The following is a 46,421-nucleotide window of genomic DNA, read 5'->3' as shown; positions in this document are numbered from 1 at the left end:
GAAGGCATCGTTTGATGTCACAGACGGATCTTCGAAGTTCTCCGGCTGTTGCAAAACTGGATCTGGTAGACGGCTAACATAAGCGTCACCAGCAATAAGAAGAAGAGGCAGACGGTTAGTGTGCGCGATACCGGCAGCGGTGACCATATTGGTTGCACCTGGGCCGATAGAGCTGGTTGCGATACCGATACGACGACGCTGGTTCGCTTTCGCGTATGCAATGGCCGCAGTTGCCATCGACTGTTCGTTCTGACCACGCCAGGTTGGAATTTTATCTTCAATATTCTTTAGCTGCTGGCCGAAACACGTCACATTGCCGTGACCGAAAATCGCAAAAGCGGCACCAAAAAGTTGTTCTTTCTTTCCATCAATTTCAATCATTTGTGCTGCAAGGTACTTAGCAAGTGCTTCAGCAACAGTCAGGCGTACAGTCTTCATTGTCTTCCTCGTTTTTCGATATTCGAAAAATAAATCCTTTTCTCACTACAGTTGCGTTTGATTTCTGCGGTGAGGTGTTAAGGGGGCCTAGCCTGCCCCCTTACCTTAAAGCCTTAACTTACAGGCCGTATTTCTTTGCGTAGCCAGTGATATTCTCGTATGCAGTCTTGGCGTAAGTTAGTGGGTGTGCTTTTGCAGGGTCCTGCTCAGCTTCAACCAGTAGCCAGCCTTTGTAATCGCGCTCTTTCAGTGCAGCGAAAACATCATCGTAATCAACGTCGCCAGTGCCAGGAACGGTGAATACACCATCAAGAACTGCGTTAAGGAATGATTTATCTGCATCACGAGCGGCCTTCATAACGTCTAAACGTAGGTCTTTAAAGTGCATGTGGCCGATACGGTGGCCCCAACGCTTGATCATGGTGACAGGGTTACCGCCGCCGTATGTAATGTGGCCTGTGTCCAGTGTTAGGTGAACAGCATCGCCTGTAAGCTCCATCATTAGGTTGATGTCGTCTTCAGTTTCACAGATAGTGCCCACGTGGTGGTGGAAAGACAGCTTGATGCCGTGCTCGTTAAGTAGGTACTCAGCTACTGTGGTTAACTTCTCGCAGTAAGTTTTCCACTCATCCATAGTCAGGATAACGCGCTGAGATAGTGGAGTGTTGATATCACCGTGAACGGTATTGCTCACTTCACCAAATACCATCGCGTTACAACCCGCAGCTTTAAGTAGTTTGATGTGCTCTTGCATCGCAGCGATTTCTTCTTCAGCTGTTAGTGTCATCAAGTTACCGCTGTACCAGCCAGAGGCTAGAACCAGACCGTGTTGCTCTAGAAGAGGGATAAGTACTTCTGGCTCACGTGGGTATTTAGTACCTAGTTCAGTACCAGTAAAGCCAGCTTCCGCCATTTCACTCAAACATGTTTCCAATGGGATTTCGCCGCCAAGTTCTGGCATATCATCGTTAGTCCAGGTCAGTGGGCTGATTCCATATTGAACATTGCTCATGTTTGTACTCCAATTTTTTGATTATTAAATTCCGGGTCGGTGACGATTGTGGTCAGTCCAGTGGAATATGTTCTTTTGGAATCTCTGAACCGTTTTTCAATCTGCACCATTTGCTTCACTGGAAATCACTATAACCGAAAAAATATAAACGAAAAATATTTTTCACTCGTTACAATCGTTTTCATTTTTTCTGAGCAAAATGAAAAACCCCAGTAATCATGCGGCTTGGAAGAATTTCTTGAGCAAGATCACAGTTACATTTAATTCATATAAAACAATAGCTTAATGAAAAACAATCTCACGGAAAATATTTTTCGCAATTTGACGTAAGTATCATTTTTAGACAAAACCACCTATTCGCTATAGCCGTATAAATCCTGTGCGCTTATGATTTACGCCGTCACCAAGTGGAAAATTATTATCAAAGCAATAAATTACTATTAATAATATTGGTGATATGAATAGTACCGATGCAAATACCCTACAGTAATTAGCGCATTGGAAAGCTACCCAGCTCAAACTTATTCGATGGTTGAGTAAGAGACGGGAATCTCATAAAGGAGTAGAACATGTCATCCACAACCGCGGCCGAGGCCCGAAAACATAATTTTGCTTATATAATCAGAATTTGTTGTATCGCAGCCCTAGGGGGAATTTTATTAGGTTACGATACTGCTGTTATTTCAGGCGCCATCGGTCCAATCAGGGAGCACTTCGGATTAACCCCGGCACAGACAGGCTGGGCAGTTTCAAGTGTTGTTCTAGGTAGTATTATCGGTGCCGTCAGCGCCGGTTGGTCCGCCCTAAAATACGGACGTCGCAACACCCTCTTCATTGCCGCCATACTCTTCATGATCTCTGCCATTGGCTCTGCACTGGCTACCACCTTCTCTTTCTATGTCATGCTCCGCATCGTTGGCGGTGTCGCAGTAGGTTTGGCCTGTGTGGTTTCACCTATGTATATGTCTGAAGTGGCTCCAAAAGATTTCCGTGGCCGTGCCGTGAGTATGTTCCAGCAGTCTGCTGTTGTGGGCCAAACTGGTGTGTTCTATGTTAACTACCTAATTGCAAAAGGTATGAGTGAAGCATGGCTGGTTGATATGGGCTGGCGTTGGATGCTCGGTTCAGAAGTCATTCCTGCCGCTCTTTTTGCCGGACTCTTGTTCCTTATTCCCGAATCACCACGCTGGTTGGTACTCAAAGGCAAAATTGATCAAGCCAAAGATACCCTATCGCGCATCTCTAATCCGAAACATGCTGACCAGCTGATCGGCGAGATCCAAGCATCACTGGCGGATTCTAATCAACCAGGCAAGAAACAAGTTAGCCTACGTTCACCGCTGCTGTTCGCTATCTTGGTGATCGGTACCTTCGTCGCGGCAGCCCAGCAGCTGACCGGTATCAACGTTATCATGTACTACACGCCAGAAATCCTGCGCCCAATCACTGGCAGCACCGAGAATGCTCTGTTCCAGACTACATTCGTTGGTGTCGTGTTCATTCTGGGTAACGCATTGGGTATGTATCTGATTGATAAGGTTGGCCGCCTACCTCTAATGAAATACGGTACATTCGGCTGTGCCGTAGGTATGACAGTGGTTGGTTTTGTACTTTACACCGGCACTGAAGGCTACGCTGCCCTGTTCGCTCTTTGTCTATACGTTGTTTCGTACGCAACGTCTTGGGGCTGTGCGTGCTGGACCATGATTTCTGAAATCTTCCCGAACAGTATCCGTTCACGTGCAATGGCTATCGCGGTAGGTGCCCAGTGGTTTACCGGCTTCCTGGTTACCCAATCGTTCCCAATGCTGAATGAAAATGCCTTCTTGAGAGAGAACTTCAACGGTGCATTCAGCTTCTGGTTATTCGCCGCGCTATCGCTAATCTGTATGTTTGTAGTGGTCAAATACGTTCCGGAAACCAAAGGCGTCAGCTTGGAGAAAATGGAAGAAGCTATGGCTAAGAAACTTGGTAAGAAAATCCCTGCTAAAACAGCAGAAGCCACAGCTTAACTTTAACTATTAGAAATATCGGCAGGCTTTCGGCAAGAAAGCCTGCTTTTGCATTACCATAAGGGAGAAACCATGCTCGATAAGATGGCTTTTTTTGTCTACGTCATCCGTACCGGCTCCATTTCAGCCGCTGCACGGAAATTTAATATCTCCGTCTCTGCCGGAAGCCGTTGGTTACAGGATCTCGAACAAAGCTTTGGTATCACCTTGTGCCGCCGTACCAACCGATTGCTGACGGCCACCCCTGCAGGCCAAAAACTGGTCGATGAGTTTTCGCCTTTGGTTGATAACGCCGAGCAACTGTGTCGAAGCCTGCAAGACTATCAGGAGCAAGACAAAGGCCATATCAATATTGTATGTACCCCGGTATATGCCAATAATTTCCTGATGGATAAAATCAGCAACTATCTAATATCCCACCCAAATGTCACCTTTAATCTTAACGTGACCCCTTGGGCACTAGACCATGCTGTCGAGGCCGATTTGGTAATTAGTGCCAATGCCTGCTACCAAGGCTACCAGGAGAAAGACCTGCACCTAGTTCGAAGGGAAATAATGCAAAGCCCATTTGTAGCCGTAGCCTCTGCTGAGTACCTAGAGCGAAACCCGGCACCGGAACTCCCCACTGAACTCTCTAAGCACCAATGCTTATTTGCAACCACACTCACCGGCAGCAATGATTGGATTTTTGAGCGCAACGGCGAAACCCAGATGATCAAAGTGCCAAAATCGCTAGAAGTGAATGACAGCGATTTACTGTTGCAAAGCGCAATCAAAGGAGCAGGTATCGCCTATCTACCAGCCTTTATCGTTGATAAGCCGGTATCTGATAAACAACTCACCCCTATTCTCGACGACTACGAAACCAGTATTTGGAGTTTGAATCTGTATTACCACCCACCAACAAAAGCGTCAGCTGTAGCCAGCCATTTCAAAAGCTACTTATTAGACAATGCGTAGTACATTGATTAAAGCAACGCACTGGCATGTCCATTCATAATAGCTTTTTAGATGGACAAACGTGTTTCATGCCCCATCGCTCAGGTTGCCTATACTGTTCAGTGGTTTCCAAATAAGTGACAGGGTGAGAATGATTCAATTAACTAATCAAGCAGCATTGTTTGTTGCAATGGCCTCATCATCAAGTTTTGCTATTGCTGATTGTCAGGTACTTGGTGAGATTCAACGTTCGAACATTGAAACAGCGGTCAATTCATCTAAAAGCAATTTCAACCTTAAAGATCCGGATAGTGTCTTCAATTTTATAAGCGAACATAGGTACATACAGCATGTTCCTAATGGCAGGGATGGAGGAGAAGCTTTAGTCGGTGTTATAAAATTCTTTAAAGAGAAAATGCCAACATTTAAAGTTGAGAATGTCCGTTCTCTCGCGGAAAATGACATCGTATTAACACAGAGCATCGACTATCTAGAAGGCAAACCCATTGAGGTTAGTTACGACTGGTATCGAGTGAACAATGGTAAGATAACCGAACATTGGGATGTGGTTTCTGAGTTTAAAACAGAAGTTGATCCGTCAATTTATACCTCTGGACCCGGCGTAGATTTTAAAAGCTGCTTGGATAAAGAAAAACTACGCGCGATAGCATTAGATTACTTCTACACAACCTGGGACAGGTTGGATACAAGAGCAATCAAAGCTCACGTTAGTGATGATTTTGTTCAACATAATCCTGATGCTATTCTCAAGGGGGTTTCTGATAAACAGAACCTCATCGACATTGTCACAGCAATATCGAAGGCGGGTGGCGATATACACATCGAGATCTCGAAGGTGATTGTAACAGGTGACTTTGTCGCAATACATGCGAAATGGACGGAAGGTGATTCTGTTACGACCGTCACTGACCTACTTCGTTTTGATGAGAACTACAAAATCGTAGAACATTGGGACGGCTTGAAGGCTGTGCCTGCCGAGAATTCAAACCCTAGAGACCCAGTCTTTTGATTGGCCTAGCTAGAACAACAGGGCAACGTAACAGACGTTGCCCATATTGAAATTATTATTAAGTTCGCCGCTTATACCCAAACATCATTCTCAGCTTTTAGAGTACTCTGCGCATCACCCGTATTAACAACGCCTTTAGGTTCAATAAGCATAACGTGGCACTCTCTCTCAGCAACAGGTTTGTGCTCGACACCTTTTGGTACCACATACATTTCGCCCTCACTTAGCTCAATGACTTTATCTCTAAACTCGATACGCATTGAGCCGGAAACGACTAAAAACAACTCATCCGTATCTTTATGACCATGCCAAGTGAACTCGCCTTTAAATTTAGCCAGCTTCACTTGATAGTCGTTCATTTACGAAATCAATTAAAAACAGAACTGCATAATTATTAACTCTAGGGACTACCAGTTATATCCGTTGATGTGCTCACTGTAGACGTTAAAATTTTACTTTGTGTAGACCTGCTGGGTTTGTACCGCCAAACAACAAACCACCATCGTTGGTTATATAGAAAACATCAGCTTCAGTTTTACTCATCTGAATAGCAGTATTGCCTTCAATACCGTGACTGACCAGCACTGATTGTTTACCGTCATGAGTATATTTAATTACTTCATGGTGGTGAGTCGTTATAAACCAATCTCCTTGCTCATCAATAATAAAATCATCCGCTTGAATGCCTCTATTTATGATCTCTAGCTTAACAGCCTTGCCGTTTTTGATCCCAATTTTACCCAATAGTTGCTGAGCTGAGTTAGTGAAGTAAAGCTCACCCTTGTGAAGCTGGATGCCATTAACACCAGGCAGCCCTGGGCGTTCTTGCAGCGCCTGAAGCTTTTCATCTTCTAGCCAAATCGACAGTTTGGAGGTATTCATATCAAAGTGGAAAATCTTACCATGCGCCGCGTCTGCAATTAGGTATTGTTGCTCCCCTAGATAAACCATGCCGTTTAGGAAAGCACTTTGCTCTAGCCCCTTGATACGAGTAAGTTGGCCATCTTGCGTTACTTTATATAACGCCATACTTTCTAGAAAGCTCGCGCCTTGCATAATGGAGGTTTCGTGGACGCTGAGTAAGCCGTTGCCATTTTCATCGAAACGAATTGATACCGGATGACCGTCTACCTTAGCGAACAATTTAGCAACGCCGCTTTCACTGTATTGGTAGAGCGACATGCCTGTGTAGTCGGTCGCAACTAATTCTTTATCATTCTTGTAAGTCAGGTTTTCGAAGAAGTGACCCGCGGGCATCGCGATCACAGATTCAATCGTGGTATCACCTGCAGTGTTGGGCTGAGCAGATGCGGCAAGCGATACAGAAAATAATAATGCAGTAGTAAGTTGCTTGAACATAGTGAAATCTCATTCTTCAATTGCGTTGACATTCATGTTAGATGAGATCTCTTAAACCATCTATAATCCAGTAATCACACTATCTTTAACTAAAAGTTTATGAAATCACTACCAAGTCAGCTACCGATTTTTATTGAGGTCGCTAAAGAGAAGAGCTTTTCAGCTGCGGCAAGAAACTTAGGCATTTCAACGCCTGCGGTTAGTAAAGCCATTAACAAGCTTGAAGATGAATGGAAACTCAAATTGTTTCATCGCTCGTCACACTCATTGAGCCTCACTTCAGCGGGACGAGAGTTGGTTGAGAAGCTATCTCCGGCTGTAGATTCGATTTTCTCTGCTATTTCAAACAGCCAGACAGTCAATAATGAGCTTTCAGGAACAATCAAAATTAACCTGCCTAGCACCTCATTAGGCGTAGATACCCTTTTGCCTTATCTCATGCGTTTTGCAGAAAAACACCAAAATATTGAACTCGATCTTCATTTTAGTGATGCGAGCATCGATCTCGTTGCCAATGGATTTGACCTTGGCATCGGAACATATCTAAACCAAGACTCAAGGCTGATCGCTAAGCGGATTATGACAGGCCGTATCGGTCTGTTTTCATCGTCGACTTACGCCCAAAAAAAAGGTCTACCTAGCACGCTTGATGAACTGACTTTACACGAGTGTATTCCTATACGTTCGATAGAGAGTGGGAAGGTTCGCAGCATGAGCCTATATGATGGCAAAACGGAACACAGCTTCCTACCAAGAGGTCGCATCGTTGTAGATAGTTTTACTGCAGGCAAAGCACTGTTATGTAACCACTGGGGAATTATCGGGCTGGCAGAATGGGTTGTAACTAAGGAGCTAGAGCGAGGAGAGGTAGTGCCAGTCCTAAAGGCATTTTGGCCGTCAGAGTTGTCTGTTTATCTCTATTTTACTTCGCGTGAATATATGCCCCATGCCGTAAGAGCTCTAATTGATTATTTAAGTGATGTGGGACTCTAAGAATCAATTACAGCAAAGAACACTATAAATGTCGCCATAAAATCAATCATTTGGTTCGCCACCAACGATGGCTCTTACTTACACTTTCAAAGCATTTACCTTTGTTAAGTCAAAAACGACAAATACTGAATCAGTTGTTGCTCCAACGAAGAGTGAGGCATTTCTGATTTAGCATAATCCCCAAATTGTTCAGATGTGGCCTGAATTAGGTTTGTTTAACGAGTAACAATGCCAAACAATTCAGCCAATAGGGTCGGTCTCTCATCAGGATGATACGGGGTAATGGTTTTGCCCCCACTGGATGTTCTTGCTACATGCTCGTCAGACAACGCGATCCGACAGTCACCCTGTAACTTTGAAACCACCCACTGTTTATTGAAAATTGATCGTTCATCATGCTCTATAAATGCAATCGCCGCTTTGAAGTCTCTGCGATGATAGAGCTCATCATTAAACTGGTAACGTGGTGACGCGCCTTCATTGTCATGCAACCACAACTGGTAGTAGTCCTTACTGATAAGCTTTATTTTATGAGTAATACCGAGTTCCTCAAAACCTCGGCGACCATTCATTGGAATAACCTGAGACATTGCCCGGGCATCGCCAACATCCGCGATAAACTTCTCACCATTCAGTTCAACAACAAGAGCAATATGATTTGCAACATCCCGCAGTTCACCATCAACGAACATTCTTGCCGCAACGCGATAGACGCAATAACCGCAGTGCATCAGCAGTTCGTACAAGAAGTTATTGAGCTCGAAACACACACCACCGCGTTGAGAAAGGATCAACTTCTGGTACAAATGGCAAGTTTCATCGTTAATGGAAATACCGGATAACACATCCAAGTTTTCAAACGGAATCGACGTCACCATCGCCTGGCAAAGTGCGTTTGCCCCTTCAAGGCCCTCTAACTGTGACAGGCTAAGACCTAGTCGTTGTTCAATATGAGGGATCCATGCTTTCTGTATCAATATCAGCTCCGGTCATTACTTAGAAAGTGTATCAATCGTGGTAGCATCATTTTAAAGCAACATAAAATCTGCAACCAATGGTGTAAATCAAAATTTTCTAACACGTACCACAGAAATATCTCAACAGTCGGTAGTAATCTGTTGGTTTCACGAAGAATATCGCCACACAATCTTTTGGAACATGCTATGAATTTCAACCAGCTACAACAACCTATCGGCACACCGATGCCTGACTGGCGAGGTGCCAGCACTCCGGAGCCCGTGACCCTTAATGGTCAATTTTGCCGCGTCGAACCACTTTGCCCCACCCGCCACGGGAATGACTTGTTTGAAGCTTTCTCCGCAGACCAAGAAAACCGCTTGTGGACTTACATGTTCATGGGACCCTTTGATAGTCAAGAAAGCTTCTTCGACTGGCTCACCCCGCTGGAGCAAAGCCTAGATCCTTTGTTCTTTGCCATTATTAACCCTGACACCGGCAAAGCGGTTGGTATCTGCTCGTATATGAGGATCGTTCCCCAGATGGGGGTTATCGAGGTTGGTAATTTCCTATTCTCGCCAGCACTGCAAAAAACACCTGCAGCCACCGAAGCTATTCACTTGTTAATTCAACATGCCTTTGAAGCCCTAGGTTATCGACGCTGCGAGTGGAAGTGTGACTCACTCAACCACCCCTCCCGTCGTGCAGCAGAGCGGTTAGGCTTTAGCTATGAAGGACTTTTCAGACAAGCGATTGTTTACAACGGGCGAAATAGAGACACGACTTGGTATGCCATTATCGATAGTGAATGGCCTGAAATTTCAAGCGCGCACCAGGCTTGGCTGTCCCCCAGCAACTTCAATTGCCATGGGCAACAACTGCAGAGGCTGGCTGAACTGTACCCTCAGCGCTAGCAGAGCCTAAACGATCGATTGCCTAACATATTGCATTCCATTAACCTTGCGGTTTCAATCACTCTAACACTCTGATTGATGAATCAATTATCAAGCAAACGGAAGGACAACCGTGAAGATTTACCAGATCACTGACACTCATTTGGCTGACATCGTTGGTGAGGCTGATGTTAACCTAGAAACGCTGCTGGACATTGTTGATCAGGATACCGATGACAATATCTTACTGCTTACCGGTGATCTGGCCAATGCTGCTGTCCCAGCTGCTTACCATCGAATCAGATCGTACATTGAAGCCAGAAATAACATTGCACACTGCTATGCACTTGCGGGAAACCACGATGATATTGACTGCATGAAAAAAAGTTTTAGCAGCAGTAAGGTAAAAGTTGTTCAATCCGCCACAGTGCATGGTTTTCCGATCCACTTTCTCGATACCAGCAGCAAGCCCTTGGGTCACAGCTTGGAGTTAGGTGCAGGCCGAGTGACGAGAAAAGCGCACGCAGCCTTGCAAAAGGCCATCAGGCAGCCAGCGAATATCATTATTTCTCACCACCCTATCCTTACTGTCAGTGATCAATGGTTTAAGCAGATTGGTATTGAAAACCAAGCCCAGGTTGTTCGCTGTTTCAAGCGTAAGAGGACAGTCATTAGCGGTCATGCCCACCATTACTTTGATGTTACACAGGGTAATATTCGCCAGCTTGTCGGAATGGCTTCAGCTTATGGCTTTGAGCACCAAACTGATTCTCCACAACGCAATGGCAGTATGGGGATGACCATCTACAAAGCGAATTGGGAAGGTGGGGATATTTGTGTCGAACACCTTGGCAACCACCATCTGTAACTTCTTCTCTACCTGATAGCCACTGGTTTGGAGAAATGGAGCCCAAAATAGAGCCCAGTCATGTACTCACTGGGCTTTGTCCATGGCATTTATTGGTGAAGTAGCTCTACACCATCGAGTTCTACTACAGCTCGTGACATGGGTAATACCTGGCCCTCAGAAAGAAGGGACTCAAATTTTTCATTCGGCAGCGCTACCGAATACGCACAGCGGTCTTCGATACAAACTACTGCTTTGTCACTAGTACGACGGATGTCAGTGACCTTTTGCGTCATTGCCATACCCGCGACAAGTTGCTCGCCAGAAGGTGATAGATCGAATAAGGTTGCAGTACTTGGATACAGTACATCGACCTGCTCAACGCTTTCAGTCGGTGTTGATGTGCAGGCACTTAAGGCAAAAGCAGCAAGGGCTGGCAACAAAAGATGCTTGATTTTCATTATGTTCCTTAATGAGTCGCCATTCGGGAAACGACTATGGGTAGAATTAGATAATATCCTACATCATCGATAGGTTGAGGCCACTGACCTTTGGCCAAATAGTCACTAAATGTCGTAAAATGACCCGTTAGCATAAACCGTAAGCCTTGGGTTGGTTATACCCCATTCTTTGTCAGCGACGCTCAACTTCTTAATGCACGTTGTTACGAGAAGCCTTGCTTTCCTAATTAGAACTGTTATCGACAAACACCTGGTAACTTCAGAACATGTTCAGTGATACTTATAAGATATTATTTTGTTTCTTGAACCGTCGAACTTTAGTCCGCATGTTTTTCATTGGTGCGGATGTATTTAACTGAATCATGCGACCAAGTGTATAGTTATTGTACCATGGTTCACCATACAGAACGTCATTATCTAAGCGAGAGATGAGCTGCAAAATTTTGGTGACAGTATTTTCTAGTTCATTCAATAGATCTCGAAATGGGACGTTGTCATATTTACGATGAAAATGTTGCGCAAGCAAACCAAGTTCGCTCCATTTGTATCCTGTTTCAGGGAAATCGACCTCCTCATTATTTTCTGAGACTTTTTGCCACTTGAGAACTAAAGCTCCCCAACCAACTAAATACGCTACTGTGTCAGATATAGTAATTTCAGTTCCTTTGATGTTACCTTCAACGCCAGCTTTTTTGGTCCACTCTTCGGGTATTGAGTCGTAATCTATCATCAGTTTATTGAAGCTCTCGATAATGGCTTCTTGAAGTTCCTCTTTGGAGGTTGAAATCGTCGACATATTGGCTTCCTGCTCTTCTCTAGACCATCATGATGTAGTACTTACCTAATTTAACACTAATGATTCTGACGAGCTCGATTTTAAAGAAGGGCTCTCATCTAATACTTGAATTTTGTCGTTTGCAGCTTAGTAGCGGTCAAGATCAATTTTGAGTCACGTAACTTATGCCCCACCAAACTGCTGTCCTTCGTCTCTCAGATCCGGATAGCTTAGTCAAATTCTTCTTTTATGATACCAATGCCCCGGACATCATCATCGACCTCAAATTTACTGTTAGGTTTTTTGACTGCATAGATTGGTTGGTATGCAGGACATAGCCGTTACTTGATTCTCTAACTGTGACTTTGGTCATTATGCACTAAAAAGTGCTTAAAGAAGTTTAATTGGTGATATTTATCACGATAGTCCTCAGGAGTACATTTGTCAGCAACAAAACAACACTGAGGAAACATGTTATGACAACTCTATTGTTCGCCGGTGCGACTGGCAATATTGCAAAACGTGCAATTAAAAATCTGCAAAACGCAAATGTCACAATTAAAGCTGGGATCCGAGAAGCGGAACTGGAAGTGGGACGTGCACATTTTGCATCACAGCAAAACGTTGATGTGGTTGAGTTGGACTTACTTAAGCCAGAGACCTTCAAACCCGCATTTGAAGGGGTTGATATTGTTTATTTTGCAACCTTGCTAGCTGTGCCTGGGGAGTTTGAAAAAGCTTATATAGAAGCTGCTCAAGCTGCAGGGACAGTGAAGCATATTATCCACTCAACGGGCTCCACAGCCGATGTCCCTGAGGTATTTAAGTTGTGTAGTGAATTCATTTTTGAACGCGAAGCGCTCACTAGAGAAAGCGGCATTAACTACACTTTCCTGCGTCCGCTGATGTTTATGGAGAACTTCGCCACTATGTTGGCGCCTAGTATTCGTAATGAAGATGGTTGGTCGGAGCCACTCATTGGCAGCGCAGAAGTTGCTTATGTTGATGTTCAAGATATTGCTAACGTCGTGTCATCTATTGCACTGTCGCCAACTGCCCATGAAGGCAAGACATACACTTTAAGTGGACCGGATGCGATCAGTAGCGATGTTATTGCAGAGCTGCTTTCAGAAGCATTAGATCGCAAAATCACTTATACAGAGATGTCAGCAGAAGATTGGAGCTCCGCTAATTGGGGTGGTGTTGAGGTCGCAGACAGTAACAACTGGTTGTTTAACATATTACGAGAAAACTATCAGGGGTTTGCACTGGGTGCAGAAGGTAAGAACCTACTCAATGACAATATCAAGAATATTACAGGTAAAGAGCCTACTTCATTCCGCGCGTTTATTGCACGCTCAGTGAACGTTTGGAAGAAATAGAGGAGATAATCATGAGTGAGTTCAAAAATAAAGTTGTGGTGATCAGTGGCGCAGCATCTGGTATCGGTGCGGAGACCAGTAAGCTATACGCAGAGCTGGGCGCCCATGTGATCGGGGTTGACCTTGCCCCTGCACAAGAGACTGTTACAGAAATTGAGCTGCAAGGTGGTAGTGCACAATATTTTGTCGGTGATGTTAGCGTTGAAGATACTTGGCAAAAAGTCGCAGTGCTTGCCCAAGAAAAAGGTGGAGCAGATATTTTAGTCAACATTGCGGGTTATAGCGTGCTTGAAGATAACGCAGAAACTCTCACCTCAGAGCTGTGGCAAAAGATCATGGGGATCAACCTAAAAGGACACTGGATGGCAGCAAAGCATTTGCTATCAGGAATGAAGCAAAAAGGTGGCGGGGCAATTATCAATATGTCATCTGCGACTTCTTTGGTCGGTGTACCTAATCATGCAGCTTACAGTATGTCAAAAGGCGGTGTTGATGCGTTGACAAGGCAGCTTGCAGTGGAGTACGCACAAGACAATATCCGGGTGAATGCTGTTTGTCCTGGTCCAGTTCGCACTCCGATGATCAGCACGAACTCCGACGAGATGATGGAGCAAATTGTAAATGCTGTGCCGTTAAAACGAATTGCAGAGCCACGCGAAATTGCCGAGATAATTGCTTTTTTGAGCTCTAGCGCAGCTAGCTCAATTACAGGGACGGTTTTGCCTATTGATGGCGGCTTGAGCATGGCAATGTAAATGGAAATCGGACTTCAAGTATTACATCGGAAGCCTGCACAGGCTTCCGTTTGTGGGGGAGTACAATGAAAAATAGCTTTACAGCTGTCTGGTTTAGCTACCACTCAATCACGGATCCATCAAATACGCGAAAGCTGCCTGAAGTTTCTAACGTCATAGATTCAGCAACATTAATTATTCCAGCAACACTTTCTTGTGGTGTGAATGTTGCGTCTTTACCACCCATGTCGGTTTGTACCCAACCAGGGTGAACGGCCACTGTTTTAACGCCTTGCTCAACGAGGTTTTTCGCCGCCGATACTAAGATCTGATTGAGCGCCGCTTTAGATGTGCGGTAGCTGTACATGTTACCTGAACCATTATCACCAATACTTGCTACGCGAGTCGAAATACCAACGATGGTTTTATGCGCGCTAGCTGCAACATTTTCTCTTAACGCCTGAATAAGTAGAGCTGGTGCTACGGTGTTAACATTCAGAACTTCTAACCATTTTGATTGGGTCATTTCGCCCAGTTTTGCACAGTCGTCACCCAGTACACCTGCATTTAGGATCAGGTGATCAATCGCTCTACCTTCAAGTGTTTTACCGAGTTCGTTAATGTCTTTCTCACAAGTCACATCAAGCTTTACTAGCTCAACATGACCTACATTCGACAGCGCAATTAACTCACTCGCTTGTTGCGGAGCACGACATGCTGCCAGCACTTTCCAACCTTTATCAAGGTACTGACGAACGAACTCTAAACCAAGACCACGATTGGCACCGGTAATAAGTACAGTAGACATTTTTCTTCCTCATCTATTTGGATGAGGCAAGTGTAAAACGCCTTACTCTTAATGGTACTTAATGAAGAAGAATATCTAGCAAGATTCGACATTATCGAATCTTGAGTTAGTTGGTGAGAAATATGGAAGCCAAATGCTCAAGGTGAGGTTGGCTTCTACTTACTATCTATCAAGTGAAAAGCCTTGTTGTTCCTCTTTAACTAGTTCTTGTTCAGGCGGATTATCGATTTGTTCTTTGGTAAGCGGTTCGTTTCGTTCTATGGCATCAGCAAAGCCATATTTGCTCAGGCTCGCCTAAATGCGTCTTTGTTCTTACTTTTGTAATGGATTGTAAATAGCTGTAAAACACATTTAAGGCCGCCATCAAGCTTCACTTTCCACGTCTACATTGTAATCAGAAGGAACCACTAACAGCAGATTCTTTTATGGATGTGGAGGTAGTTATGAAAAAGTACTGTCCTAACTGCAGAACCGAATTAATTGACCACTGCAACAGATTCGTGTGCCCTAGAAACGAAATCGGCGAATGCTCTTACGATGGCTATGAGGTCTATCGTATACAACAAGAAACTCACAATTTGATCGAAAGACACCACCACGCTATTCACGAGAATGAATTGACGACTGTCCATTAATAACAGTATCTTAGATGTAAGAAAAAGGTTCATGGATTAACCTTGATAACAATATTCAAACAATAGGGATAATTATCGACAGTGGCTGGTAACCAAGATAGATCAAAACCTTTACTGGATAGCGGCAAACACCATTTCAACCTGCTCGGGTTCGTGGTGTTTCCTGCTATTATCTTTGCTGCAACTATCTTTTACTACCAACCCTCCCCGACTGGCCTGAGATGGTCAATGTCATGGGTCCCAAGCCTGGACATCAACTTCAGCATACAGCTCGACGCGCTTTCTTTTGTTTTCGTTGGCTTAATCAGTAGTATCGGCTTTTTTATCCAGCTATACGCGCTAGCCTACATGAAAGAAAAAGCCGAGCGCTTTTCTTTCCATCTCTACCTCACCTTGTTCATGCTATCGATGCTCGGGCTGGTATTGAGTGACAACATCATCTTGCTGTTTGTATTCTGGGAGCTCACAACGATAACCTCGTACCTGCTTATCGGATTCAACCATGAAAATGAGAAATCGCGTAAGAACGCGCTGCAATCATTGGTTGTCACTGGTGCCGGCGGTTTGGCATTGTTGGCCGGTTTGATATTACTGGGACAGATTGCCGGAAGTTACGAGATAAGCACCATTATCGATAAAGCGGTAAACGCTAAAGAAAGTGTTATCCAACACCCTTACTTTACCCCTTCTTTATTGCTGGTCTTGCTTGGTGCTTTTACCAAATCTGCCCAATTCCCTTTTCACTTCTGGTTACCGGGCGCGATGGCAGCACCGACGCCGGTCAGTGCCTTCCTACACTCGGCAACTATGGTCAAGGCTGGTATCTACCTGCTGGCGAGGCTTTCCCCTGTATATGCCAGCAGCGATGTCTGGTTTTATACCCTCATAGCAATTGGTGGCTTCACTGCGCTGTGGTCAGCCGTTATTGCTCTGATGCAAAAAGATCTCAAGCTAATGCTGGCATTCAGTACCAACACCATACTCGGTATCCTTACCTTGTTGCTCGGAATAGGTACCGAAACCGCCCTTGCAGCAGCTATCTTGTTTATTCTTGCCCACGCCTTTTACAAGGCGGCACTATTCATGGTGGTCGGCAATATCGACAAGGCTACGGGTACACGTGATATCAGGGTACTTTACGGCTTGAAGGCAGTGCTGATTTTCAGTTTTGCCTCCGGCCTGATTGCAGCGCTTTCCAAGGCTGGTATTCCCCCCTTGCTGGGATTCCTCAGTAAGGAATATGCCTATAAGGCAGGCTTGGAAGTCCACGGTATCGTGATGTTTGCCTTGGTTATGATTAATGCAGTCATGGTTGCCCTTGCCATTGCCGTCATTTCTCAACCATTTTTGCGAGAGAAAATCGAAGATAACCCTACAGTAAAATCTATCGAGGCTGAAATAGGCTTCTGGATCCCGCCGATGGTGTTGGCTTGCTGCAGTGTTATTGTTCCGACCCTCGGCTTAGGTTGGCTCAATGAATATGTACTCTCAACGGCAATATTCGAAATCAATCAAGTCAAGCAATCTAGCCCTGTTAAATTGTGGCAAGGGATAAACCTTCCCTTAATCATGAGTGCGGTTACTTTGGCGCTGGGTATCCTCATTTATAAAAACATGCCATTAGTCACTCAGGCATTGAACAAGATACTTGGCACGCTTCCTGTAGCCAGCGAAGTTTTTGAAAAATGCATGGCATTGATGCTCTCTGTCGCGACTTGGCAAACAGCGCGGTTACAACAACGCAAACTCAGTATTTATGCTTTGCTTTTCTTCTCGGTACTCGCCGCGATTTTGATGCTGAGCCCAATTTGGCCGACAGGCGACTTCCTTGAGCGTATCCTTGCTCTTAAACTGTACGAAATGGCTATCGCAATGCTATTGATAGCCGCTGCCCTACTCTGCGTGTTCTCTACCTCGCGACTACTATCGATTGCAGGCCTTGGCGCAATTGGCTTTTTAATGACCTTGGTCTTTATGATTTACAGTGCACCTGACGTTGCCAAAACCCTGCTGCTGGTTGAAACCTTGATGGTGGTATTTGTTGCGCTGTTAATTCGACATCTACCACATTTCAGTACGGTAGCTAAGCATTCTGTAGGCCGTAGGGCATTTCATGCGGCTATCGCTGCAGTTATTGGCGTCTCTGTTACAGCGCTGCTTATCACTATTACCAAATCACCCCTTGATTCTCCGCTGGCTGACTTTTTCGCTCAAAACAGTGTTCCTGGAGGGCATGGCCGGAATATCGTCAATGTTATTTTGGTCGATTTTAGGGCTTTCGATACCATGGGTGAGGCTATTGTCGTCGTTATCGCAGCAATCGCAGCCATTAGCCTATTTAAAGATCACTCCCAACAGCAAAACCGGATTCCATCACTTATTTTCGGTACAACTGCCCATATTGTTTCCGTATTAATGATGGTCTTTTCCGTATACCTCCTACTTCGTGGTCATAACTCGCCGGGAGGCGGTTTCATAGGTGCATTGATTGCCGTTATCGGTTTGACCCTGCTGATTTTTGCCGAATCGCCGAAATATGTCAGGGAGCGACTTGGCTATAGGCCATTGAATATTGCCTTGTTTGGGGTGTTCCTGAGCTTGCTGGCCGGTGCAATCGGCTTTGTAATGGGGCAACCATTCTTAACCGGGATCTGGTGGAAGGAGATTTTACCATTAGGCACACCACTGATTTTCGATGTTGGTATCTACCTTGCCGTCATCGGCGGCGTGCTCGAGGTCTTGCTAAGAGTCAATGAGGAACTCGACTAATGGAAATACTTTGGAGCTTGGTCGTTGGGGTGTTTGTGACAGCTGGGGTCTACCTGATGCTGGAGCGCCATATTATCCGCATCCTGCTTGGCCTTATCTTAATCAGCAACGCTGTCAATTTGGCTATTTTCACCGCTGGCCGCCTCACGCCCGGGAACCCGCCGCTGATCGATCTAGGCTCGGTGTTGCCACCGGACGGGGCTGCTGACCCCTTACCTCAAGCACTGATTCTGACCGCCATCGTTATCGGTTTCGGATTATTGGTTTTCGCATTGATGTTGCTTTATCGGGCATACAGTGAAACAGGCTCTGCTGATGTCGATGCTATGCAACATTCAGAGGAGGATCAATGACCTCAGTTTGGCTCACACTGCCTGTCGTATTATCTCTACTGACTGCAACTGGCGCCTTTTTCGTCCGTAACAACCACAAGACCATCAACTGGATCAGTGGCTCAAGCGTTATCTTGTCTGTATTTTGTAGTGTGCAGCTGTTGGCTGATATCACCACAAACGGCCCTTATGCCGTAGCCTTCGGTAACTGGATGGCGCCATTTGGTATTGTGTTCGTGGCGGATTTCCTCGCCGTCGCAATGACAGTTATCACCGCAATCATTGGTGCGGTTACTGTGTTTTATGCCATGGCCGATCTTAAGCACAAGCCCTCCTACGGCCTCTACCATGTGCTATTCCATGTCCTACTGGCAGGGGTATACGGTGCATTTCTGACCGGCGATATCTTCAACCTCTATGTATGGTTCGAAGTGATGCTTATCGCCTCGTTCGGTTTGATGATTGTCGATGCCGAGCGCAAGCAGATTGACGGTGCAGTCAAATACGTCTTGCTCAACTTGATTTCGACTCTGGTCTTTTTGTTGGCAATCGGCTTGACCTATGGGGCAACGGGAACCTTGAACCTTGCCGATCTCCACCTCAAGTTCCCGGGTGTCGAGACACAAACTGCGGCATTGCTATCTGCCCTATTCCTATTTACCTTTGCCATCAAATCAGCCCTATTCCCGCTGTTTGCCTGGCTTCCGGCGTCATACCATACACTGCCAAGTGCCGTTGTCGCCTTATTTGCAGCCTTGCTGACCAAGGTTGGGGTTTATGCCCTGATCCGGATTTTCACCTTGGTATTCCCGCTTACCGAAACCGGTTGGCAACCCCTATTGATTTGGGTCAGCGGCTTAACCATGCTCACCGGTGTATTGGGCGCAGCCAGCCAATTTGATATCAAGAAGATCCTTTCTTTCCATATCATCAGCCAGATTGGCTACATGATTATGGGCTTGGCTCTTTACACCCCAATCGCTATTGCCGGTGCGATTTTCTATATCATTCACCACATCATCGTAAAGGCGAACCTATTTTTGATTGGTGGCTTTATCGAAAGAAAATACGGAACAAGCCAGTTACGCCACTTAGGCGGCGTCTATAAAGCGATGCCGTGGTTAGCCTTCCTGTTCCTGATCCCTGCTTTTTCACTAGCCGGTTTCCCGCCCCTTTCAGGGTTCTGGGGCAAGTTTCTCGTTATCAAGGCCAGCATTATCAATGACTACAACCTCTTGGCGGCAACGGCTCTGGTGGTTGGCCTACTGACTATTTTCTCGATGACGAAAATATGGAGCGAAGCCTTCTGGAAAGCACCGGTAGCAAAACAAACCGCCGTCGAACTCCCACTATCGACCACGTTGCTATATTGCTTGCCCATTGCGACCTTAACGGTAATGACGATAACTATCGGGCTTGTCGCTCAGCCCTTCTTTGAGTTTGCCAACGAGGCAGCAGAGCAAGTACTCAACCCAGTACAGTACATTCACGCTGTATTAGGCGAGCCATAAAGGAGTATAAGAATGAGCTATTTTATTCTAAACCTATTTCTTGCAATGGCTTGGACACTGATTAATGGCCAATACAGCAGTTTGGACTTTATTGTCGGCTTTGTGGTCGGGTATTTTATCCTCAGCCTGTGCCAACCTTTCGGATTGAAAACCGGTTACTTCAAGAAATTTACGGCATTCGTAAAACTCGTTATCTATTTCTGCTATGAAATGATCGTTTCTGTCGCAAGGGTTGTCTGGGATGTGATAACCCCTACCCATTTAAGCCAACCGGACATCGTCTACGTCCCGCTTGATGCAGAAACAGACCTTGAGATAACTTTGTTGGCCAACATGGTGTCATTGACGCCGGGTAGTTTGAGCCTTGATGTCACACCAGACAAGAAATTCCTCATCTTGCATGTCATGTTTGCGCCTGACCATGACAGCGTGAAAAAGGACATCAAACAAGGTCTCGAAGCCCGGATATTGGAGGTAACACGTGGCTGATTTCCTTCAGATAAGCATTCAACTCTCCTACATTGGTTTGATCATTAGCTTGGCGCTCGCCTTTATTCGCCTGATACTCGGGCCAACCTTGGCTGACCGGGTGGTTGCCTTGGATCTGATTTCTTTCGTCACTATCGGTTTTATCGCTGTATATACCCTGGACAGCGGACAAAAGTCATTGCTCGACGTCGCCATCACCCTCGCACTAGTCGCTTTCCTCGGCACTATTGCGTTTGCCAGGCTGATCACCAAACAGAAACTTGATAAGGGTTAACTATGGACATTCTAATCAGTATATTGCTACTTTTCGGTACCTTTTTTACCCTTGTCGCTAGCCTCGGGATTGTCCGTATGCCCGATCTCTACACCCGTATGCATGCGGCAACGAAAGCGGGTACCGTGGGGATTTGTTTTCTTTTGTTAGCCGTTTCATTCTCAATGCCAGAAGTCACGGTGATCTCTAGAGTTATAGGTACGATATTATTCTTATTTATCACCGCCCCTGTTGCAGCCCACCTGCTCGGTAAGGCTATGCAGCAAGCCAACTATCAAATTTGGCGCAATAAGAAGTAATACCTTTGCCTCAGGTCCATATTGACATTATTTCCAAACTGAGACTTTTAGTTGCTTTTTTAATTCTCGATATTTTGCTTCATTGATAATCAAATTAAGATCTGATTTTGATACCGGTACTTTCCCCGACTGGAAGTAAAGTGTACGTAAATCATTGATGGCGCTGTCAACCTGAGCTAGAGGAACAGAATCATTTATTATCTCAACTGCATTCCTGACTGAAACATCAAAATAAGCAGCATCTTGCCACTCATCATCAACTTTAATTATCTCATTGATTGTCGTAGCGGTATCTTCAACAGGAGGCAAAAAGACAGCAAGAATAACTGCCCCTAAGGGTGAAATAATCAAAGATATAACGAAGAAGTCAGTCCCTGAATGAGCTCGAAGAGTCGCGAAAACAGCAACAACTACAGATAAAAACAACCACACAAAAGCAAATATTAACCACATAATAGCTCCTTAAGGAATTGTTTTTCACTAATGCCAAGTACGCAGTCGCCAAGTTTTTTGCTCTACCTTTGATAACTAACTTGCACTGAATAGCAGCATTTGTTTAATTTTTATACAAGGCTTCTATTTGAACCGTGATCTTTCTCGGAATATGTGCATATTAATAATTTTAATTACAAGACAATGATCTATGCCTCACTAACCACCAATGTCGAAATCTAATTAGTTCACCATTTAGTGACAGCCTGCCACTAAATGGTAATTACTTTCATATTAATTTTGCCTCTCTCCCGGGTTTGGCATAACTCAACCGGCCAAGGCGTTGAGTTACGTGGTAACTATCAAGACCTGAAATTGCCACGCTCCCCAATGATTCGATATCTAGGTAACCCGTTTCAGTCGCAGCACTTTCCTCGAACTCTAGATGAGTGATCTCCCCGACCACCATTTCAACACCGTTTATTTCTAGTGTCTGGCAAGATCGCAAAGCCAAAGCGTACTTCAAACGACTCTCTGCAACAAAAGGTGCATTTATTCCATCCCGCCATTGGGGAGTCAGACCAACTTCAGTGAATTCAGAAACGTTTTCCGGATATCGGGCTGACGTTTGGTGTGCTTTCTGCCATATCTCGTGGTTGACGTGGTTTATTGTGTATTCACCAGCCGCCAAGATATTTTCAAGCGTATCTCGCCTTACTGAGTGTGGACGCATGATCATTCCTATCAATGCTGGGTTAGCGCCAAGGTGAAAGACAGAACTCACTATCGCTAAATTAGTATTGCCAGCGCCATCTTGGGTGCCGACCAAATTGGCACTTTTGAAGCCCGACAAGCTGTTGATCAAATTAGCCCGATACCTGTCATCCATATCCTTAAAATCGGCTTTGCAAAAAAACATGATAATCACCTTTGTTGAACACGAAACTTGTAATAGACGTTTTGTTTCATACTCTTGGGCATTGCGTATTGATCACTTCTGAGGCTCAAGTAAATCGGCTGCTCTCCCCCATTAACACAACGAATTACTACTACAATAGAGTTACCTTCAAAATTACACGAGATTTTTTAATTATTTAAGCACATGAATTTAAATAGTTTTATGTTCTAAAACTAATGTGCACAGCTAGGTTACTAAAAGTTAACTAATTGCATTCAAACTCTAGGTAACCATAATAAACCACATCAAGCAAAACGATTAAAATTATCGTTACAACAGTACAGTCCAGTGACATCAATTGAAGGATTTAGTTATGAGCAACGTTCTTATCATCAACGCCCATGAGCCATCACCTTTTTCAGAAGGCAAATTGAATGCAGCCTTAGTAGAAAAAGCGCGAACCCAGCTAGAAGCCAAAGGGCATGAGGTTCGAGTTGTGACTATGCAGGACGAAATTGTGGTCGATGAGCAACTTGGCCACTTTGACTGGGCGGATCGTGTCATCTTGCAATCACCCGTCAACTGGATGACGATTCCATGGTCTTTTAAGCGTTATATGGATGATGTGTTCACTGCAGGTATGGGCGGGACTTTGTGTAATTTTGATGGTCGCAGCTCAGAAAACCCGACTAAAAACTACGGTACTGGCGGCACTCAAACTAACACTAAATATATGCTTTCTTTCACTTTCAATGCGCCAGAAGAATCATTCAACGACGAGAGCGAATACTTGTTCGAAGGCAAAAGTGTCGACGATTTGATGTTCCATATGCATGCTAACTTCCGTTTCTTCGGCATGTCTGCACTACCGACATTCGCGTGCTATGACGTAATGAAAAATGGCGATATCGAAAACGACTTCAAACGCTTTGAAGCGCACCTTGACGCCAATTTTTAACAGGAGCAGTAAGATGAGCAAGTTCACCTACTACACCGCAGACAATGCACCAGAAGAATCAAAAGAGTTGGTAGCGCAGTCCCTAAAAGGCTTTGGCATGTTACCCAACCTGCACAGCGTTTTGGCAGAGGCTCCGGCAACGTACGAAGCCTACAATACGACCTTTGATTTATTCATGAAAAACACCACATTTAGCCCGTTGGAACAACAAGTCGTATTCATGACAGCTAATTTCGAAAACAACTGCCATTATTGCGTTCCCGGCCACACTTGGATGATGAAAGCAGGCAAGATGCCAGAAGAAGTGATTGAAGCTTTGCGTGAAGGCACTGTCATCCCCGACGCCAAACTGCAAGCACTGCATGACTTTGCAAAAGCACTGTTGGATAACCGTGGCCACATTGGCGACGAGCGGCTGCAAGCTTTCTTGGATGCAGGATACACCAAGAGACAAGCACTGGAGGTGCTGACTGGCCTGTCTGCGAAGTTAATCTCCAACTTCACAAATGCGTTGGCCCATACCCAAACAGATAAACCTTTTGAAAAATTCGCTTGGACACACCCTAGCGAAAGGTAGAAGCCCTCACCTAAAACCCCAGAAACAGAACAAGCCAACCGCTTGTTCTGTTTTTCATTTGCTAGCTGATCATTCAATCTCCATCATTAACTTTTAGTTATCTTAAAGGTAATTCTCAGCCTATTTTCGGTTAATAAAAACTCATCTACTATTTTCTCAACACAACAAGATTGAGAGAACAGAAGATGATTTCATTCAAGCAGCTCCTTGTCGCAATTGCACTTTCTACATCAGTAACTTTTCCAGCCATCGCCGAGACCGAGATCACACCGCCAACATTCGAGTCGGTGATCTCGCTACCAGCAGGACACTTTTTTGAAAACCTTACCTATCTCAACAAAGACGAGTTAATTGCGACAGATTACACCGGTATGTCACTGTATAAATACCATCTTGATGGCAAAGCTAAACTCTGGGCAAAAGTCGACGGTCACCCTGTTTCACTTCGGTTTGGCGAAGGGGGCAATGGCTTGCTTTCTGTCCATGAAATTTCAATCCTAGAAGGTGATAGCTTTGTAAACAGCATGGCACTTTACAAAATCAATCAAGGTGGTCAGCTTGAACGTCTGATCGGTCTGGATACACCTGCTTTTCTCAATGGAATGGCTTATTTGGGCAACCAAGAATATCTCATTGCAGATGCACTCAATGGCAAAATTTACAAATTCGATATGGCATCGAACAAACTCTCAGTCTGGCTTGAAGATACGATGCTGCAACCGGAGAAAGATCGCCCGGGACTACCGGGTATCAACGGCATTCAGCTCCATGAAGGAGATTTATATTTCACCAATTCAGCCAAACAAGTTGTGGGGAAAATTGACATTACCGAAGGCCGTGCAGGTGAAATTACAGTGTTGGCCGATGATATCCAAGCAGATGATTTTACCATTGATGAAAAAGGCACTTGGTTGATCACGACACACCATCATGAGGTGATCAAATATACTCAGGACGGAACAAAAACGGTGGTCCTCAATCATGGCATAGATGGCAATACCGCAATCCAGCAGAGTACCCGCGAAGATAACGTTTTCTATATCACCAATGATGGCGGCTTACTTTTCGGTGGCGAGGAAAATGCCGGACTACACAAAATAGCCCTGTAATAGCTAATTATTATATTCACCTGCGAAAAATGGCGACGGCCTTCCCGTCGCCATTCAGTTCACCACTTCACGATTCCCAGTGTCACTTTTACCCCACCGACCAAGGTTGAACCACCGTAATCCTTAGCAAGACGCAACAAAGTGTCATGAAACCCAAGGTTAGGAAACGCCGCTTGCACCTCAGCAATGATTTCCTTGCTCAATCCTTTTCGGATGGTCCCTTTTGAAGCATCTATCCAATCGGCTTTGCGACAGGCTTCAATCACCTTTTGGTGCTCCCCTTTGTACGGTGAGATCTTATGGTGCCAGTGGATTGCACCGCGCAGTGCCTCTGGGTCCAGCCCCCAGTCAAATTTCTCATTATCGGCCAGAGCTATGGCTTCAGAGGGCTCCAAATAAGCCAGTTCATGATCGGTCCACAGCCCAATATCGTGATAGACGAAAGCTGTTTCAACCAGCTGCTCATACTCCGCATCATTTCCCAGAAAGTGCATGGCGTAAGTAATGGTGCGATAAACATGATTCCGGTAGCCGGGATAATCATCACCAATCTGGTCTTTGTACCGCGCAAACAACATTTCAACACGGGGGCGCTCAAGCTTAATTTCAATCTGGGACATTGATTATGCTCCTTTAGAGAAGGTCCGATACGCTTTGGTCACTGGAATAATGATTTGAGAAAACAATGCCGTCCCCCAAAGCAAATTCGCCACGATAGACGGTACGAAAGCAACGGTTGCCAAAGTTACTAATGCCATTGCGATACCGAATGCCCTCACTTTGGCCGTCGCAAACCGATGGGCGGTACGAAGCTCAATCACATCTTGTATTTTCAACAAACAATAAAGATAGGACACCAATCCCAGACAGCCAATTACTGCGTATTTCAGTGGGTACTGGTCAAGAAAAGAGACCTTTACCTCGGCTGATAATGCCACACCGATTGTTACTGCTGACAGCATCAATATTAGATGGGCAATGACCCATTTGACCAATGTCTTAGGCTTATCATCCCTTGGCTTGCCATTTCCGACAAAATCAAAATAGATCCAGCACAGGACGAAAATGGCTGCACCACCCAAGACATAATTAAAGAACACATCGACCACAACCTGATCGATGCCTTTATCCGCCAACGTAATAACCAGTTTGAAAAAGCCCTCACCGGCGACAATAAGTAATAACAGTGCGAAGCGCTCTGCCATATGGCCAAACCGAGGGATGAAACGCTCACAATGCAGTACGCCCACTTTGGGCGTGACATATAAAACAGCCAGCAGCAACATAGCAAAGCTGAATACCAAATAACTAAAAGGTTTGGGCAAAAAAGCACTAACAAGAAACAGGATAGCTCCAATGAAAAAATTTCGGGCTAATCTGCTTGGCAACTCCGCCTCTGTATCCCCAACGAATCTCGCCCGCCAATATAACAAGGCAATAATGGCCCGGTTAATGGCATAACCCACTGTGAAATATACCCAGCCACCTCCATCTATATGCATAATGGAAGCCGACATCACCATGATGGTAATGATCTGGGATGCCATGATGTAACGGTGCTGTATATCGGTGCTGACGTAAAGGGAGTTAAACAAGCTTAAATCAAACCAGGCAAACCAGATCACCACAAATAAGGCAGCAAAAATGGCAAACCCGACAGGATTGAGGTGTTGGCTAAGAAAGTTACCCAGCACAAAGATGGCAACAACATGGACGAGATCGTAAAACAGTTCTATCCAGTGGACATGTTCTGAGCTTCCCTCTGTATCTAAATGATGCTGCGGCTTACGCCAAAGTGGATGTTTAGATAAACTCATTTTAACCCCAACCTTCCTTTCGATTTCTTCCATTTATTTTCATTATCATCTGATTATATTCTCTTTTTCTTACTTCCATACTCTCGAGCACATATCAGGATAAGCCTGATATACAGACATGCCTTCCATCTGTGCTTTTCGCTAAGTAGTTTATTATGGTAACCTTAGTACACTAATCAACCAGTATACTTTTTGTAACCTTTAGAATGAGGTGGATAGCGTGGAAGGCGTCGTAAATATTGATAGCAAAGGGCGTAAGTCTGTCGCCAATGTGTGCACAGAGCCATGCGCCATTGAGAAAGGCATGCGCCTGATTGGCGGCAAGTGGAAAGGCTCACTGATCTATCATCTGAAAGACGGACCAGTCCGTTTCAATGATTTGGCACGCCTTTTGGGTGGTGCAAGCAAGAAAATGGTCGACCAACGCCTCAAAGAACTTGAAGCTGAAGGCATGGTGATTCGCAAAGTGATCAGTGACCGCCCTATCGCCGTCAGTTATGAACTTACTGAGTTTGGCCGAACAGCCCTGAAGATTCTTGATGACCTTCGTGTCTGGTCTGAAAGTCACAAGCTTTAGACTCTTATCTATTCACAACAGTGATTATATCCATGCGTACAAGCGGGGTAACAGCCATGACAAAAACGGTTGAACAAGCTTCTGAGTTGCTTAAGATCTGGGGAGCAACTGACGCCCAACGCAACATCATCTTGCCCGATGACATCAGCCATACCGAACTGGAAGCAAGGGTTAACACCCTGCTTTCCATCCAAGAAAGCCTAGACCTGCTTTACCCCAACTCCGACACTCGCCACAGTTTTATGGCATCGAAACATAAGCATATGTTCGATAACAACAAGCCTTTGGCCGTGATTAGCTCAGGTTCGCTGGATGCGCTGCGAGAAGTGCAGCAACAAATAAGAAGTCTGGTCTGTATCTAACACTCAGGTGGCCAACAAAAATTCGAGCAAAGTTCAAAATGTGCTTGCAAACACGCAGAGATGGGCATACCATCATCGTAAATTCACGATGAACGATAAACGCGAGTTAAAATCACTATGGCCGACTGTTTAACTAACCTCGACCCGATTGAACTAGATGAAGCAACCGAAAAAGAACTCGCTGCTTTTGGCAAGGCAATCAGTCATCCGGCTCGAGTCCGGTTGCTAAGGATCCTCGCCAGTGGCCAATGTCTTGGTACTGATCTTGTCGACCAATTGGATCTTGCACAATCGACAATTTCTGAGCACCTACGCGTTCTAAAGCAAGCGGGTTTGGTTCATGCTGAAGTCCAGCACCCCCGCACTTGTTTCAGCCTAAAGCCTGAAGCAATGGCAAGAATGAAAGAATTAATTGGCTACATCGCCTAATTTCAACAATGCCTGAATGTTATTTCCCAGTCAGGCATTTTTTATCACCACCATAATCGTAATTCGACGATAACCGATAAACATTAAGGTACTACTCATGGGCATATTTGAACGTTACCTGAGTGTCTGGGTGGGTCTGGCAATGGTTGCTGGCCTACTTGGGGGCACTGCTTTTCCCGAACTCTTCTCATTTATGGGTGGACTAGAATACGCAAATATCAACTTCATCATCGCCGTTCTGATTTGGTTAATGATTTATCCAATGATGATGCAGATTGACTTTTCTTCGATCAAAGATATTCACCGCCGTCCCAAGGGCTTAATCGTTACTCTTACCGTAAACTGGCTGATCAAGCCTTTTACTATGGCGTTTTTGGCTGTCTTGTTTATCAAGCACCTGTTTGGCGACATGATGGGTTTAATTACGCCTGATCTGGCCAATGAATACATCGCAGGCATGATTCTACTAGGCGTGGCGCCTTGTACGGCAATGGTATTTGTATGGAGCCAATTAACCAAGGGGGATGCTAACTACACCTTGGTTCAGGTTGCCGTCAATGACCTGATTATGGTTGTTGCCTTTGCCCCTCTCGCTGCTTTCCTATTGGGTGTAACGGACGTGACAGTACCATGGAGCACGCTAATTATTGCGGTCGTCCTGTATATCGTCATTCCGCTAATCGCTGGCTTGATAACCCGTAAAGTGTTGAAGTCAGAGCAGGCATTGCAGCGCTTTGGTAGCAAGGTGAAACCACTTTCAATCCTTGGCTTGATCAGTACTGTTGTTCTGCTATTCGGTTTCCAGGCTCCACAAATCCTGGCTAACCCTCTGGATATTGTATTAATTGCCATCCCACTGATCATTCAGACGTTCTTGATCTTTGCGATTGCCTATTACTGGATGTTCAAGTGGAAAGAACCGCACCGTGTCGCTGCACCTGGCGGTATGATTGGCGCTTCGAACTTCTTCGAGCTTGCTGTTGCCGTCGCTATCAGCCTGTTTGGCCTGCACTCAGGTGCCGCTCTTGCGACCGTTGTCGGTGTCCTGGTCGAGGTACCTGTCATGCTGGCTCTAGTGGCCTATGCGAACAAGACCCGCGATAAATTCCCAGTTGCTCACGCTGCTGTCTAATTCCTGACGATACCTGCCCCTGACAACAGGGGCAGAAAATGCTCACAATCAATAACGAAAAACGGAATCCTCATTATGTCTACTATCACTGTTTTTGACCCTGCAATGTGTTGTTCATCTGGTGTATGTGGCCCGAAACCGGACCAAAAACTATCTGTCTTTTCCGCTGACCTTCAGCACCTGGAAACAATCGGTCATAGCGTCACTCGCCACAACCTTGCACAAGAACCAGCAGCCTTCGTCTCAAACCTAACCGTCAAAGCGCTATTGGATGCAAATCAAAACGAAGCATTACCTATCATCCTGCGCGACGGTGAGTTGATCAGCTATGGCAGCTATCCTTCCCGTGACCAACTTGTTAACTTAGTTCAAGGTAATATGGTTGAAGGTAATTCAACCGAAGGTGGTCAAACTGAGAATTCAGATGCCAAATCTACCAGCTGTTGTTGCAGCGGTGGCTGCTAAGGAGCTTCTGATGGAATTCTTATCCCAGCTTCCACGGGTATTGTTTTTCACTGGCAAAGGCGGTGTTGGTAAAACAAGTACTGCCTGTGCAACTGCCATGCACCAGGCCGCAAGCGGTAAGAGAGTGCTACTAGTGAGCACAGACCCTGCTTCCAATATCGACGAGGTACTTGAAACCAAACTCAGTGGTTCGCCTACCGCCGTTAATCATGTTGAGAATCTATTTGCCCTCAATATTGATCCTCGAGCGGCTGCAGCAGCGTACCGTGCCAAGGCAATAGACCCTTACCGTGGCGTACTGCCAGATGCTGTGGTCGAAAATATGGAAGAGCAGCTCTCAGGTGCCTGTACATTAGAAATAGCTGCTTTTGATGCCTTCACTGAGCTACTGGCTGACGACAAGGCGACAGAAGGCTTTGACCGAGTTATTTTCGACACCGCACCAACAGGCCATACTTTGAGGCTTCTGTCTCTACCTAAAGCCTGGACCGGCTTTGTCGACGATAACTCAACTGGAACGTCTTGTTTGGGCCCTCTTGCGGCACTTGAAAAGCAAACTGCGCTATATGCCCGAGCGGTTGAATTGCTTGCCAACGAAAGTCATACGCGGCTGGTGCTTGTCACCCGCCCGGACCAAGCTGCCCTTAAAGAGGCTGCCAGAAGTAGTTCCGAACTCTTGGAGCTAGGCATTACCAATCAACACTTAGTGATCAATGGCCTGTTTGAAGCAACTGATTTGTCAGATCCGATAGCCGTAGCCTTAGCCAAACGATCCTCAGCGGCCTTAGCTGAAATGCCAGCGCAACTGAGTCAATTACCGCAAACTACCATTCCAATGAAAGCTAACCCGCCAGTTGGCCTTCAAGGGCTAGCGGAATTCTTTAACAATGAAGGCAGTGTGCTATTGGTCAGTGATGAAATAGCGGCCCCTGAAGGCGACGATCTCAGTACACTTGTCGAAGAGTTGGCGCAAAGTGGCCGTGGTGTAGTAATGACAATGGGTAAAGGCGGTGTGGGTAAAACGTCTGTAGCGGCAATGCTCGCTCGCCAATTGGCTACTAAAGGCCTTCCTGTCACCCTGACTACAACTGACCCGGCGGCCCATGTACAAGATGCGGCGGGTGAGGTACCAGCTAATCTACAGGTTGAGCGTATTGATCCCGTAGCTGAAATCGAACGCTACAAGAACGATGTCATCAGGGATGCCGGTGAATTAGATGCCGACGGACTGGCTTTGCTTGAAGAAGACCTACGCTCCCCTTGTATTGAAGAAATTGCTGTATTCCAAGCCTTTGCCCGTACTGTTTATCAGGCAGACAACAGAATTACAGTGATCGATACAGCTCCGACTGGCCATACCATCCTATTGCTCGATGCTGCACAAAGCTACCACCGCGAAGTCTTGAAACGTGGGGATGCGCATTCTGACGAAGTGAGCGGTTTGTTACCAAGGCTACGCGACCCGTCCTTCACAAGATTGTTAATTTGTACCCTGCCTGAGGCGACGCCGGTACATGAAGCCGCAGACTTGCAAGAGGATTTAGCCCGTGCCGAGATCAAGCCTGCTGGCTGGGTTGTTAACCAAGCTCTGGCACCACTAGATGTCACTGACCCGCTGTTGGTTACCCGAAAACAGCGTGAAGCGAAATACTTGAAAGAAGTCAGGGAGCAACATGCAGAAAGTATGTATGTGATACCTTGGCAAGCTGAAGGTTTATAACCTCTGGTGTTCTTCTTAAAGATATAAGCAAAAAGCAAAGGCCCTTTAGGGCCTTTGCCATATCTCTCGTTATTGCATTTACTGGTAGCTCACTTTAAGGCTTTCCCTTGCTTCGAGATTGTCTTTGGCATGTTTCGGGGCTTCCGCCAATACATCCCTACTCCCTTCTTCACCTTCTGCGTTGAGTTTAACTGAAGTGATTTGCCAATTGCTTCCTGCTTTGGTCAGCGAGAATTCGTACTCGCCTGAAATTGCCCAGTAGCCCTCCTTGCCCAGCCAATGGCTAGCAGTGAAATCAACCGTCGCTTTTGCCTCGTCCTGATTCACGGCCACTTTCATGTTTTGCAGATCATGGAATGTCGCATCAAATCCAGGCAAGAATGCAGCCCACTGTGCCATCAACTCTTGGCGGCTGACTGATTGTGGCTCGCCACCAAATAGCGATGTATAGTCAACGGTCAGTTTTGGGGCAAACAACCGGCCCAGATATTCAAAAGCTCCTTGGTCAGCCAGTGCTGAAAAACTATTGATGTTACTGCGGATCTGCGCTTCATCTTTAGTAAGTTGTGCGGCATTAACGGCCATGGATAACACTCCGAATAAGACGGGAATCAAATATTTCAACTTCATGCTTACCTCCCTATATGCCTTTATGTGTCTAGCTTAAAGGGATGATTCGAAGTGCTTCACTACGATATCAACCGCTTGGCTTACCGCTTCTGGCTGGTCATAGAAATCGAATTGGGAGATATCCTCCAACCAGGTTGCTTGAACATTTGCCCCAGCTTTACCAAGGTACTGGTGGGCCCCGGCTGGCAGTGCCATTGCCTCTGAAGCAACCATCATGATGGGTTTGTCTTGTTTGGCTGCGCTCAGTTGGGCATCGTAATTGAGCCAACCGTCCCACGAAGCGACATTAAACTGGTTGTCATACTCTGGGATCAAACCCCGGTCGGTTTCTGTGTAATAAGGGGCTTGGTACATCAGGGAAGCTTCATTGGTCGTACTGGCTGCCTCGATGTGCACCGGCACATCCGAGCTAGCGGCCTGCTCTGAAGCGGCCAGCAAGCCTTTCACGCTTTCCTCACCGCCATAGATCGCTGTCGCCATCGCTTGGTCATGTAACCACGGGGCTACCACAGTCGCGGCTTTCACTTTGTCGTTGCCAGCAACCGCATCAAGCATATAACCAGCCGAGGCACAGATACCCAATCCACCAATACGCTTGCCATCGACTTGATCTAGCTCTGCGACCGCATCGATTACCGCGCGGATATCTTCGGTCTTGCGACTAGGGTTTTCAAAATAACGTACTGAATCGACTGACTGTCCCCAACCACGGAAATCAAAAGTCACAGCGGCATAACCTTTGTCGGCTAGTGCCTGCGCATATACAGCCGGCATTTGTTCTTTCACTGTTGTCCATGCGCCAGTAACTATCACCACAGGCGGGTTTTCAACACCTTCTGGCAAATACAGGTTTGCAGCTAATTGGCCTACGCCGGTATTCAATTTGATATGTTCCATAATGCTATCCTCTGAAAACGAAGCTGAGATGTTATTGGTCGCTGAGCGGCCCTGACGTCTAACTTGAATACAGATTAGCAATACAACCACGTTGCCGATTGAACATTGCTGCTTGGATTTTGGTACATTGTTGCAGTACTTCACAGCTTGTTGACGAACTGGCGGTGCGTCAGCTAGGTTATTGAAAGAAAAGGTTGTGAAAAAGGGATACAGTGATGAAATCCAGCCTGAAATTTTTCGACTTCAAGTCAGATAAATTATCGGATTGCGGCAATGTTTTAGAGATTGAATTCTCGAACCAAGGGCTAAACTGGCCGGGGATTGTGATCGAAAAAGGTACCTCCCCCCATTTCTACCCACAAAATGTCTACACGCCGTACTTCTATTTCGCTCTGGCGCTAGAAAAGGATTTGAGCTGGAGTGTCGAGCAAGATGGGAGCTTCTCCGAACTGAAAACCAGCCCGGGCAACATCTGGATAAACCCGCCCAAAACGCCCTTTACCCATGATATTTCCGAACCTTGTTATTTCGTGATTTTAGCGATTGAACAGCAAGAGTTTCTCCAGCACTGCCCTCTCAATCTGGAAGGAATAAAGTTGCAGTTCCTCAATAACTACAACGTACTAGATGAAACGATTAAAGGCATCATGGAGTTATTTATGCTGGAGGCGAAAGCCAAAGGCAGGAATGGGGACACGTACCTGAAAAACTTACTATCGCTATTGTCCAACCATTATATTCAAAATTACTCGAATTTTTACGATCAAAAGAACAAGCAATTATCCTCGTCGAAGTTTGACCACCAGCAGGTTAGCCAGATAGACCAATACATTGCCGACAACATTGGCAGCCATATCTCGGTTGATGATCTCGCTGACTTACTGAAATGCAGTAAGTTTTACTTTCTTCGGGAGTTCAAAAAGTTGGTGGGGGTCACACCCTACCAATACTTGATGACCAAGCGACTGGAACAGGCCAAGACCTTACTATCTGGTGAGTCTGTCAATATCGCTGTCACGGCCCATGATCTTGGCTTCAACGATCAATCCCATTTTACCCGTGCGTTCAAAAACCACTTCGGCATCACGCCTGGCCAATTCATCAAGCAGGGCCAATCCTAGCTATTTCCCTTCACCATCACTTGTGCAGATCCTGCACAAGTGATGTTCCAACCTGTTAGTTTTTCATATTTCCCCGATCCCTATAATGCCCTCATCCGCTGCACAGGCAGCTAATCGACTTACTGATGAGGGTGTCATCCATGACAAACAAATATCAAAACGCGGTACTGGACGATCAAGCATTGATTGATGGTCTCAAGGCTATCAACCCAGTATGGGGCGATCTGACAGTAAGGGTTGCTGGTGAAGTTTGGGGCCAGCCGCTACTCGACCAGAAGACCAAAGCGTTGATCACCATTGCCATTGATCAGATGGCATTGAATGTCACCGGTGAAGGCAACCCATTTGGCGCGCATGTTGATATGGCACTCAAGCAAGGTGCGACCTATCAGGAGATTGAAGAGTTAATTGTCTTTGCCTCGGCTTATACCGGCTTCAATAAAGGGGCAACAACCATGGGCGCACTTAATAAAATCCGTCACGAGCGAGGTGATATCTAATGGCTATTCCTGGACTTAAAAAACCTGATCATATCGGCTTCACTGTGCCAAATATTGATCAAGCGGTGTCATTTTTCAGCAACCACTTCGGCTTTGATCTTGCCTATGAATTTGGTCCTTTTGCTGCTGACGACAACTGGATGGCCGAGCATTTAAATGTGAATCCTCGTGCAGAAATTAGCAAGATTGCGGTCATGAATGCCGGTGGAATCAACCTGGAAATTTTCGAATATGCCGACAATATCCACCGATGCAAAACAGCGCCAAACAACGCTGACATCGGCGGCCATCACCTAGCGTTCTATGTCGACGATATGGATGCGGCTGTGAGCTATCTGAAAGAACAAGGTATTGAGGTTTTGGGTACACCAAACGTTATGACAGATGGCCCGACAGCAGGTGAAAGCTGGGTTTACTTTATGGCACCTTGGGGCATGCAACTTGAGCTGGTTTCTTACCCTAACGGTAAAGCCTATGAAAAAGCCTCAACTGTTGCGTTGTTTGACCCACGATGAACCTTATTTTCGTATTGCTCGTTGTGATTGCGGGTATGGGCCTGTCCTTTGAGGCAGGTCTTCTCGGCCCTTTGGGGAGTGAGGTCGGCCACTTGTGGGCAACCTTGAGTATTTTTGGTGTTGGGGCATCACTGCTGTGGCTGATCAGCCTCTTCATACCAAGTAAAGAAACCGTAAGCCTGCACACTCTTCCCAAGTGGCAATTGTCAGGTGGTTTGCTCGGACCGATATATGTTGTGGTACTAACACTGGCTACGCCGGCATTGGGGGTCGCGATGACAATGATCGGCGTACTAACCGGACAGATTGGCAAGAGCTTTGCCATCGACTATTTCGGTTGGTTTGGCACTGCCAAAAAACCAGTCAATAAATTACGTGTGTTAAGTATCTTGTTTGTCATCTTGGCGATGTTTTTCAGTTACATGGGGGCCGCATGATTATTTTTGTCTTGCTAGCCATTTTATCTGGCATAGCGCTAAGCGCACAGGCAGCAATCAACGGGCAACTTGGGGTAAAGGTCGGAGTAATCAGAAGCTCATTGCTGACATTTACCGTTGGTACGGTGGTGACGGCCTTGCTGATTTTCTTTTTCGAGCCTAGCTATGATGCCACTTTGCTCACCGTTCCTAAATGGCAGTTAACCGGCGCGCTATTTGGCATTGTATACATGGTCGTCATGGTCGCTGCAGTACCTAAAATTGGCGTAGCTGTCGCCACTGTAGCCACCATTTTTGGCCAAATGACTATGAGCCTGTTTATCGATACGGCAGGTTTACTCGGCAATGAGCCTATTGCCCTCAATTACTGGCGTTTTGCTGCCATGCTGTGCATCGCCGCTGCCCTTGTATGTATTTTTATGGCGAACCGATCGCCGGAGAACAACAATGACTAAACAAGCAACGACCCTTATCGTTTTTTTCAATTTAAAAGATGGCGTTAGCGAGTCTGATTATCTGCATTGGGCACAAAACATTGACCTACCCACGGTCAATGCCCTTAACAGTGTGGCTTCATTTGATGTCTATAAAGGGCTATCAGTCCTCGGCCAAGATACTCCATCACCATATCAGTATTTTGAGGTCATTAACCTGAAATCGGAAGCCGCTTTTCTGGATGATATCCAGTCTGAAGTAATGACCAAGGTTATAGAGCAATTCCAAGCTTTCACCAAAGACGCGAGCTTTATTTCAACTCAAAATATTGCTGCTCGATAAACAATAGTTAAGGCAAGCCACTCAAGTAGCTTGCCTTTTTAATATACAAAACCTTAACTCTAGCTATGTGCTTAATGGATGCTTCGTATGAAATATGATGTTTCTCTGCTGGAAATAAAATTGTTCTTGATGACATGCCAGTACGGCAACTTCTCTGAAGTCGCAAGAAGGCAGGATTTAACGCCCTCTTCGGTATCAAGAAAAATGGCACAACTAGAAGAAAAGGTTGGCACCAAACTACTTCACCGCCATACAAGAGCGATTTCCCTCACCGACGAAGGTGCAGCCTTTGCCAAGCACTGCAATGAAATAATCCATCAGTTTGAAATGGTGACAGAGCGCATCGAACAAAGGGCTGACACCCCACGCGGTACTGTCAAAATCAGTGCACCTGTGGCCTTTGGTCGACTGCATATCGCTCCTTATCTTGCCGAACTGCTTGAGCGCTACCCTTTGCTCAAAGTCGAACTGCATCAAACAGACGCTTTTATCGACCCTGCCCTCGAAGGGGTAGATCTATTGATACGCGTAGGTGTACCTCAGGACTCTTCCATGCGAATGAAACGCTTTGGCAATCAACAATATGTGATGGCAGCCAGTCCAAACTATTTGAAAGTCCATGGAACACCGCAATCACCGGAAGATCTAGCCAAGCATAACTGTTTGGTGTTTAAGGGAACAAAAGGTTTACAACGTTGGTTTATCGGCTCTGAATCGCTCACACCGTATGACGTGAGCGGCACGCTTTATAGCAATAACGCCGAAACCCTTGTCAGCGCCGCCGTCAATGGTGCCGGTCTTGTGCTATTCCCGACCTGGTTGATTGGCGAAGAAATCAAAGCCGAGCAGTTGCTGCCTGTAATGACCGATTACCAATTATCGACGACGTCTGAGCCTCAAACTATCAGTGCCCTATATTTAGAAACCGATAATCTCGCCCCCAAGGTCAGGGTAGTAATTGACTTTTTTAGCCAAAAATACGGCAACCCTTGTTACTGGGATAAAAGTTACTGGGATAAAATTTAGCGACGCTACATCAATAAACTGATCGAGATCTCACTTCCACAGCGCAACGTCTGATTTTTACAACAGCCCATACATTACATATACACTTGATATACAACCTGTTTGTTATGGGCGCACTTATGTTTGAAAAATACCGCTTTCCAGCCATGCTCAAAGGCCTCAAAGCTTGGTCTTCAAAACGCTTGATGTGGCGTATTTTGTTTATTGCCCTTTTTAGTGCCGTTATCAATGCTGCCCAGTTCTATTTCTTCTACGCGCAAACGCTAGAAGTGCTGGCGCAAGAGTTATCCTTCCAATTATTACCTGAAGAATTGAATGCCGTTGCCCAATCCCTCCCCTCAATGTACGAGGCGATGAGCAACTGGTTGGTTTTATTGTTGTTGTTGCAGCTAGCACTTGCCACTTGGGCTGGATGTTGGCTGAGCTATCGCTTATACGGCCCTGTTTCTCGCATCCGCAATGCACTGGTTGATATTTCCATGGGTAAGCTGTCCACGGTCATCCATACCCGGAAGGGAGACGAGTTGACCGATATAGCCGAGGATATCAACGATAGCTCTGCTCGCATTCAAGTGATGGTTATGGGTATGAAAGAAAACCTGTCGGTATTGGAAAATTGCGATTTACCCCAAGAACAGGCCCTCCACCTAGAAACCATCAGGCATAATCTGGAATATTTTGAGACGCTGGAAATAGACTACGAAGATAACCGCAAAAGCAAAGTGGAGCGTGATGATGAGCCCGTGCTCTAAGGCCCGCTCCAACATCAACAAGTTCATCGCGCTGCTACTTTCGACATTTTTGCTTTGTTACATCCACACTGTAAACGCAGCAAATAGCAGTCAGGCTATCGGTGAGGGAATACAGCTTATTCAAAAGGGCCAACTCAGCGCAGCGAAAAGCCGCCTGAGCACTGCCGCCCAACCCTTAAGTGGAGAGGCATTATTCTTAGCAGCCCGTATTGCCGAGTTCGAAAAGAACTGGACTCAGGCAATGTCGCTATACCGACAATACTTGAGCGAAGATCCTTTCAGTGTTCACCGGCTCGAAGCCCGTGCAGCCTTTGCACTGTTGAGGGCTTATCGCAATGATCCGCTGCTCGCAGATTTTCTGTATCTCATCCAGCTACGTGATCAAAATGCTATTGTCCAAATGCAACAAGCAAGTTCACGCCTTTATGCTGCCCACCCTAGCCAGCCATTGGCAATCCGAGGCCAGCTATTAATGGCCCATAGCATGCTGGAGCTAGCCCGACAGCCTCAAAAAGCCTTAGAGCTATACCTGAAGATTGCTGATGCTACAGTTTCAATACAAGAAGATTGGTATATTCAAGCCACATTTGGCGCTGTGTTTTCGGCCTTAAGAACCAACCAAACGACCATTGCCCAAGCGCAGTTTGAACAGCTTCAAACCAAACTCGACTCAAGCTGGGCGAGCCGAAATACTCTACTTGCCCGAAGCTGGCAGCAACGGGTCAATGCCATGGCATTTATGCTCAACTTGCAATCCAGCAAGGATGTTAAGAACGACGAACCTTTCCTATGGGGAGTCGGTGCTCGCTTGCTACTTGATAACCCTGCAGGTAGCGGCCAAAACTTCTCACCCATTTGGCAAACTTTAACCGAGCAAGAATTGGCAGTAAGAAGCGTCACCTTGTGGATCACCCAAGAAAGTGACTGGCACTGGCTACGTTCTGACCTTTTACGCGGCGCCCATGCCAGAGGCTATCTTCCAATGATCAGCTATTGGTTCTTTGGCGATAAAATCAGCCCTGATTATGTTGAAGCAAACCGCCAACGCTACCTTGATGAAATCAACACCAAACTTATCCCCCTGCTGAGAGACCTGCCACAGGCATATTTGATCCTTGAACCCGAGTTCAACAAACATGGCATTGAAACATGGTCCGGTTGGGATCCTCTTATGCTCGAAGTCATTGCTCTCATCCGTAAAGGAGCACCACAAGTCAAGATAGGACTTGGGCTTGGAGACTGGGATCAGCCCGGTAGCACTCCAAGTTATGACAGTGCGCAGAAAAGTATTGAAGCCAGTGATTTTGTCGCCAGTATGCTGATGCTGTCTAGCTATACCGAAAGAGTCCATTCTGCCCCTGACTGGTCAGCCTGGGTACGGGCACTGCGACTTGGCGAACGTTTACAACAGCGCTTCAACAAACCCTGGATGCTGGCCTATCTTTCAATCGCGTCCGAGCCAAATTGGGAAGCCCAGCAAGCCAACGAGCTACAAAAGCTCGAAGACTATCTGCCGATGCTAAAAGAACTGGGATTGTTTGCGCTCAATTGGTTCTCCCTGACCGACGAACCCAATCAGCAAGGCTGGTTTGCCGATGCCGAACAAAGTTTTGGCCTGCTCACTGCAAACTACCAGCCCAAAGCCTCTTTCAATGCTTACAAGCAATTGATTGATAAACACAGCAATCACGATGAGCCCCCAGAGTTACTCAGTTTCGCAGTCAACAAAGTTCCTGCCCCCGTGATGACACCATTAACTCTACGAGCTGACTTCGCCTATTGGGCTAACTGGAAAATCACCGTTTCCCAAGGTGAAAATGCATGGACTCGTCATGGGACCGGTGACAGTATGGTTGTCCACTGGCATGGACAGATGTTACCTAACTGGGCGCATTCAGGTCCTGTCTCGGTTACCCTCCACGCAAATGGCAAGCAAATATATGTGGCAGATACCCCTTGGGATGGCACTCTCAGCCGCACCGAAATACTTAAAGAACCGGTTAAGCTTACAACTTGGCAGACTTGGCAACGCGAGCCCTTGGAAAAGCTTGATGCAAGCAAACTTGGCAAAGCAGACAGTGGTTCAATCGAAGTTGTTCTAACAGCGGCGAGCTCCGAACAATTATCTCCCCTATATATTGGCTTGATTGACGATGAAGGTTTTTCACAGACCCTAGCCTCTTCCGGCTATACCTATTCGAAAGGTGAGCTCAGCGCGATTAATATCCCACTGTCTGAGTTTCAATATTCTTGGGTCAAATATGAAGATGGCAAGCCAATTTGGCGACCAACGCCAAGTGGGAAATTATCCGTCGTTATTCAAAACAGTAGCCCCGATGAGGTTTCATTTACAGTCAGTGCTATGCATAACCTAGTGCCGTGATGTTCATAAATTAAACAGCCATTTAATATAGCTAAACACCGTATTTGAGATTCTTTTATTTATATTTTCATACTGATCAATGATGCTTGTAATCTCCATTAATTTAACCAAATATAATTATCGGTGTGACTGAATAATGAAAAAGTTACTCGCATACATGCTTCACTACAGCATGGTACTGGCTGAAGCAAGCCCCAAAATTTTACGCGTTTATCGATACGGTAACACCTTATTAGTCAAACATTGGGTCAACATTTATCAAAAAAATGGGCTTCCCGGGTGGCAAAAATTCTGGATACCCGTATTTGGTGAATGGGGTAAAGTACGAGGCCCCCTTCTTGCTAAAAAGATCAACATTGATACTCAGTGTCCCCGTTCGTTAGGCAGTTATCATGATTTTGAGGATCCAATCTTCGGTATCGCTGGTCATTGGGAGCAAGGTGAAAACGGTGAGCCAGTAAGAGTAGAAACCCAATGCACGGCGTGCGAGCTACTACAAGCTGCCACTGATAATAAACAGTGTCACTCCGACTTTTGCCGCTTTATGGTCAAAGAGCTAGAGCAAAATACCGGAGCCAGCTTGAACGAGCTGTATGAAGTCGAAATTTTAGACTTACTTGTTGAAGGAAAAGATACTTATCGATTCGTACACAGAATTAACAATCAAATCGAATAGCTCTCCCTTGGTCTACCTTCAATTAAACGCTCCAGTCAAATTTGCTTGATTTAATTTGATGGGCATTTTCCTCGTTCATTGTGTTTAAGTTTATTAAACACCGAATTTAAAATACTTCTATTTAGTTAAACACCAATTCCAAATACACTTTTTGTATTAAAACAAACAACCTGGAAACTGGTATGAAAATAACCATTTTAGCGTCCATTATCAGCGCTATTTCTTTTGGTGCATTTGCTGCTCCAAGTGAAACAATCCAACACCTAAATGAAACCTCGCCTTACTACTCAGGCGAGCGCGCAACCAAAGTTGCTCCTAATGGTGCACTTATTTCTGATGCTATGTATCAAGAGATCGCTGACGGTAAAAACGTATTAGGCACATACATGCCGAACCAAATGAGCCACGAGAAAGTAGCGGAAGGTGTTCACTCTTTCAATGCGGGTGGTATCGTTAACGTTCACTACGTAGAAACAGACAACGGTATCGTTATCTATGATGCAGGTGATGACCTTCACGAAGGTAAAATGTTCTACAACGCTTTCCGTGAGCAAACTGACAAGCCTATCGTGGCGATCATCTATTCTCATGAACACTATATAGGCGGCTCACAACACTTCGTGGACGAAGAAGCGAAACGAGGCAACACTGATATTAAAGTTATTGGTCACTACAACCATAATGAATCAGTCCGCGCCGCTGCAGTCGGTGTTGCGCTTCATAAAGAGGCGTCTGATATGCTAATGCCACGAGCACTGAATCAATTCTACACTTTCACTGAAGCTGAAGGTAAACGTGCTACCGGCTTTACTCATCATATCGATGCAACCCAAGAAAAAGGCATCGTTGAAGTAAATACGCCGATTACTGAGAACGGCCAAACACTAGAAATCGACGGGCGTGAGTTTGTTTTCTATGTTGACGGCATCGGTACTGACTCTTCAAACAACGTAACCGTACATATCCCAGACCAAGGCATCGTTATGAATAATGCGCTTTGGGGTTGGTACCCGAACCTATACTCTATCCGTGGTGGTGCATACCGTAATCCGGAAGGATGGATTAAAGCTGTTCAGCTTGTTGAGTCTCTTGAACCTGAAATTTTGCTCAACACACACTCCCGTTCCGTGAACGGTGCCGAAGAAGCAATGGAACGTATCCATTCTTTCCAAGACGGCATTACGGCAGTTCTTAACCAGACTCTGCTTCAAATGATGAAAGGTGAAACGCGCGCAGTCGCTGCCCACAACGTGAAACTGCCAGAGTCACTAGAAAGCAACCCGTACCTGCGTCAAAACTATGGTGAAATCGTCACTATGGTTCCGCAAATCTACTCTGCGGTTATAGGTTCTTTTAACGGTGAAGTGGCAGATGCTGTTCCTATGCATCCAGAAGCGGAAGCAGACCTAATTATCCGTGCCATTGGCGGACAAGAGAAAGCACTAGAGTTTGCAAAAGCTGAAATGGAAAACGGTAACTTCCACAATGCAATTCAATTGGGTAAACACCTAGTAAACTACGACGCAACGCACCAGCCAAGCATCGACTTTAAGATTGATGCAATGTATGCCATGGCGGAGTCAACCATGTCTCACAACTTGCGCTCTTGGTATCTGACTCAAGCTCGTATCCTGAAAGGTGAAATTGCTTTACCTACAGCTTTACCAGCAATGCCAGAAGCAGTCGCAGCTGACGTAACCAACTACGTAGACAACTACCGTATCCGCCTCAACCACGAAAAAGCAGGCGACACTGCAGCTAAAATCGGATTCCAGTTCGACAATGGCGAAGAAATGGCACTCGAAATCCGCAACGGTGTTTCTTACTCTCGTGACAGTGTAGAAGGTGCTGATGTCATCGTTAAGATGAGCCCTGCTCACTTTACTAAGCTATACAACAACCTATCAACTGTTGGTTTGATGGTTGAAACAGGTGAAGCAAGCATTGTTTCTGGTACTCAAACTAAAGCAGACGAGCTAATGGGTATGTACGACGTTGTTTATGATTGGCAAAACGACGAAGGTCTAAAGTTCCTTGTTAACCTATTGAACGGCTAATCAATTATTTGATATCAACACATAAAAGGGAGCATCAGCTCCCTTTTCTATCTGGATAAAAATCATGCTGACACATATCAAACGATATATAGTCCCTTTATTTATCGCATTATCCTTTAGTACCCATGCTTGCTTACTTCACCCGGCACTTAACGCGCAAGGTACTTCGACTCCCAAAGGGGCTGTATGGGTTGATATCCAAACCCAGCTCGCTATGCAAAATGGTGCGCTCGAGCCAGCACAGCTTCAAACAGGAGAGGCAGGCTTCAGACAGGTCAGTTGGTGGCTCAGGCTGTTTACCCGCATGCTATCCGAGTCAGGAGTGACCCACTCTTATATTTATATTGCCGACATCGGTTTATGGGCAAAGCACAACGTAAATGGCAACGTCCAACTAGAGCTTGAAGTAGAGCCAGAGCAAGAGAGTAGCAATGTGATCATACTCTCACGACAGACTCTCCAGGCAATAATTTCCCAAAACTTGACTTACCAGCAAGGTGTTGAATTAGGTATTGTGATCTCATCATAAGTGAGTAGATAAGCCTTATTAGGCTGAAAAGACAAGCTTGTTCTAATACCCTATATTTACTATCGATAAAGCTAACAACGTGATTCAATTAAGAGGATAAATGCTAGAAACTAACTTAATCAAGAAATTGGATCTCAACCTTCTTAGGGTTTTTATTGTCGTCTATAAAGAAAGAAACCTTAAAAGAGCGGCCAACCTTGTTGGGCTCTCAGCCCCCTCATTAAGTTTGAAACTCTCTAAGCTAAAAGACGTTCTAGGAACAGAACTGTTTTTCAAAACCTCAACCGGATTTGAGCCGACAGAAGTTGCCCACAAGCTTTTCGTTCAAGTCGAACCTCTTCTATCAAGGCTGGATGATGTCATAGAGTCCGTGAACGGCTTTAACCCATCAGATATTGATAAACCCGTGGTTGTTGATTTAGGCCAACATTTCGCCCCATGGCTCCCCTTCCATCTTCATAATTTTATTTCAGAAAATTGCCCGAATGCCTATTTAATTGCGGACTATTTCACTAAACACACAGTAGATCGACTTCGAAAAGCCGAAGTTGATGTCGGCGTACAAATCGATCAAGCCGATGTATCAAAGGATATCATCGGCATCCCAGTTGGTGAGATACATGGCGGTTTCATAGTCCGTGAAGATCACCCAATCAAAGGAAGTGCCACCAGCATAGAGGAAGTAACCCAGTATGGTTTTGCCATGTATGAGCAAAACATTACCTCTGTAGGTTCAAATGGCCACTTTATCGAAGAGTTGGACAAAAAACAGATTCCATACACCATAAAATTCAAGAGCCCTTCAGCCTTAACGGTTCATAAAATCTTGAAGTCAAGTAACCTTGTTTTGCCAACCAGCATTAACCACCTGCAAAATGATTTAGATGGCTTGCGAATTGTTCGCCTCGATGACGCCCAAATTAGAAGTAGCTATCCTGTCTTAGCCTATATTTACCAAGAAAACAGATATAGTGAGAGATGCAAATGGCTGATAGAAGAAATTCGAAGAATTTTTGATATGGGCGCAAAATAATTTATTAACTATGAAGTAAATAAAAGGGCTGGTTATAAAACCAGCCCTAATCTTATTATTTCAAGCTACGTGTATTTACCTAAGTAAAACTTACTTTACTTGCGGTAGTGTACCTTCGCCATTAGACACAACAGCATCAATCTGAACCAGCGCATCCATCTCAATCTGAGATACGCCAACTACGGTACGGGCTGGTAGTTCGCCTTGGAAGAACGTGGTGTAAACTTCGTTGATAGCTTCGATGTCAGCAACATCTTTCAAATGGATGTTGATTTTAACGATATCGTCCATGACATGGTCAACACTTTCAACGATTGCTTTGATGTTATTCAGACACTGCTCTGCCTGCTCTTTAGCACCACCAGCAACGATAGCGTTAGTCGCAACATCCACAGGAAGCTGAGCAGCAATGTGGTTGTAATGAGAGAACGCAACAGTTTGCGTGTGCAGTGCATTACGAGGTGCTGCATCAGTATTGTTGGCACGGATAACGATATTGTGGCGATCTTCAACTTCTTGTGGCGGTGTACCATCACCATGAGAAACAGAAGCGTCGATTTGCACTAGCGAGCCCATAGGTAACGCATCAGCAGCAATGATTGAGCGTGCTGGTACGTAGGCCACTGTACGAGCGATAGATGAATCAGGGAAGAAGGTTGAGTAGATTTCGTTCACTGCATCAACGTTAGCCAGATCGCTTAGGTATAGGTTGATTTTTACGATGTCATCAAATGGTACATCAATGCTTTCAAGGATTGCTTTCATGTTCTTCAAGCACTGAGCTGTTTGCTCCTTCACACCACCTTCAACCAATGCACCGGTTTTAGGGTCAACTGGAAGCTGAGCTGAGATGTTGTTGTAGTGAGAGAAAGCAACAGTGTGAGTCGCTAGTGGGTTTAGCGGAGCATTTTCAGTATTACGAGATAGTTTAACAAGCGGGCAAGGTGCTTGAGGAGCAGTACCTTCACCGTTAGAAATCAAAGCATCCATCTGTACGCGTGCGTCGCTCAATGGCAATGCTGCTACTTGAACCACAGTACGGGTTGGGATCAGGTTTTCGAAGAAAGTCGCGTAGACTTCATCTACCGCTTCCATATCTGCAATATCTTTTAGGAACACGTTGATTTTAACAACGTCGTCCATCACGTGATCGATGCTCTCAACAATCGCCTTGATGTTTGTTAGACACTGTTTAGCCTGCTCTTTGATATCACCAACAACAATCTCACCTGTTTTAGGGTCAACAGGTAATTGTGCAGAGAAGTTATTGTAATGAGAGAAAGCAACTGTCTGAGTAGATACAGTGCTTAGAGGGGCATTTTCAGTGTTTCGAGAAACTTTAATGATCGCATCAGTCATTTCGAATTATATCCTTTGATGTAGTACAGAAATAAATATCTATCTGAAGTAGATTTATTTTGAAGTGTTTTGAAAGTGAAGAGATAGTATGGGAAAAGTTTCACTTTAAATGTGACTTACATCAAAATATATTTTCACTAAATGCAGTCTATTGATAGAATAATTAGTCACTTTACGACTAATTATCCACAAAAATGCTTATTTGCTGATTACAACTTCATTTTTTATTCGAATGATTCGCAAAATATGAATACAATCTCAGCAAGTTAATATCAAAAATCAGCTGATTTTAATCATTTTTGAT

General features: G+C 45.4%; 51 protein-coding genes. 36 read left to right on the top strand and 15 right to left on the bottom strand.

What is annotated here, in order from left to right; translation table 11 throughout:
• Together BIZ37_RS10730 and iolE are read right to left on the bottom strand one after the other, a co-directional pair.
• A partial coding sequence (locus tag BIZ37_RS10730; protein WP_255526733.1) for a thiamine pyrophosphate-binding protein occupies positions 1-438 on the bottom strand: 438 nt, incomplete at its 3' end.
• A 118-nt stretch (positions 439-556) separates the two neighbouring features.
• A complete protein-coding gene (gene iolE / locus BIZ37_RS10725) occupies positions 557-1,450 on the bottom strand; it encodes a myo-inosose-2 dehydratase (protein WP_187461502.1) in 894 nt (297 codons plus the stop codon).
• Between the two features lie 569 nt (positions 1,451-2,019).
• Between iolE and BIZ37_RS10720 the strand changes: the two genes are divergently transcribed.
• The 3 genes from BIZ37_RS10720 (at position 2,020) to BIZ37_RS10710 (ending at position 5,431) form a co-directional block, all read left to right on the top strand.
• Positions 2,020-3,462 (top strand): sugar porter family MFS transporter, encoded by a 1,443-nt coding sequence (locus BIZ37_RS10720; RefSeq protein ID WP_187461501.1) that lies wholly within the window; start codon positions 2,020-2,022, stop codon positions 3,460-3,462.
• Positions 3,463-3,534: 72 nt separating this feature from the next.
• Positions 3,535-4,422, top strand: a complete 888-nt coding sequence (locus BIZ37_RS10715; RefSeq protein ID WP_187461500.1) for a LysR family transcriptional regulator — start codon at positions 3,535-3,537, stop codon at positions 4,420-4,422.
• Positions 4,423-4,552: 130 nt separating this feature from the next.
• Positions 4,553-5,431: a nuclear transport factor 2 family protein gene (locus tag BIZ37_RS10710; RefSeq protein WP_187461499.1), complete on the top strand. Its 879-nt coding sequence runs from the start codon at positions 4,553-4,555 to the stop codon at positions 5,429-5,431.
• A gap of 71 nt (positions 5,432-5,502) precedes the next feature.
• Here BIZ37_RS10710 and BIZ37_RS10705 read toward each other — a convergent pair whose 3' ends face one another.
• Together BIZ37_RS10705 and BIZ37_RS10700 are read right to left on the bottom strand one after the other, a co-directional pair.
• Positions 5,503-5,790, bottom strand: a complete 288-nt coding sequence (locus BIZ37_RS10705) for a cupin domain-containing protein (protein ID WP_187461498.1) — start codon at positions 5,788-5,790, stop codon at positions 5,503-5,505.
• A gap of 85 nt (positions 5,791-5,875) precedes the next feature.
• Positions 5,876-6,790: a hypothetical protein gene (locus BIZ37_RS10700; protein WP_187461497.1), complete on the bottom strand. Its 915-nt coding sequence runs from the start codon at positions 6,788-6,790 to the stop codon at positions 5,876-5,878.
• A 99-nt stretch (positions 6,791-6,889) separates the two neighbouring features.
• Here BIZ37_RS10700 and BIZ37_RS10695 point away from each other — a divergent pair, with 99 nt between their 5' ends.
• Complete coding sequence (locus BIZ37_RS10695; RefSeq protein ID WP_187461496.1) at positions 6,890-7,783, top strand: LysR family transcriptional regulator; 894 nt, start codon at positions 6,890-6,892, stop codon at positions 7,781-7,783.
• A gap of 215 nt (positions 7,784-7,998) precedes the next feature.
• Here the strand turns inward: BIZ37_RS10695 and BIZ37_RS10690 are convergent, their stop codons facing one another.
• Positions 7,999-8,760, bottom strand: coding sequence for an arylamine N-acetyltransferase (locus BIZ37_RS10690; protein WP_187461495.1), 762 nt, complete (start codon positions 8,758-8,760; stop codon positions 7,999-8,001).
• A gap of 186 nt (positions 8,761-8,946) precedes the next feature.
• Here BIZ37_RS10690 and BIZ37_RS10685 point away from each other — a divergent pair, with 186 nt between their 5' ends.
• Both BIZ37_RS10685 and BIZ37_RS10680 read left to right on the top strand, forming a co-directional pair.
• Positions 8,947-9,654: a GNAT family N-acetyltransferase gene (locus tag BIZ37_RS10685; protein ID WP_187461494.1), complete on the top strand. Its 708-nt coding sequence runs from the start codon at positions 8,947-8,949 to the stop codon at positions 9,652-9,654.
• 112 nt (positions 9,655-9,766) lie between these two features.
• Positions 9,767-10,501 carry a metallophosphoesterase gene (locus BIZ37_RS10680; RefSeq protein ID WP_187461493.1) on the top strand — a complete coding sequence of 245 codons (735 nt, stop codon included), beginning with the start codon at positions 9,767-9,769 and terminating at the stop codon, positions 10,499-10,501.
• 89 nt (positions 10,502-10,590) lie between these two features.
• Here BIZ37_RS10680 and BIZ37_RS10675 read toward each other — a convergent pair whose 3' ends face one another.
• Together BIZ37_RS10675 and BIZ37_RS10670 are read right to left on the bottom strand one after the other, a co-directional pair.
• Complete coding sequence (locus tag BIZ37_RS10675; protein ID WP_187461492.1) at positions 10,591-10,941, bottom strand: hypothetical protein; 351 nt, start codon at positions 10,939-10,941, stop codon at positions 10,591-10,593.
• A gap of 280 nt (positions 10,942-11,221) precedes the next feature.
• Positions 11,222-11,737, bottom strand: a complete 516-nt coding sequence (locus BIZ37_RS10670; protein WP_187461491.1) for a ClbS/DfsB family four-helix bundle protein — start codon at positions 11,735-11,737, stop codon at positions 11,222-11,224.
• 455 nt (positions 11,738-12,192) lie between these two features.
• On the opposite strand from BIZ37_RS10670, the gene BIZ37_RS10665 reads away from it, so the two are divergent.
• On the top strand, positions 12,193-13,098 hold the full coding sequence (locus BIZ37_RS10665) for an NmrA family NAD(P)-binding protein (RefSeq protein WP_187461490.1): 906 nt from the start codon (positions 12,193-12,195) through the stop codon (positions 13,096-13,098).
• Between the two features lie 11 nt (positions 13,099-13,109).
• Positions 13,110-13,853 carry an SDR family NAD(P)-dependent oxidoreductase gene (locus tag BIZ37_RS10660; RefSeq protein ID WP_187461489.1) on the top strand — a complete coding sequence of 248 codons (744 nt, stop codon included), beginning with the start codon at positions 13,110-13,112 and terminating at the stop codon, positions 13,851-13,853.
• A gap of 97 nt (positions 13,854-13,950) precedes the next feature.
• Here the strand turns inward: BIZ37_RS10660 and BIZ37_RS10655 are convergent, their stop codons facing one another.
• Positions 13,951-14,640 carry an SDR family oxidoreductase gene (locus BIZ37_RS10655; RefSeq protein WP_187461488.1) on the bottom strand — a complete coding sequence of 230 codons (690 nt, stop codon included), beginning with the start codon at positions 14,638-14,640 and terminating at the stop codon, positions 13,951-13,953.
• Positions 14,641-15,503: 863 nt separating this feature from the next.
• On the opposite strand from BIZ37_RS10655, the gene mbhE reads away from it, so the two are divergent.
• From mbhE to mnhG, 6 genes are read left to right on the top strand one after another with little or no spacing between them, the layout of a single operon-like run.
• Positions 15,504-18,044 (top strand): hydrogen gas-evolving membrane-bound hydrogenase subunit E, encoded by a 2,541-nt coding sequence (gene mbhE / locus BIZ37_RS10650; RefSeq protein ID WP_187461503.1) that lies wholly within the window; start codon positions 15,504-15,506, stop codon positions 18,042-18,044.
• The gene (locus BIZ37_RS10645; RefSeq protein ID WP_187461487.1) at positions 18,044-18,397 is read left to right on the top strand and encodes a Na+/H+ antiporter subunit C; all 354 of its coding nucleotides are present in this window, start codon (positions 18,044-18,046) and stop codon (positions 18,395-18,397) included. Before mbhE ends, BIZ37_RS10645 begins: the two co-directional genes overlap by 1 nt.
• A complete protein-coding gene (locus tag BIZ37_RS10640; RefSeq protein WP_187461486.1) occupies positions 18,394-19,887 on the top strand; it encodes a proton-conducting transporter membrane subunit in 1,494 nt (497 codons plus the stop codon). Before BIZ37_RS10645 ends, BIZ37_RS10640 begins: the two co-directional genes overlap by 4 nt.
• A 12-nt stretch (positions 19,888-19,899) precedes the next feature.
• On the top strand, positions 19,900-20,376 hold the full coding sequence (locus tag BIZ37_RS10635; RefSeq protein WP_187461485.1) for a Na+/H+ antiporter subunit E: 477 nt from the start codon (positions 19,900-19,902) through the stop codon (positions 20,374-20,376).
• Complete coding sequence (locus tag BIZ37_RS10630) at positions 20,369-20,650, top strand: monovalent cation/H+ antiporter complex subunit F (protein ID WP_107296872.1); 282 nt, start codon at positions 20,369-20,371, stop codon at positions 20,648-20,650. Before BIZ37_RS10635 ends, BIZ37_RS10630 begins: the two co-directional genes overlap by 8 nt.
• A gap of 2 nt (positions 20,651-20,652) precedes the next feature.
• Positions 20,653-20,949 (top strand): monovalent cation/H(+) antiporter subunit G, encoded by a 297-nt coding sequence (gene mnhG / locus BIZ37_RS10625; protein WP_107296873.1) that lies wholly within the window; start codon positions 20,653-20,655, stop codon positions 20,947-20,949.
• Positions 20,950-20,976: 27 nt separating this feature from the next.
• Here mnhG and BIZ37_RS10620 read toward each other — a convergent pair whose 3' ends face one another.
• Positions 20,977-21,402, bottom strand: a complete 426-nt coding sequence (locus tag BIZ37_RS10620) for a hypothetical protein (RefSeq protein WP_187461484.1) — start codon at positions 21,400-21,402, stop codon at positions 20,977-20,979.
• Positions 21,403-21,670: 268 nt separating this feature from the next.
• Positions 21,671-22,300, bottom strand: coding sequence for a flavin reductase family protein (locus BIZ37_RS10615; RefSeq protein ID WP_187461483.1), 630 nt, complete (start codon positions 22,298-22,300; stop codon positions 21,671-21,673).
• A 352-nt stretch (positions 22,301-22,652) separates the two neighbouring features.
• Between BIZ37_RS10615 and BIZ37_RS10610 the strand changes: the two genes are divergently transcribed.
• The 3 genes from BIZ37_RS10610 to BIZ37_RS10600 all read left to right on the top strand — a co-directional run bounded on the left by BIZ37_RS10610 (position 22,653) and on the right by BIZ37_RS10600 (position 24,923).
• On the top strand, positions 22,653-23,237 hold the full coding sequence (locus BIZ37_RS10610) for an NAD(P)H-dependent oxidoreductase (protein WP_107296876.1): 585 nt from the start codon (positions 22,653-22,655) through the stop codon (positions 23,235-23,237).
• Positions 23,238-23,250: 13 nt separating this feature from the next.
• Positions 23,251-23,814: a carboxymuconolactone decarboxylase family protein gene (locus BIZ37_RS10605; RefSeq protein WP_187461482.1), complete on the top strand. Its 564-nt coding sequence runs from the start codon at positions 23,251-23,253 to the stop codon at positions 23,812-23,814.
• Positions 23,815-23,999: 185 nt separating this feature from the next.
• On the top strand, positions 24,000-24,923 hold the full coding sequence (locus BIZ37_RS10600) for a hypothetical protein (protein WP_187461481.1): 924 nt from the start codon (positions 24,000-24,002) through the stop codon (positions 24,921-24,923).
• Positions 24,924-24,982: 59 nt separating this feature from the next.
• Here BIZ37_RS10600 and BIZ37_RS10595 read toward each other — a convergent pair whose 3' ends face one another.
• The gene (locus tag BIZ37_RS10595; protein ID WP_187461480.1) at positions 24,983-25,543 is read right to left on the bottom strand and encodes a phosphohydrolase; all 561 of its coding nucleotides are present in this window, start codon (positions 25,541-25,543) and stop codon (positions 24,983-24,985) included.
• Between the two features lie 3 nt (positions 25,544-25,546).
• Complete coding sequence (locus BIZ37_RS10590; RefSeq protein ID WP_187461479.1) at positions 25,547-26,740, bottom strand: low temperature requirement protein A; 1,194 nt, start codon at positions 26,738-26,740, stop codon at positions 25,547-25,549.
• A gap of 220 nt (positions 26,741-26,960) precedes the next feature.
• Here BIZ37_RS10590 and BIZ37_RS10585 point away from each other — a divergent pair, with 220 nt between their 5' ends.
• From BIZ37_RS10585 to arsA, 6 genes are all read left to right on the top strand, one after another.
• Positions 26,961-27,317 carry a helix-turn-helix domain-containing protein gene (locus BIZ37_RS10585; protein ID WP_187461478.1) on the top strand — a complete coding sequence of 119 codons (357 nt, stop codon included), beginning with the start codon at positions 26,961-26,963 and terminating at the stop codon, positions 27,315-27,317.
• A gap of 56 nt (positions 27,318-27,373) precedes the next feature.
• Entirely contained in the window at positions 27,374-27,679 is a 306-nt protein-coding gene (locus tag BIZ37_RS10580) for a hypothetical protein (protein WP_187461477.1), read from the top strand.
• A gap of 117 nt (positions 27,680-27,796) precedes the next feature.
• Complete coding sequence (locus tag BIZ37_RS10575) at positions 27,797-28,108, top strand: helix-turn-helix transcriptional regulator (protein ID WP_187461476.1); 312 nt, start codon at positions 27,797-27,799, stop codon at positions 28,106-28,108.
• Positions 28,109-28,205: 97 nt separating this feature from the next.
• Positions 28,206-29,240: an ACR3 family arsenite efflux transporter gene (gene arsB / locus BIZ37_RS10570; protein ID WP_187461475.1), complete on the top strand. Its 1,035-nt coding sequence runs from the start codon at positions 28,206-28,208 to the stop codon at positions 29,238-29,240.
• Positions 29,241-29,315: 75 nt separating this feature from the next.
• Positions 29,316-29,705 (top strand): arsenite efflux transporter metallochaperone ArsD, encoded by a 390-nt coding sequence (gene arsD, locus BIZ37_RS10565; RefSeq protein WP_187461474.1) that lies wholly within the window; start codon positions 29,316-29,318, stop codon positions 29,703-29,705.
• A gap of 10 nt (positions 29,706-29,715) precedes the next feature.
• Positions 29,716-31,425 (top strand): arsenical pump-driving ATPase, encoded by a 1,710-nt coding sequence (arsA, locus tag BIZ37_RS10560; RefSeq protein ID WP_187461473.1) that lies wholly within the window; start codon positions 29,716-29,718, stop codon positions 31,423-31,425.
• Between the two features lie 78 nt (positions 31,426-31,503).
• Here the strand turns inward: arsA and BIZ37_RS10555 are convergent, their stop codons facing one another.
• Together BIZ37_RS10555 and BIZ37_RS10550 are read right to left on the bottom strand one after the other, a co-directional pair.
• Positions 31,504-32,055: a nuclear transport factor 2 family protein gene (locus tag BIZ37_RS10555; RefSeq protein WP_187461472.1), complete on the bottom strand. Its 552-nt coding sequence runs from the start codon at positions 32,053-32,055 to the stop codon at positions 31,504-31,506.
• A gap of 33 nt (positions 32,056-32,088) precedes the next feature.
• Positions 32,089-32,952 (bottom strand): alpha/beta hydrolase, encoded by an 864-nt coding sequence (locus BIZ37_RS10550; protein WP_187461471.1) that lies wholly within the window; start codon positions 32,950-32,952, stop codon positions 32,089-32,091.
• A 215-nt stretch (positions 32,953-33,167) separates the two neighbouring features.
• Between BIZ37_RS10550 and BIZ37_RS10545 the strand changes: the two genes are divergently transcribed.
• From BIZ37_RS10545 to BIZ37_RS10485, 13 genes are all read left to right on the top strand, one after another.
• Positions 33,168-34,073, top strand: coding sequence for an AraC family transcriptional regulator (locus BIZ37_RS10545; protein ID WP_187461470.1), 906 nt, complete (start codon positions 33,168-33,170; stop codon positions 34,071-34,073).
• A 140-nt stretch (positions 34,074-34,213) separates the two neighbouring features.
• Complete coding sequence (locus tag BIZ37_RS10540) at positions 34,214-34,573, top strand: carboxymuconolactone decarboxylase family protein (protein ID WP_107296888.1); 360 nt, start codon at positions 34,214-34,216, stop codon at positions 34,571-34,573.
• Positions 34,573-35,088, top strand: coding sequence for a VOC family protein (locus BIZ37_RS10535; RefSeq protein WP_187461469.1), 516 nt, complete (start codon positions 34,573-34,575; stop codon positions 35,086-35,088). Before BIZ37_RS10540 ends, BIZ37_RS10535 begins: the two co-directional genes overlap by 1 nt.
• The gene (locus BIZ37_RS10530; protein WP_187461468.1) at positions 35,085-35,525 is read left to right on the top strand and encodes a DMT family transporter; all 441 of its coding nucleotides are present in this window, start codon (positions 35,085-35,087) and stop codon (positions 35,523-35,525) included. Before BIZ37_RS10535 ends, BIZ37_RS10530 begins: the two co-directional genes overlap by 4 nt.
• A complete protein-coding gene (locus BIZ37_RS10525) occupies positions 35,522-35,980 on the top strand; it encodes a DMT family transporter (RefSeq protein WP_187461467.1) in 459 nt (152 codons plus the stop codon). Before BIZ37_RS10530 ends, BIZ37_RS10525 begins: the two co-directional genes overlap by 4 nt.
• Complete coding sequence (locus tag BIZ37_RS10520; RefSeq protein WP_187461466.1) at positions 35,973-36,302, top strand: hypothetical protein; 330 nt, start codon at positions 35,973-35,975, stop codon at positions 36,300-36,302. Before BIZ37_RS10525 ends, BIZ37_RS10520 begins: the two co-directional genes overlap by 8 nt.
• An 87-nt stretch (positions 36,303-36,389) precedes the next feature.
• On the top strand, positions 36,390-37,328 hold the full coding sequence (locus tag BIZ37_RS10515) for a LysR family transcriptional regulator (RefSeq protein WP_187461465.1): 939 nt from the start codon (positions 36,390-36,392) through the stop codon (positions 37,326-37,328).
• Positions 37,329-37,447: 119 nt separating this feature from the next.
• Positions 37,448-38,080, top strand: coding sequence for a hypothetical protein (locus tag BIZ37_RS10510; protein WP_187461464.1), 633 nt, complete (start codon positions 37,448-37,450; stop codon positions 38,078-38,080).
• Positions 38,061-40,463 carry a lipopolysaccharide assembly protein LapB gene (locus tag BIZ37_RS10505; RefSeq protein ID WP_187461463.1) on the top strand — a complete coding sequence of 801 codons (2,403 nt, stop codon included), beginning with the start codon at positions 38,061-38,063 and terminating at the stop codon, positions 40,461-40,463. Before BIZ37_RS10510 ends, BIZ37_RS10505 begins: the two co-directional genes overlap by 20 nt.
• 136 nt (positions 40,464-40,599) lie before the next feature.
• On the top strand, positions 40,600-41,139 hold the full coding sequence (locus BIZ37_RS10500) for a hypothetical protein (protein WP_187461462.1): 540 nt from the start codon (positions 40,600-40,602) through the stop codon (positions 41,137-41,139).
• A 182-nt stretch (positions 41,140-41,321) separates the two neighbouring features.
• Positions 41,322-43,196, top strand: a complete 1,875-nt coding sequence (locus BIZ37_RS10495; RefSeq protein ID WP_187461461.1) for an alkyl sulfatase dimerization domain-containing protein — start codon at positions 41,322-41,324, stop codon at positions 43,194-43,196.
• Positions 43,197-43,260: 64 nt separating this feature from the next.
• On the top strand, positions 43,261-43,725 hold the full coding sequence (locus BIZ37_RS10490; protein ID WP_187461460.1) for a hypothetical protein: 465 nt from the start codon (positions 43,261-43,263) through the stop codon (positions 43,723-43,725).
• A gap of 100 nt (positions 43,726-43,825) precedes the next feature.
• Positions 43,826-44,758: a LysR family transcriptional regulator gene (locus BIZ37_RS10485; RefSeq protein WP_187461459.1), complete on the top strand. Its 933-nt coding sequence runs from the start codon at positions 43,826-43,828 to the stop codon at positions 44,756-44,758.
• 90 nt (positions 44,759-44,848) lie between these two features.
• Here the strand turns inward: BIZ37_RS10485 and BIZ37_RS10480 are convergent, their stop codons facing one another.
• Complete coding sequence (locus tag BIZ37_RS10480; protein WP_187461458.1) at positions 44,849-46,117, bottom strand: RidA family protein; 1,269 nt, start codon at positions 46,115-46,117, stop codon at positions 44,849-44,851.
• Positions 46,118-46,421 lie beyond the last annotated feature (304 nt).

The organism is Photobacterium sp. BZF1 (assembly GCF_014349205.1).
Taxonomy (GTDB): Bacteria; Pseudomonadota; Gammaproteobacteria; order Enterobacterales; family Vibrionaceae; genus Photobacterium.
The sequence above is the reverse complement of the archived record's forward strand: the minus strand, read 5'-3'. Positions and strand labels throughout refer to the sequence as shown.

What these genes read in the sequence shown, in the direction of transcription:
- BIZ37_RS10590 (WP_187461479.1), bottom strand. Translation starts at nt 26,740, where the DNA reads ATGAGTTTATCTAAACATCCACTTTGGCGTAAGCCGCAGCATCATTTA.
- BIZ37_RS10500 (WP_187461462.1), top strand. Translation starts at nt 40,600, where the DNA reads ATGAAAAAGTTACTCGCATACATGCTTCACTACAGCATGGTACTGGCT.
- BIZ37_RS10610 (WP_107296876.1), top strand. Translation starts at nt 22,653, where the DNA reads ATGAGCAACGTTCTTATCATCAACGCCCATGAGCCATCACCTTTTTCA.
- BIZ37_RS10490 (WP_187461460.1), top strand. Translation starts at nt 43,261, where the DNA reads ATGCTGACACATATCAAACGATATATAGTCCCTTTATTTATCGCATTA.
- BIZ37_RS10505 (WP_187461463.1), top strand. Translation starts at nt 38,061, where the DNA reads ATGATGAGCCCGTGCTCTAAGGCCCGCTCCAACATCAACAAGTTCATC.
- BIZ37_RS10685 (WP_187461494.1), top strand. Translation starts at nt 8,947, where the DNA reads ATGAATTTCAACCAGCTACAACAACCTATCGGCACACCGATGCCTGAC.
- BIZ37_RS10640 (WP_187461486.1), top strand. Translation starts at nt 18,394, where the DNA reads ATGACCTCAGTTTGGCTCACACTGCCTGTCGTATTATCTCTACTGACT.
- BIZ37_RS10485 (WP_187461459.1), top strand. Translation starts at nt 43,826, where the DNA reads ATGCTAGAAACTAACTTAATCAAGAAATTGGATCTCAACCTTCTTAGG.
- arsB (WP_187461475.1), top strand. Translation starts at nt 28,206, where the DNA reads ATGGGCATATTTGAACGTTACCTGAGTGTCTGGGTGGGTCTGGCAATG.
- BIZ37_RS10510 (WP_187461464.1), top strand. Translation starts at nt 37,448, where the DNA reads ATGTTTGAAAAATACCGCTTTCCAGCCATGCTCAAAGGCCTCAAAGCT.
- BIZ37_RS10580 (WP_187461477.1), top strand. Translation starts at nt 27,374, where the DNA reads ATGACAAAAACGGTTGAACAAGCTTCTGAGTTGCTTAAGATCTGGGGA.
- BIZ37_RS10535 (WP_187461469.1), top strand. Translation starts at nt 34,573, where the DNA reads ATGGCTATTCCTGGACTTAAAAAACCTGATCATATCGGCTTCACTGTG.
- arsA (WP_187461473.1), top strand. Translation starts at nt 29,716, where the DNA reads ATGGAATTCTTATCCCAGCTTCCACGGGTATTGTTTTTCACTGGCAAA.
- BIZ37_RS10635 (WP_187461485.1), top strand. Translation starts at nt 19,900, where the DNA reads ATGAGCTATTTTATTCTAAACCTATTTCTTGCAATGGCTTGGACACTG.
- BIZ37_RS10655 (WP_187461488.1), bottom strand. Translation starts at nt 14,640, where the DNA reads ATGTCTACTGTACTTATTACCGGTGCCAATCGTGGTCTTGGTTTAGAG.
- BIZ37_RS10575 (WP_187461476.1), top strand. Translation starts at nt 27,797, where the DNA reads ATGGCCGACTGTTTAACTAACCTCGACCCGATTGAACTAGATGAAGCA.
- BIZ37_RS10645 (WP_187461487.1), top strand. Translation starts at nt 18,044, where the DNA reads ATGGAAATACTTTGGAGCTTGGTCGTTGGGGTGTTTGTGACAGCTGGG.
- BIZ37_RS10600 (WP_187461481.1), top strand. Translation starts at nt 24,000, where the DNA reads ATGATTTCATTCAAGCAGCTCCTTGTCGCAATTGCACTTTCTACATCA.
- BIZ37_RS10540 (WP_107296888.1), top strand. Translation starts at nt 34,214, where the DNA reads ATGACAAACAAATATCAAAACGCGGTACTGGACGATCAAGCATTGATT.
- BIZ37_RS10665 (WP_187461490.1), top strand. Translation starts at nt 12,193, where the DNA reads ATGACAACTCTATTGTTCGCCGGTGCGACTGGCAATATTGCAAAACGT.
- BIZ37_RS10705 (WP_187461498.1), bottom strand. Translation starts at nt 5,790, where the DNA reads ATGAACGACTATCAAGTGAAGCTGGCTAAATTTAAAGGCGAGTTCACT.
- BIZ37_RS10615 (WP_187461483.1), bottom strand. Translation starts at nt 22,300, where the DNA reads ATGTTTTTTTGCAAAGCCGATTTTAAGGATATGGATGACAGGTATCGG.
- BIZ37_RS10605 (WP_187461482.1), top strand. Translation starts at nt 23,251, where the DNA reads ATGAGCAAGTTCACCTACTACACCGCAGACAATGCACCAGAAGAATCA.
- mnhG (WP_107296873.1), top strand. Translation starts at nt 20,653, where the DNA reads ATGGACATTCTAATCAGTATATTGCTACTTTTCGGTACCTTTTTTACC.
- BIZ37_RS10700 (WP_187461497.1), bottom strand. Translation starts at nt 6,790, where the DNA reads ATGTTCAAGCAACTTACTACTGCATTATTATTTTCTGTATCGCTTGCC.
- BIZ37_RS10555 (WP_187461472.1), bottom strand. Translation starts at nt 32,055, where the DNA reads ATGAAGTTGAAATATTTGATTCCCGTCTTATTCGGAGTGTTATCCATG.
- BIZ37_RS10525 (WP_187461467.1), top strand. Translation starts at nt 35,522, where the DNA reads ATGATTATTTTTGTCTTGCTAGCCATTTTATCTGGCATAGCGCTAAGC.
- BIZ37_RS10520 (WP_187461466.1), top strand. Translation starts at nt 35,973, where the DNA reads ATGACTAAACAAGCAACGACCCTTATCGTTTTTTTCAATTTAAAAGAT.
- iolE (WP_187461502.1), bottom strand. Translation starts at nt 1,450, where the DNA reads ATGAGCAATGTTCAATATGGAATCAGCCCACTGACCTGGACTAACGAT.
- BIZ37_RS10710 (WP_187461499.1), top strand. Translation starts at nt 4,553, where the DNA reads ATGATTCAATTAACTAATCAAGCAGCATTGTTTGTTGCAATGGCCTCA.
- BIZ37_RS10620 (WP_187461484.1), bottom strand. Translation starts at nt 21,402, where the DNA reads ATGTGGTTAATATTTGCTTTTGTGTGGTTGTTTTTATCTGTAGTTGTT.
- BIZ37_RS10720 (WP_187461501.1), top strand. Translation starts at nt 2,020, where the DNA reads ATGTCATCCACAACCGCGGCCGAGGCCCGAAAACATAATTTTGCTTAT.
- BIZ37_RS10480 (WP_187461458.1), bottom strand. Translation starts at nt 46,117, where the DNA reads ATGACTGATGCGATCATTAAAGTTTCTCGAAACACTGAAAATGCCCCT.
- BIZ37_RS10695 (WP_187461496.1), top strand. Translation starts at nt 6,890, where the DNA reads ATGAAATCACTACCAAGTCAGCTACCGATTTTTATTGAGGTCGCTAAA.
- BIZ37_RS10595 (WP_187461480.1), bottom strand. Translation starts at nt 25,543, where the DNA reads ATGTCCCAGATTGAAATTAAGCTTGAGCGCCCCCGTGTTGAAATGTTG.
- BIZ37_RS10670 (WP_187461491.1), bottom strand. Translation starts at nt 11,737, where the DNA reads ATGTCGACGATTTCAACCTCCAAAGAGGAACTTCAAGAAGCCATTATC.
- BIZ37_RS10515 (WP_187461465.1), top strand. Translation starts at nt 36,390, where the DNA reads ATGAAATATGATGTTTCTCTGCTGGAAATAAAATTGTTCTTGATGACA.
- BIZ37_RS10545 (WP_187461470.1), top strand. Translation starts at nt 33,168, where the DNA reads ATGAAATCCAGCCTGAAATTTTTCGACTTCAAGTCAGATAAATTATCG.
- BIZ37_RS10550 (WP_187461471.1), bottom strand. Translation starts at nt 32,952, where the DNA reads ATGGAACATATCAAATTGAATACCGGCGTAGGCCAATTAGCTGCAAAC.
- arsD (WP_187461474.1), top strand. Translation starts at nt 29,316, where the DNA reads ATGTCTACTATCACTGTTTTTGACCCTGCAATGTGTTGTTCATCTGGT.
- BIZ37_RS10715 (WP_187461500.1), top strand. Translation starts at nt 3,535, where the DNA reads ATGCTCGATAAGATGGCTTTTTTTGTCTACGTCATCCGTACCGGCTCC.
- BIZ37_RS10530 (WP_187461468.1), top strand. Translation starts at nt 35,085, where the DNA reads ATGAACCTTATTTTCGTATTGCTCGTTGTGATTGCGGGTATGGGCCTG.
- mbhE (WP_187461503.1), top strand. Translation starts at nt 15,504, where the DNA reads ATGTCATGGGTCCCAAGCCTGGACATCAACTTCAGCATACAGCTCGAC.
- BIZ37_RS10660 (WP_187461489.1), top strand. Translation starts at nt 13,110, where the DNA reads ATGAGTGAGTTCAAAAATAAAGTTGTGGTGATCAGTGGCGCAGCATCT.
- BIZ37_RS10495 (WP_187461461.1), top strand. Translation starts at nt 41,322, where the DNA reads ATGAAAATAACCATTTTAGCGTCCATTATCAGCGCTATTTCTTTTGGT.
- BIZ37_RS10675 (WP_187461492.1), bottom strand. Translation starts at nt 10,941, where the DNA reads ATGAAAATCAAGCATCTTTTGTTGCCAGCCCTTGCTGCTTTTGCCTTA.